43 protein-coding genes and 5 tRNA genes (1 of these 48 running past the window's edge) are annotated in these 47214 nt (G+C 56.3%); 12 read left to right on the top strand and 36 right to left on the bottom strand.

Features of this window, described 5'->3' with window-relative positions; genetic code table 11:
- Positions 1 to 428: 428 nt before the first annotated feature.
- The 4 genes from HX851_RS03315 to HX851_RS03300 form a co-directional block, all read right to left on the bottom strand.
- Positions 429 to 501, bottom strand: a tRNA-Thr gene (locus tag HX851_RS03315).
- A gap of 39 nt (positions 502 to 540) precedes the next feature.
- Positions 541 to 1959 carry an O-antigen ligase family protein gene (locus tag HX851_RS03310; protein WP_177064997.1) on the bottom strand — a complete coding sequence of 473 codons (1419 nt, stop codon included), beginning with the start codon at positions 1957 to 1959 and terminating at the stop codon, positions 541 to 543.
- A 42-nt stretch (positions 1960 to 2001) separates the two neighbouring features.
- Positions 2002 to 3648, bottom strand: a complete 1647-nt coding sequence (locus tag HX851_RS03305) for a tetratricopeptide repeat protein (protein WP_177064995.1) — start codon at positions 3646 to 3648, stop codon at positions 2002 to 2004.
- Between the two features lie 116 nt (positions 3649 to 3764).
- Positions 3765 to 4169, bottom strand: coding sequence for a pilin (locus tag HX851_RS03300; protein ID WP_177064994.1), 405 nt, complete (start codon positions 4167 to 4169; stop codon positions 3765 to 3767).
- 227 nt (positions 4170 to 4396) lie between these two features.
- Here HX851_RS03300 and pilB point away from each other — a divergent pair, with 227 nt between their 5' ends.
- From pilB to yacG, 5 genes are read left to right on the top strand one after another with little or no spacing between them, the layout of a single operon-like run.
- On the top strand, positions 4397 to 6097 hold the full coding sequence (gene pilB / locus HX851_RS03295) for a type IV-A pilus assembly ATPase PilB (protein WP_177064993.1): 1701 nt from the start codon (positions 4397 to 4399) through the stop codon (positions 6095 to 6097).
- Positions 6098 to 6100: 3 nt separating this feature from the next.
- A complete protein-coding gene (locus HX851_RS03290) occupies positions 6101 to 7318 on the top strand; it encodes a type II secretion system F family protein (protein WP_177064992.1) in 1218 nt (405 codons plus the stop codon).
- A gap of 2 nt (positions 7319 to 7320) precedes the next feature.
- A complete protein-coding gene (locus HX851_RS03285; protein WP_177064991.1) occupies positions 7321 to 8193 on the top strand; it encodes a prepilin peptidase in 873 nt (290 codons plus the stop codon).
- Positions 8190 to 8813 carry a dephospho-CoA kinase gene (coaE, locus tag HX851_RS03280; RefSeq protein ID WP_177064990.1) on the top strand — a complete coding sequence of 208 codons (624 nt, stop codon included), beginning with the start codon at positions 8190 to 8192 and terminating at the stop codon, positions 8811 to 8813. Before HX851_RS03285 ends, coaE begins: the two co-directional genes overlap by 4 nt.
- Positions 8810 to 9013, top strand: a complete 204-nt coding sequence (gene yacG, locus HX851_RS03275; protein ID WP_017123507.1) for a DNA gyrase inhibitor YacG — start codon at positions 8810 to 8812, stop codon at positions 9011 to 9013. Before coaE ends, yacG begins: the two co-directional genes overlap by 4 nt.
- A 5-nt stretch (positions 9014 to 9018) precedes the next feature.
- On the opposite strand, the gene HX851_RS03270 is transcribed toward yacG, so the two are convergent.
- Positions 9019 to 9234 carry a hypothetical protein gene (locus HX851_RS03270; protein ID WP_177064989.1) on the bottom strand — a complete coding sequence of 72 codons (216 nt, stop codon included), beginning with the start codon at positions 9232 to 9234 and terminating at the stop codon, positions 9019 to 9021.
- Between the two features lie 65 nt (positions 9235 to 9299).
- Positions 9300 to 9998 carry an energy-coupling factor ABC transporter permease gene (locus HX851_RS03265; RefSeq protein WP_177055184.1) on the bottom strand — a complete coding sequence of 233 codons (699 nt, stop codon included), beginning with the start codon at positions 9996 to 9998 and terminating at the stop codon, positions 9300 to 9302.
- 135 nt (positions 9999 to 10133) lie between these two features.
- On the opposite strand from HX851_RS03265, the gene HX851_RS03260 reads away from it, so the two are divergent.
- The 3 genes from HX851_RS03260 to HX851_RS03250 all read left to right on the top strand — a co-directional run bounded on the left by HX851_RS03260 (position 10134) and on the right by HX851_RS03250 (position 12485).
- Positions 10134 to 10763 (top strand): DUF1780 domain-containing protein, encoded by a 630-nt coding sequence (locus tag HX851_RS03260; protein WP_177055186.1) that lies wholly within the window; start codon positions 10134 to 10136, stop codon positions 10761 to 10763.
- 183 nt (positions 10764 to 10946) lie between these two features.
- Positions 10947 to 11120, top strand: a complete 174-nt coding sequence (locus tag HX851_RS03255) for a DUF3094 family protein (protein WP_017123503.1) — start codon at positions 10947 to 10949, stop codon at positions 11118 to 11120.
- Positions 11121 to 11183: 63 nt separating this feature from the next.
- Entirely contained in the window at positions 11184 to 12485 is a 1302-nt protein-coding gene (locus HX851_RS03250) for an NAD(P)/FAD-dependent oxidoreductase (RefSeq protein ID WP_177064987.1), read from the top strand.
- An 84-nt stretch (positions 12486 to 12569) separates the two neighbouring features.
- On the opposite strand, the gene HX851_RS03245 is transcribed toward HX851_RS03250, so the two are convergent.
- From HX851_RS03245 to rluD, 27 genes are all read right to left on the bottom strand, one after another.
- Positions 12570 to 13538 (bottom strand): UDP-glucose 4-epimerase family protein, encoded by a 969-nt coding sequence (locus HX851_RS03245; RefSeq protein WP_177064985.1) that lies wholly within the window; start codon positions 13536 to 13538, stop codon positions 12570 to 12572.
- Positions 13538 to 14305 carry a glycosyltransferase family 2 protein gene (locus HX851_RS03240; RefSeq protein ID WP_177064983.1) on the bottom strand — a complete coding sequence of 256 codons (768 nt, stop codon included), beginning with the start codon at positions 14303 to 14305 and terminating at the stop codon, positions 13538 to 13540. Before HX851_RS03240 ends, HX851_RS03245 begins: the two co-directional genes overlap by 1 nt.
- 9 nt (positions 14306 to 14314) lie before the next feature.
- Positions 14315 to 15724, bottom strand: coding sequence for a mannose-1-phosphate guanylyltransferase/mannose-6-phosphate isomerase (locus HX851_RS03235; protein WP_177064981.1), 1410 nt, complete (start codon positions 15722 to 15724; stop codon positions 14315 to 14317).
- Positions 15725 to 16849, bottom strand: a complete 1125-nt coding sequence (locus HX851_RS03230) for a glycosyltransferase (protein ID WP_177064979.1) — start codon at positions 16847 to 16849, stop codon at positions 15725 to 15727.
- Positions 16846 to 18012 carry a glycosyltransferase family 4 protein gene (locus HX851_RS03225; protein ID WP_177064977.1) on the bottom strand — a complete coding sequence of 389 codons (1167 nt, stop codon included), beginning with the start codon at positions 18010 to 18012 and terminating at the stop codon, positions 16846 to 16848. Before HX851_RS03225 ends, HX851_RS03230 begins: the two co-directional genes overlap by 4 nt.
- Positions 18009 to 19193 (bottom strand): glycosyltransferase, encoded by a 1185-nt coding sequence (locus HX851_RS03220; protein ID WP_177064975.1) that lies wholly within the window; start codon positions 19191 to 19193, stop codon positions 18009 to 18011. Before HX851_RS03220 ends, HX851_RS03225 begins: the two co-directional genes overlap by 4 nt.
- On the bottom strand, positions 19190 to 19681 hold the full coding sequence (locus HX851_RS03215; protein ID WP_177064973.1) for an acyltransferase: 492 nt from the start codon (positions 19679 to 19681) through the stop codon (positions 19190 to 19192). The genes HX851_RS03220 and HX851_RS03215 overlap by 4 nt, the downstream gene beginning before the upstream one ends.
- A gap of 144 nt (positions 19682 to 19825) precedes the next feature.
- Positions 19826 to 20803: a GDP-L-fucose synthase gene (fcl, locus tag HX851_RS03210; RefSeq protein WP_177064972.1), complete on the bottom strand. Its 978-nt coding sequence runs from the start codon at positions 20801 to 20803 to the stop codon at positions 19826 to 19828.
- 2 nt (positions 20804 to 20805) lie between these two features.
- Positions 20806 to 21930, bottom strand: a complete 1125-nt coding sequence (gene gmd / locus HX851_RS03205) for a GDP-mannose 4,6-dehydratase (RefSeq protein ID WP_177064971.1) — start codon at positions 21928 to 21930, stop codon at positions 20806 to 20808.
- 31 nt (positions 21931 to 21961) lie between these two features.
- A complete protein-coding gene (locus tag HX851_RS03200) occupies positions 21962 to 22921 on the bottom strand; it encodes a GDP-mannose 4,6-dehydratase (RefSeq protein WP_256262875.1) in 960 nt (319 codons plus the stop codon).
- Positions 22922 to 22925: 4 nt separating this feature from the next.
- Positions 22926 to 24026 (bottom strand): glycosyltransferase family 4 protein, encoded by a 1101-nt coding sequence (locus HX851_RS03195; protein ID WP_177064969.1) that lies wholly within the window; start codon positions 24024 to 24026, stop codon positions 22926 to 22928.
- Positions 24023 to 24865 (bottom strand): glycosyltransferase family 2 protein, encoded by an 843-nt coding sequence (locus HX851_RS03190; protein WP_177064968.1) that lies wholly within the window; start codon positions 24863 to 24865, stop codon positions 24023 to 24025. Before HX851_RS03190 ends, HX851_RS03195 begins: the two co-directional genes overlap by 4 nt.
- 4 nt (positions 24866 to 24869) lie before the next feature.
- Entirely contained in the window at positions 24870 to 26381 is a 1512-nt protein-coding gene (locus tag HX851_RS03185) for a lipopolysaccharide biosynthesis protein (protein WP_177064967.1), read from the bottom strand.
- A gap of 55 nt (positions 26382 to 26436) precedes the next feature.
- On the bottom strand, positions 26437 to 27273 hold the full coding sequence (locus HX851_RS03180; RefSeq protein ID WP_438362378.1) for a cephalosporin hydroxylase family protein: 837 nt from the start codon (positions 27271 to 27273) through the stop codon (positions 26437 to 26439).
- Positions 27269 to 28345: a class I SAM-dependent methyltransferase gene (locus HX851_RS03175; RefSeq protein WP_177064966.1), complete on the bottom strand. Its 1077-nt coding sequence runs from the start codon at positions 28343 to 28345 to the stop codon at positions 27269 to 27271. The genes HX851_RS03180 and HX851_RS03175 overlap by 5 nt, the downstream gene beginning before the upstream one ends.
- Positions 28338 to 29186, bottom strand: a complete 849-nt coding sequence (locus HX851_RS03170; protein ID WP_177064964.1) for an NAD-dependent epimerase/dehydratase family protein — start codon at positions 29184 to 29186, stop codon at positions 28338 to 28340. Before HX851_RS03170 ends, HX851_RS03175 begins: the two co-directional genes overlap by 8 nt.
- Positions 29183 to 30412, bottom strand: a complete 1230-nt coding sequence (locus tag HX851_RS03165) for a class I SAM-dependent methyltransferase (RefSeq protein WP_177064963.1) — start codon at positions 30410 to 30412, stop codon at positions 29183 to 29185. Before HX851_RS03165 ends, HX851_RS03170 begins: the two co-directional genes overlap by 4 nt.
- Positions 30409 to 30960, bottom strand: a complete 552-nt coding sequence (locus HX851_RS03160) for a dTDP-4-dehydrorhamnose 3,5-epimerase family protein (RefSeq protein WP_177064961.1) — start codon at positions 30958 to 30960, stop codon at positions 30409 to 30411. Before HX851_RS03160 ends, HX851_RS03165 begins: the two co-directional genes overlap by 4 nt.
- A complete protein-coding gene (gene rfbG / locus HX851_RS03155; RefSeq protein ID WP_177064959.1) occupies positions 30957 to 32036 on the bottom strand; it encodes a CDP-glucose 4,6-dehydratase in 1080 nt (359 codons plus the stop codon). The genes HX851_RS03160 and rfbG overlap by 4 nt, the downstream gene beginning before the upstream one ends.
- Positions 32033 to 32803 carry a glucose-1-phosphate cytidylyltransferase gene (gene rfbF, locus HX851_RS03150; RefSeq protein ID WP_177064957.1) on the bottom strand — a complete coding sequence of 257 codons (771 nt, stop codon included), beginning with the start codon at positions 32801 to 32803 and terminating at the stop codon, positions 32033 to 32035. The genes rfbG and rfbF overlap by 4 nt, the downstream gene beginning before the upstream one ends.
- Positions 32804 to 33009: 206 nt before the next feature.
- Positions 33010 to 33086: transfer RNA gene (locus HX851_RS03145), tRNA-Pro, on the bottom strand.
- Positions 33087 to 33194: 108 nt separating this feature from the next.
- Positions 33195 to 33270 (bottom strand) — tRNA-Lys (locus HX851_RS03140).
- A 5-nt stretch (positions 33271 to 33275) separates the two neighbouring features.
- Positions 33276 to 33352 (bottom strand) — tRNA-Pro (locus HX851_RS03135).
- A 9-nt stretch (positions 33353 to 33361) separates the two neighbouring features.
- Positions 33362 to 33437: transfer RNA gene (locus HX851_RS03130), tRNA-Asn, on the bottom strand.
- A 397-nt stretch (positions 33438 to 33834) separates the two neighbouring features.
- Positions 33835 to 36399: an ATP-dependent chaperone ClpB gene (clpB, locus tag HX851_RS03125; RefSeq protein ID WP_177064955.1), complete on the bottom strand. Its 2565-nt coding sequence runs from the start codon at positions 36397 to 36399 to the stop codon at positions 33835 to 33837.
- A 130-nt stretch (positions 36400 to 36529) separates the two neighbouring features.
- Positions 36530 to 37255: a peptidoglycan editing factor PgeF gene (gene pgeF / locus HX851_RS03120; RefSeq protein ID WP_177064953.1), complete on the bottom strand. Its 726-nt coding sequence runs from the start codon at positions 37253 to 37255 to the stop codon at positions 36530 to 36532.
- Positions 37252 to 38214, bottom strand: a complete 963-nt coding sequence (gene rluD, locus HX851_RS03115) for a 23S rRNA pseudouridine(1911/1915/1917) synthase RluD (protein WP_177064951.1) — start codon at positions 38212 to 38214, stop codon at positions 37252 to 37254. Before rluD ends, pgeF begins: the two co-directional genes overlap by 4 nt.
- 150 nt (positions 38215 to 38364) lie before the next feature.
- Between rluD and HX851_RS03110 the strand changes: the two genes are divergently transcribed.
- From HX851_RS03110 to HX851_RS03095, 4 genes are all read left to right on the top strand, one after another.
- Positions 38365 to 39381 (top strand): outer membrane protein assembly factor BamD, encoded by a 1017-nt coding sequence (locus HX851_RS03110; protein ID WP_017123477.1) that lies wholly within the window; start codon positions 38365 to 38367, stop codon positions 39379 to 39381.
- Between the two features lie 259 nt (positions 39382 to 39640).
- Complete coding sequence (locus HX851_RS03105; RefSeq protein ID WP_177064949.1) at positions 39641 to 39874, top strand: PP0621 family protein; 234 nt, start codon at positions 39641 to 39643, stop codon at positions 39872 to 39874.
- On the top strand, positions 39864 to 41453 hold the full coding sequence (locus tag HX851_RS03100; RefSeq protein WP_017123475.1) for a sensor histidine kinase: 1590 nt from the start codon (positions 39864 to 39866) through the stop codon (positions 41451 to 41453). The genes HX851_RS03105 and HX851_RS03100 overlap by 11 nt, the downstream gene beginning before the upstream one ends.
- Before the next feature lie 2 nt (positions 41454 to 41455).
- Positions 41456 to 42799 (top strand): sigma-54-dependent transcriptional regulator, encoded by a 1344-nt coding sequence (locus HX851_RS03095; RefSeq protein ID WP_177064947.1) that lies wholly within the window; start codon positions 41456 to 41458, stop codon positions 42797 to 42799.
- Between the two features lie 140 nt (positions 42800 to 42939).
- Here the strand turns inward: HX851_RS03095 and thiO are convergent, their stop codons facing one another.
- The 3 genes in view from thiO to HX851_RS03080 are tightly spaced (at most 47 nt apart) and all read right to left on the bottom strand, a layout consistent with a single transcriptional unit that may run on beyond the window.
- Entirely contained in the window at positions 42940 to 44040 is a 1101-nt protein-coding gene (gene thiO, locus HX851_RS03090) for a glycine oxidase ThiO (RefSeq protein WP_177064945.1), read from the bottom strand.
- 47 nt (positions 44041 to 44087) lie between these two features.
- Positions 44088 to 44501 (bottom strand): type IV pilin protein, encoded by a 414-nt coding sequence (locus HX851_RS03085; RefSeq protein ID WP_017123472.1) that lies wholly within the window; start codon positions 44499 to 44501, stop codon positions 44088 to 44090.
- Positions 44502 to 44513: 12 nt separating this feature from the next.
- Positions 44514 to 47214: the 3' portion of a pilus assembly protein gene (locus HX851_RS03080; RefSeq protein WP_177064943.1), read on the bottom strand. It continues 437 nt past the right edge of the window; only the last 2701 of its 3138 coding nucleotides appear in the window; its start codon lies beyond the right edge, outside the window; its stop codon occupies positions 44514 to 44516.

Raw genomic sequence — 47214 nt, 5'->3', positions numbered from 1 at the left:
ATTACTTGACCAGTTCAAGCCGGCTCCCACAAGCTGGTGCGTCACCGCCAAATATCGTTGTTGTCACGGCCCATGTAGGAGCTGGCTCGCCAGCGATGGCGCCCTTGAGCCTTGCACCGCCTGTCCAGACGTCATCGCCGGCAAGCCGGCTCCCACAAGTTGGTGCGTCACCGCCAAATATCGTTGTTGTCACGGCCCATGTAGGAGCTGGCTCGCCAGCGATGGCGCCCTTGAGCCTTGCACCACCTGTCCAGACGTCATCGCCGGCAAGCCGGCTCCCACAAGCTGGTGCGTCACCGCCAAATATCGTTGTTGTCACGGCCCATGTAGGAGCTGGCTCGCCAGCGAAGAGGCCTTCGAGCCCTGCGGCGTCTGTCCGCACACCCGCCAACAAACATCTGCCTTGAAAAAAACCGAGAAAATCTTTTTGCCGGAGATAGGAATCGAACCTACGACCTTCGCGTTACGAGTGCGCTGCTCTACCGACTGAGCTACACCGGCGTGGCGCTAACGCTAGCATCGGGCGACAGCCGGGGCAAGCTACTGCGGCTTGATCGCAATCACGCCCTGGGTCCAGAAACGCGGCTGGAGGTGACCGCCGTATTGCTCCTGATAGAGCCTGTCGCACTCGTCCAAGTGGGGAACGTCGCGGATCACGATATAGACCAAGAACAGCACCGCGGCGGTGCTGACGCCCATCCATGACCAATGGACAAGGGCATTGGGTTTCGACGGCTCACCTTTCCAGACATGAATACCCATCAACCAGCCGACCACCAGGGACAGCCAGAGCTGCGAGTACGGCATGACGATCACGCCATCGACCATGGATTGGGTCAGGGCGCCGATCAGGCTGGCGAACAGACAGACACGCAACAGGTCGACCGGATCGCTGGAGTAGGCGCGCTCGCGGATCAGCCGGAAGGTGGCCCAGAGCCCGCGCCCCACCAACCACATCACCAGCAAGGTGGAAGGCACCCCCCATTCGCTGGCCCATTGCAGGATGGCCTGGTGCGGGTGGGCGGCGATGGGGTTGTGGATATCGGCGAAGTGCATCGGGCCGAAGCCGAGCAGAGGGCGTTCGCGGATCATGTCCCAGGCTTGTTGCCAGAGGACATCGCGAGCCGAGAGTGCAGTGGTGAGACGACCGCCAGCGAAATTCTGCACCTCAATACCAATGTATTCGGCCAGCACGGTGAACAGTAACCAGAAAAGCAGCAAGGCAACCGCAGCAGCCGACAACTGCCAGACTAACCAGCGCCGGCCATAGGGCCCGGAGAATAACAGTACAACACTGGCAGTTCCCATTGCGAGCCAGGTACCACGGGTACCGCCAGTTATTGCTATCAGCCACCAGAGGCTCAGGAGCAAGAAGACTAATACTTGGGCAAAGCGCCCAGTCGTGAGGAGCAGAAGCGGGACGGCCAACAGTGGCAAGGTGAATGTCTGGAACTGACCGTAGAAGCGCTTGTTGGAAAAGCCACGCAGCAGCAGGTCTGTGTCCACCACGCCCGAGCCATTACTGAAAGAACGGAACATCAGCAATAGAAAATCAATTCCTTTGAGAGCACAGATAAAGACAACGAAAAAAATAAGAAGTCGATCCAAGGGAAGAGAACTGAACTGGCGTGTACGTGCGAATGCCAACACGCAGTTGCAACACATCACAAGCAGCGCAATCTCGGAGAACGCCCAAACAGGCAAATGGGCGAACAGGGAGGAAACACACCCTACCAGCAGGACTGCGCCACCCCACAGGAGTGTCAATCGATCAATCAGGACAGAACGAAATTGCGTCCGATAAATGAACAGGAAACCGACGGCTGCGATACCGATGAAGAACTGCCCCAAGCGCTGATCGGTATGGCCACCCAAGCCATAGCCACTGACCGTCGAGGCAGTGATGAGTAACGTAAATATCAACCAGATCTTTACTCGCGCTCTCCGGACAACACTCATGACAACCTCTGAATACCAGGTTTCAAGCCGTACCTCAGGACATCAATCCTTCGGAGCCAGGACCAATGGTGCCTTGGGGTTTAGCCTGCTACAGGCAAGCGGACTGCCTTTGCTGCAGCCAAGCTCCAGATAGCGCCTGGCTTCATCAGACTCACCAAGACGTCGCAACGCATCAGCCATCCCGACATAAGGCCTTGCATAACTGGGCCTCAGACTGATTGAGTGCTCGAACTCCTGCTTGGCTTCCTGCGCCTTATCAAGAAGAAGGAAAACTTTTCCACGCTGATAATAAGCGTATTCATACTTAGGTTTCAGTGCTATCGATTTGTCGAGGTTACCCATTGCCTGGTCGATGAAGCCCGCCTCCATATAAGTAACACCCAGATTATAGTAAATCCGGTAACCACCAAAAACACCTGGACTATCTCCTTGAGCCTCCAGATATTGAGCAGATTCCTTCCATACAAAAAGAGGGGCGGACAATGACATCAAACGGTCATAGGAAAGTCCAAAAAGATAAAGTGCAAAGACAGGAACGAGAGAGACAAGATAAAATTTCTTGAGCCTGCGAATACCTAATGCCAATGCGATGAACAATCCCGGTATCCAGATATAACTGCGGTAAAGCACGAAGGGCTCCTGCAATCTGACAGCCGCCAGCTCCGTAGCAAACAGCACCCAGGGGAACAAGAGAGCAAATCCCAGCAGCCCTTTGCTCGCGCCCCGCATCAGCAATGTCAAGGCAGTGGCACCATAGGCAAGAAACGCCAATAACCCAGCCCAGACCCACCAGACACGATAGCTCAATGGAAATGGTACTCGAAGATCGAGGCCCAAAGTATTACCTTGCGGCAAGATCAAGACCCAGATGTATTTGAAGAACAACCCCATCTGGTTAAATACGCTCAGCACATAAAGCGATCCATCCGGCTGAAATACCTCATCGCTGAGCACCTCCTCACTCTTGAGTTCATAAGTACTGCCGATCATACCTTTGGCCCACAGCACGACGGACAGCGCAACGACTGACTGAACAGCCAATACCGAAAAGACTTCCCAGGTATTGATCGACAGCGGCAATCGACTACGACGATGCAATACCCATAACAGAAAACACAGGGCTGGCAGCATCACTGCGTGCTCTTTGGCATACAAGGACAGCAGAATACAGAGACAGGAGACCCAAAGCGCCCAACGCTTACCACAGAGCCCTTGCCAGAAAGACCAGAGCCCAAGTAGGCCGAAAAGAGTAGCACATACAATCGTACGCTGAATGAGGTAACCCTGGGTTTGTATGGCCAAGGGGTGTATGGCGAATAAAAATGCAACAATTAAAGCTGCGCTATCTGCATTCAGAAAAAAAGAAACACGGCGATCCAAGCTGACAAGGAGTTGACGGATAAAGCCAAACAGCGCCAAAGCAGTACAGGCATGGAGAAATAGATTCTCAACTCTCAGCCAGACGATCTTGTCACTTATATAGACGAAGCTCGCGGCCATGGACTGGTGCACCCATAACCTCGGGATCAGTTGAAACCCCGTGGATAGAATTGTTGCAGGACCTCCCTCTCTGAAAAATGGCTCATCGTCAAAAACCAGAGGATTGTTCAGGAAGGGGGAACACAGTAGCAACAATAGCCCCGCAGACAACACGGCGAACAGCAAAAAAACCAATCGACGCGAAATCATAGAGCTCTCTATTCGTCACTTCAAAAACCCGCTCTTATAAAAATCGACACCCTAAGAAAGGGTGCCGATCTCATTGATGACCTAAGGTTTCATAACCTCAAGCCATTACACTAAAATCACTTGCAGTAGCCAGCAGCCAGACAGCTACCCGACTGGGTCCAGTTAACCAGACCACCGTTGGCAGTAGGCACGAGGTTAACTGTAAAGCCACCCGCCGCAGTGGTACCAACCAAGATAATCGTCCCGCCACTCACGCTGGAGCCAGTAGCATTAAAGTTAGCCGTCGTGGTAGGTAGCGCAGGCACTCCATTGGTACCCGCCGTACAGTTGGTGGTAGATGCGAGGTCATTGATACAAACGGCCACAGCTGTCTTGTAAGCATCAGCCAAGGTATTCACTTCAGAAAAGCGCGCTTTTTGGGTGTAAGTGTTGTAAGCAGGCAAAGCAATCGCCGCCAAAATACCAATGATCGCCACAACGATCATCAGTTCGATCAAGGTGAAACCTTTCTGAGCATTCATATTTCGTCTCCAAACGTGGGCAAAGGCCTTATGACTCCCACACGTTAAAGCACACCCCGTGCCATTCCTCCACAGAAGCACCGGCCTTCATTACAAAGCCATTTTCGCAATCGAAATACTGCTTCAGAACAACACAACCTGACATTTTTTGTCACCTCAACATGCCCGATTTGGCACCATCGCCCGACTACGCTATAAGTCTCCGACTGTTTGTGTTTGGTGCCCAAATGAACGATATCGCCCTTTCCGGTCTGGCCAAGCAATTGGTGGCGGCCGAGCTGATTACCGACAAAAACGCTCAGCAGGCGTATCAGCAAGCCCAACGCAACCGCATCTCCCTGGTTAGCTACCTGGTCCAGAACAAGCTGGTAAAAAGCCGTCAGGTTGCGGAAATTGCCTCTGAACATTTCGGCGTTGCATTACTGGACCTGGGCACCCTGGACAAGGAAAGCCAGCCCAAGGGACTGGTCAGTGAAAAGCTGATCCGCCAACACCATGTGCTGCCTTTATGGCGACGCGGAAACAAATTGTTCGTGGGGATCTCCGACCCTAGCAACCACCAGGCGATCACCGATATCCAGTTCAGCACCGGTCTCACCACCGAGGCGATACTGGTAGAGGACGACAAGCTTGCCGACGCCATCGACAAATTCTTCGATAGCAATGCCAGCGGCCTAGAGGACATGGCGGACGTCGACCTCGAAGGTCTTGATATCGAGTCGGCCGACGACAAGAAACATGAGCAGATCGCCGGCCAGGATGCCGACGATGCGCCTGTAGTGCGCTTCGTCAATAAGATGCTGCTGGACGCAATCAAGGGGGGGGCCTCGGACTTGCACTTTGAACCCTATGAAAAGGTCTACCGCGTGCGCCTGCGCACCGATGGCATCCTGAGAGAAGTCGCCAGGCCGCCGATCCACCTTGCCGGCCGGATCGCTGCCCGCCTGAAGGTCATGGCCAGTCTGGATATTTCCGAGCGGCGCAAGCCACAGGACGGTCGGATCAAGATGCGCATTTCGAAGACCAGAGCCATCGATTTTCGGGTCAACACCCTGCCGACGCTGTGGGGAGAAAAGATCGTGATGCGGATCCTCGATCCGTCCAGCGCCCAGATGGGTATCGATGCGTTGGGCTATGAGCCGGATCAGAAAGACCTCTACATGGCGGCGCTGAAACAGCCGCAGGGCATGATCCTGGTCACGGGTCCCACCGGCTCGGGTAAAACCGTTTCGCTGTACACCGGCCTGAATATCCTCAATACCGTGGATATCAATATCTCCACCGCCGAAGACCCGGTGGAGATCAATATGGAAGGCATCAACCAAGTCAACGTCAACCCGAAACAAGGGTTGGATTTTGCCCAGGCATTGCGTTCATTCCTGCGCCAGGACCCGGATGTGATCATGGTCGGCGAGATCCGTGACCTGGAGACCGCCGAAATCGCGATCAAGGCCGCCCAGACCGGCCATATGGTGCTTTCGACCCTGCACACCAACAGCGCCGCGGAAACCCTGACCCGTCTACATAACATGGGCATCCCCGGCTTCAACATCGCCACCTCGGTCAACCTGATCATCGCCCAGCGTCTGGCGCGCAAACTGTGCACGCACTGCAAAAGGGAAATCGATGTTCCTGAAGAAGCCTTGCTCAAGGAAGGTTTCCCGGCAGACCAGATCGGTAAATTCAAGATCTACGAACCCGTTGGCTGCGATCAATGCAACGCTGGCTACAAGGGCCGTGTCGGGATCTATGAAGTGGTCAAGAACACGCCCGATCTGCAGCGACTGATCATGGCCGAAGGCAACTCGATCGAGATCGCCAAGCAGATGCGCAAGGACGGTTTCAACGACCTTCGAACCTCCGGGCTGCGCAAAGCTATGCAGGGCCTGACCAGCCTGGAAGAAGTCAACCGGGTCACCAAGGACTAAACCATGGCGACAAAAGCGGTAAAAATCAGCGTTTATGCCTGGGAAGGTACCGACAAGAAAGGTACCAAGATGACGGGAGAGCTTACGGGGCACAACCCGGCTCTGGTCAAGGCGCAGTTGCGTAAACAAGGCATCAATCCAGGCAGGGTACGCAAGAAAAGCGCGTCGATCTTCAGCAAGGGCAAACGCATCAAGCCCATGGATATCGCGCTGTTTACCCGGCAGATGGCGACCATGATGAAGGCCGGCGTACCACTGCTGCAGTCCTTCGACATCATCGCCGAAGGCTTCGATAATCCGAATATGCGCAAGCTGGTGGATGACATCAAGCAGGAGGTCGCGGCGGGCAACAGTTTCGCGACGTCCCTACGCAAGAAGCCTGAGTATTTCGATGAGCTTTATTGCAATCTGGTGGATGCAGGCGAACAAGCAGGTGCTCTCGAAAGCCTGCTGGATCGGGTAGCCACCTATAAGGAAAAAACCGAAGCGCTCAAAGCCAAGATCAAAAAGGCCATGAACTACCCGATTGCGGTCATACTCGTCGCAATCATTGTGTCCGGGATCCTGCTGATCAAGGTGGTGCCGCAGTTCCAGGCAATCTTTACCGGTTTCGGTGCCGAGCTTCCGGCTTTCACCCTGATGGTTATCGGCCTTTCACAAATACTGCAAGACTGGTGGTGGATTGTGATCCTGGCCCTGGTCGGCGGAGCTTATGCACTCAAGCGTGCCCACAAGAGTTCAGAGCGCTTTCGTAACTGGCTGGACCGAATGCTGTTGAAGATGCCCATCATCGGTCCATTGCTCTACAAATCCGCCGTCGCTCGGTTCGCACGCACTCTGTCGACAACTTTCGCCGCCGGCGTGCCTCTGGTGGAGGCACTGGACTCCGTAGCAGGTGCGACCGGCAATATCGTCTTCAAGAATGCCGTCAACCGTGTCAAACAGGACGTCTCCACCGGGATGCAACTGAACTTCTCCATGCGTACTACCGGCGTATTCCCCAGCATGGCACTCCAGATGACGGCCATTGGTGAAGAGTCTGGTGCCTTGGACGATATGCTGGACAAGGTCGCAACCTACTACGAAAGTGAAGTCGACAATATGGTCGACAGCCTGACCAGCTTGATGGAGCCCCTCATCATGGCTGTACTCGGAGTGATTGTCGGTGGCCTGGTCATCGCCATGTACCTGCCTATTTTCAAACTCGGCTCAGTCATCTGAACATGCCCCTACCCGACTTCCTGGCCAGCAACCCGCTGGCCTTTGTTTTGTTCACCCTCGTCCTCGGCCTGATCGTCGGCAGTTTCCTCAACGTCATCGTCTGGCGGCTGCCGAAGATGCTTGAGCGCGATTGGCGTACCCAGGCCCACGAAGTCCTGGGCCTGCCACAACCCGAGCCCGCTGCGACCTACAACCTGCTCCTGCCCCACTCCCATTGCCCGCACTGCAATCACCAGATCCGTGCCTGGGAAAACCTGCCACTGATCAGCTATGCCCTGCTGCGTGGCAAATGTTCAAACTGTAAAGCGCCCATCAGCAAGCGCTACCCGCTGACCGAACTGGCCTGCGGCCTACTCTCTGCCTTTATCGCCTGGCATTTCGGTTTCGGCTGGCCCGCCGGCCTGATGCTGGTGCTGACCTGGGGCCTGCAGGCGATGAGCCTGATCGACGCCGACCACCAACTGCTGCCTGACGCCCTGGTCCTGCCGCTGTTGTGGCTGGGCCTGATCGCCAACCACTTCGCGATCTTCACCTCCCTGGGCGACGCCCTCTGGGGCGCTGTCGCCGGCTACCTGAGCCTGTGGTCGGTGTACTGGGTGTTCAAGCTGCTGACCGGTAAGGAAGGCATGGGCCACGGCGACTTCAAGCTGCTGGCGATGCTCGGCGCCTGGGGCGGCTGGCAAATCCTGCCGCTGACCATCCTGCTGTCATCCCTGGTGGGTGCGATCCTGGGGCTGATTCTGCTGCGCCTGCGCAATGCCCAGACCTCGACGCCAATCCCCTTTGGTCCCTATCTGGCGATTGCCGGGTGGATTGCATTGCTCTGGGGTGGTCAAATAACCACTTCTTATCTGCAATTTGCCGGTTTCAAATGACCAGAGCTGCTTCAAAACCCTGGATCCTCGGCCTTACCGGTGGTATCGGTAGCGGCAAGAGCGCGGCGGCACAGCACTTTATCGACCTCGGCATCCATGCCGTGGATGCCGATCACGCCGCGCGCTGGGTGGTGGAGCCCGGTCGCCCGGCGTTGCTGAAGATCGCCGAACACTTCGGCCCCGGCGTGCTGCAGGCCGACGGCCAACTGGACCGTGGCGCCCTGCGCAAGCTGATTTTCGCAGACGCCGGACAACGGCGCTGGCTGGAAGCCCTGTTGCATCCGCTGATAGCCGAGGAGATCGCCAGCCACCTGGCCCGCGCGCAATCGCCCTACGCGATCCTGGTGTCACCGTTGCTGATCGAGTCAGGGCAGTACGCCACGACCCAGCGCGTGCTGGTGATCGACGCGCCACAGGCATTGCAAGTCCAGCGGACCCTGCTGCGCGACCGAACCAGTGAAGAACAGGTGCAGGCGATCCTCAAGGCCCAGGCCAGTCGCGAAGAACGCCTGAGACAGGCCGACGATGTGCTGGTCAATGACCGCGACCTCGCCTGGCTGCACAGCGAAGTCGAACGCCTGCACACCTTTTACCTTACTTTGCGTGGAGGCCAATCATGAGCCAATCCCTGACCGTCGAATGCCCGACCTGCGGCGCGCCCGTGGAATGGAGCGCGACCAATACCAACCGGCCCTTTTGCTCCGATCGCTGCAAGCTGATCGACCTCGGTGCCTGGGCCTCGGAGGAACACAAGATTCCCGTCAGCCCGGATGCCGAGGACGACCTGTTCTCCGACGATCTGCCACCGCGTGCCCACTGAGCTGATCAAGGCCGCATAAAGCCGTAGTCCTGCCCGTCATCGAGGTTCTCGGCCAGAAACTGCAACTCGTCGGCCAGATCCTCGGCACTGCGTACCGCCTTGCTCTGCTGCACCACCGCGCTGAGCAAGGCGCGCAATCCCAGCCCTGGCTCAAAACCTGCCGTGTGCGCGGCCTCCAGGCTGGCCTGCACTTCCTGACGCGCCCATTCGTACACACTCATCGCCCCACCCTCCCGGTTGTTTTTCCCAGCATGAGCGCGTACCAGGCCGGACTGTTTGATGCAGATCAACGGGAGTTTCCGGGCGGTTCGTTGTCCTTCCAGGGCGCCGACAGATACCGCGTACGGTTGAAGGTCTCCAGCCATTCCGGGCAGAACACCACCAATGCACTGATCACCATGCCGTTGATAAAGGCCTCGGGAAAAATGATCAGCCAAAGATAGCCGATAAAGTCCTCCAGCCACTCCGGCATCGCGAAACGTCCGTCGAACCACAACAGCGCCAGACTCGCCAGCAAACAGAGCAGCGCCGCCAGGGCGGCGGCGAAAAATCCGGAGCAGAAGATATACACAAAGGGATTTCGCGGCTGCGCGCGCTCTACAACTATCGCGCACACCTCGGTCACCAGCACCGGCAGCAGGATCAGCAGTGTGCCGTTGACACCCAACGCGGCAAGGTCCTGCCGTCCGAGCAGCACCAGACCGAGTTGCGCCACCAATCCGCCGACAATCGCCAACGGCCAATCCAGTAGAAGGGTAACCGCCGTCAGGCCGATAAAGTGATAGGACACCCCCGTATCGAAATCCCGTCGCACCAGCCAGAGCAGAAACAACGCGAAGACCGTACCGAACAGCAGGTGCTGGCGTCGGCTGTCGGTAAACAACTCGACCCAGGGCGAACGCCGGATCGCCCACAGCAATACCGGCAGATAAACCAGCCAGCCGATGATCAGGCTTTCGGGCGACAGCAATTGCGCGCCGATCATAAGGACCTCTTCGTCACACCCGGCACTCCCTGTCCACACGGGTCCTACAGTCTACATCGAGCCTCGCGACAGCCCGTCGCGACAAAATCCGCACGCCACTTCCAGCGGTCATGGTTTCGACGCTAAGCTTGGGCCATGGACGACTCAGACTTCTTACGCTTGCTGACCATCCAGGCCGAGCAAGCCAACACGTTTCTCTCCAATGCCCGCAAATGGGAGCGTGAGCGTTGGGTCTGCCAGCGCCTCCTGCAAGGGTTGAACGTGCCATACCGCAACGAGGACTTCCACCCCGCCGGACAGGAACCGCCGGACGTGCTGTTTCGCGATGCGTGCTTCGAAGTGTTTTTCGTCCTCGACGAAGGCCGGCGCCTCAACGATGAATGGCGTGAAGAACTGCAGCGCCGACGCAGCGCGTTTTCCCTGAGCCAACTGGTACGCCGCGAGGCCAAGCCCAAGCGCATTCCCGCCTCGGAACTGCTGCAGCGCCTGGCGCCGACCCTGCGCAAGAAAGCCCACAACTACAAGGAACGCGGCCTGGACCTCGGCGAGCTGGATATCATCGCCTTCGCCAGCCTGAAGCGCGAAGTACTGGACCTCAACAGCCACTTCCCGCCCCCCACCGAATACCTGCGCCAGGGTTGGCGCTCGCTGTCGCTGGTGGGCCCGACCTTCGCCCGGGTCCTGTTCGCCCACCCCGATGCCCCGGACTTCCTGCGCGGCAACCTGGGGCGCAGCATTGTCTTCGATGTCGGCATCAGCCTGTAAACCATGGCGCAATCACCGCACCAGTGATACAAAGCGTAATCACTCGTCCGAATCCTCGACAGCGTGCACGACAAGCCAACGGCTATGCTCAGTTCTGGAACACGCACTCTCTGCTGGGGCCCCGCCGGCTCCCCCGATGTAGCGTTCAACCATTCCGTTACGTCTACCTGACGAGGCCTTTTTATGAGCAGCCGCCTGAACCCGGACGACCAGAAGCATGTCGAACAATACCTGCAACTTTCCCAGCATCAAGTCGAGCGCCGGCCCTTCCGGCCGTGGATGCTCCTGGTCGTGGTGCTGGTCGTGGTGATCGGTTTGGGCCTGTTGAGCCGCCTCCTGAGTTATCTGGCGCTATGAGCTGCCTCGCGCTCGCCCGGATAACGCAAGCACAGATTTCCTTTAGCCTTGCGAGATATTCCCATGAACCATCGTATCGTGATCGTCGGCGGCGGCGCCGGCGGCCTGGAGTTGGCGACCCGCCTGGGCAAGACCCTGGGTAAGCGCGGCACGGCCAGCATCGTGCTGGTCGACGCCAACCTGACGCACATCTGGAAACCGCTGCTGCACGAAGTGGCCGCCGGCTCCCTGAACTCTTCGGAAGACGAACTCAATTATGTCGCCCAGGCGAAATGGAACCATTTCGAGTTCCAGCTCGGACGCATGAGCGGGCTCGATCGCGCCGGGAAAAAGATCCAGCTGGCCGCGACCTATGATGAACACGGCGTGGAACTGCTACCAGCCCGCGAGCTGGGTTATGACTCGCTGGTGATCTCTGTCGGCAGTACCACCAACGACTTCGGCACCCAGGGCGCCGCCCAGCACTGCCTGTTCCTCGACACCCGCAAGCAGGCCGAGCGCTTCCACCAGCAGTTGCTCAATCACTACCTGCGTGCCCACGCCGGGAACGTCGATGCGCCCGAGCAGATGATCAGCGTGGCCATCGTTGGTGCCGGCGCCACCGGCGTCGAGCTGGCCGCCGAACTGCACAATGCGGCCCATGAGCTGGCGGCCTATGGCCTGGACCGGATCAAGCCGGAAAACATGCATATCACCCTGATCGAAGCCGGGCCACGGGTGCTACCCGCCTTGCCCGAGCGGATCGGTGGCCCTGTGCATAAAACCCTGGAGAAGCTCGGCGTCCGGGTCATGACCAACGCCTCGGTCAGCGAAGTGACCGCCGAAAGCCTGGTCACCGCTGATGGCCAGGTCATTCCGGCGAGCCTCAAGGTCTGGGCGGCCGGGATCCGTGCACCGGGTTTCCTCAAGGACATCGACGGCCTGGAGACCAACCGGATCAACCAGCTCCAGGTGTTGCCGACCCTGCAGACCACACGCGACGAGAACATCTTCGCCTTTGGCGACTGCGCGGCCTGCCCGCAGCCCGGTAGCGACCGCAATGTGCCGCCGCGAGCCCAAGCCGCTCACCAACAGGCGTCGTTGCTGGCCAAATCGCTGAAGCTGCGGATCGAAGGCAAGACCTTGCCTGAGTATCGCTACACCGACTACGGCTCGTTGATTTCTCTGTCGAAATTCTCCGCCGTCGGCAACCTGATGGGTAACCTGACCGGCAGCGTGATGCTGGAGGGGTGGTTGGCGCGGATGTTCTACGTGTCGCTGTACCGCATGCACCAGATGGCACTGTACGGCACGTTCCGCACCTTGATGCTGATGCTCGGCAGCCGGATCGGACGCGGGACGGATCCGCGGTTGAAGCTGCACTGAGTTGCAGGTCGCCCCCATACCACGTGGGTGCGACCCTCTCATCGTTCAGAGCAAAAGATAAAAATATGCGGCTCCAGATGATACCTATCCGACACAAGACTCCAGATAGTCTTTCGCCGTTGCCGATAATGCGTCTTCAACATTGACGGGGGGCACCCAGTTGAGCAATGTCCTGGTCTTGTCGATATCCACTTGCAACGATCCCAGCAAGCGTTGCGCTGTAGCTTTTTTTCCCAACAGCCTAAAGAGGATGCTTAAAAAGCACATTGGTGCCGGTAACAACCTCGCCGGTCTACCCAATGCGTGGCCCATCCGGATCAACAGTTGGGTGGTGGAAAGATCCTCGCCATCACTGACCAGAAACACTTGATTGGCCGCTGCCGGATGATCAATGCAAGCCACTATCAGATCCACCAGGTTGTCCAGAGCAACCAGACTACGCTGATTGTTAATGGCTCCGAACGGTAACGGTACACCTCGCCGCAACCAATTCATCATGCCGCGAAAATTAGCCTTCACGCCCGGACCGTAAACCAGCACAGGTCTTATGATCACGACCTCCATGCCGGTTTCTGCCGACAAGGCTTGTAATCCACGCTCTGCCTCAAGCTTGGAAATACCGTAAGGATCAGTGGGGGAAGGAAGGTCATCAGCACGATAGGGTCTTCCTGGGAGGGTACCTTCACCATTGACCTTTATCGAACTGATGAACACAAAGCGTTTTACGCCTGCTTGAGCCGCTTTCCGTGCAAGCGCCAGAGTTGCCTCGGTATTGACCTGACGAAACGCTTCCAGCACGTCACCAGCAGTCTCATTCATCACATGAACGCGTGCAGCGGCATGAATGACGACATCAATCTCAGACAGGTAGGAGCCTGCAGAAAAAATATCGTCCCGCCCCCCGACCACCGGAACCACGCCCTCTGGAAATTGGGCGCCCGGACGCCTGACACCAACCATAAGCCGATAACTGGAGCGAGTATCGCTACTCAGGCGTCGCAGGACTGCGCCCCCCACAAACCCAGTCCCGCCAGTCAAAAAAATACTCGGCATCAGGACATACTCTTGGGGCGCTTGCGCAACTCATAAAGCTTGAAAGGTAACTTGAGCAGGAGCATCAGTATGTTGGTGTAGACACCGTTGGTACGACAGGCATCCACGATTTCCAAATTCAATTTCAAGCTACTCCTCAGCCCTGAGGTACTGGCACCACCGGCACGCATGCGGACCACGACCCGCTCAAGATAGGAGTACTTGAGACGCCGGACCATGAAAAACCGAACAAAAAACTCATAATCCGCGGATATTTTGTACTTCAGAGAGTACGGACCGACTGCCTCGTACGCGGTCTTGCGTATAAAGCTCGCAGGGTGAGGTGGCATCCATCCAAAACGCAGCTTCCAGGGAGCGAATCGATTACCACGGTAAAAGCGAGTTACTTTCTGCAGGTCGACAGCATTAACAAACACGACATCACCGAAGACCACATCACTTTCTGGGAAGCGCCCGAACGCCTCTACCACAGAAGAAACACTGGTGGAGCTTTCGTAAAAATCGTCGGAGTTCAGGATACCGACTACCTCTCCGCTCGCCAGCGCCACCCCTTTGTTCATCGCGTCGTAAATTCCTTTGTCCGGTTCGCTGACAAACTTGCTGATACGATCACCATAAGACTCGATAATCGCCTGGGTGCCGTCTTTCGAGCCGCCATCCACCACTATGTATTCAATCTCAGGATAATCCTGCGATAGAACCGACTCTATCGTGTCTCGAATGGTGTTCGCGCTGTTATAGCAAACCGTAACAATTGATAACTTCAAAACCACCTCTCATGCACGGCCGTACAGATCTTCAAAACGTACAATATCGTCTTCACCCAAATAGGAACCGGATTGCACTTCAATCAGTTCTAAAGGAATAACCCCGGGATTTTCCAGCGTATGTACCTGGCCGATAGGGATATAGGTGGATTGGTTTTCAGTTACCAGATAGGTTTTTTCACCGTTGGTGACCTTCGCAGTACCGCTTACGACAATCCAATGCTCAGCGCGATGGTGGTGCATTTGCAATGAGAGTTTCGCTCCAGGATTGACGGTAATGCGCTTCACTTGATAGCGACTACCTTTATCAATCGAATCATAGACACCCCAGGGACGATAGACCTCACGGTGATCAAGCGATTCACAGCGTCCTTCGCTCTTCAACCTATCAACGATTTTCTTTACATTTTGCACTTGGCTTTTATGGGCCACCAGGACCGCGTCCTTGGTTTCCACAATCACAAGATCATCAACGCCAACAGTACTGACCAAGCGGCTTTGCGAATGCACGAATGTATTACTTGTCTGCTCGACCAGAACATCACCGTGACATACGTTGCCCTGGGCGTCCTTGCTTCCAACTTCCCACAACGCCGCCCAGGACCCGATATCGCTCCAGCCGGCGTCGAGCGGAACCACAACCGCATCAGCAGTTTTTTCCATCACCGCATAGTCGATCGACTCAGAAGGACAGGCTGTGAAAGCCTCGACACCTACACGAGTGAAGTGCATGTCCTGCGCCCCCACGGCAAGCGCACTACGACAAGATGCCAGGATATCCGGACGGAATTTTTCCAGCTCTTCCAGGTAGCGGCTAGCACGAAACATGAACATGCCACTGTTCCATAGGTAATTCCCGCTATCCAGATAGGCGCGGGCCGTTTTTTCATCCGGCTTTTCTACAAAACGCGCCACCTCGAAGCCATTGGCATCGAGGCTCTCACCCTTTTCGATATAGCCATAACCCGTTTCCGGTTGGGTCGGGACAATCCCGAAGGTAACGAGTTTGCCATCAAGCGCCAGAGGCAAAGCCTGTCGTATGCTGGCCTGGAACGTTTCAATATCCTGGATCAGATGATCCGCCGCCAGAACCAACAGCACCGGTTCCTGCTCTTCAGCGGCTGCCTGCAACGCGGCCAGGGCAACCGCGGGAGCGGTATTACGCCCTATAGGCTCAAGTAGAATATTGATGTTTTCCATGCCCAGGCGTCTGAGCTGCTCCGCGGCGAGAAACCTGTGTTCCTCATTACAGATCAAACGAGGCAAAGCGACATCAAGGCCGTCCAGACGCTTGATCGTGGCTTGCAACATGGACAATTCGGCGTCCGCCAGGCAAAGAAACTGCTTGGGATTGAGCTGACGCGACAGCGGCCAGAGGCGGGAGCCAGAACCACCGGCCATAATTACCGGAATCAACATTTAATCATCCCTTGCATTCAATTCGTTGTTCGCACCGGTCAATGGCTGAGCGGCGATGTCCAGCATGCTCCTTGCGACAATCTCCCAATCCCTGGGTATTGCTTTCAATTGCTCGCCCCAATCAGGCCAGTAACCTGCAGAAAGCTTTCTGTACAACTCATTCACAGCGCCTTTCAAAGACACCGGATCGTTCACTCGAAAGTATATTGCTTCGTCACCGCACAAAACCCGGGCATAAGGCAGGTCAGGGCAAATGATTGGCAAGCCTGAAAACATGGCCTCCACAAGCGGAAATCCATAGCTCTCGTCCGTCGAGAGAAACAACAGAGCATCCACTCGCCGGTAGGCATCAAGCATCTGTTGCGACGAGAAGACGCCCAGGCAGTGCAGCCACGGCGCATCGGGGGCTGGATTACTGCTTTGCGCGAGGGTGAGATCAACACTCGCGACGGGCCATTGTGTCATATCGCTAGTATCGATAGCGGCCAGCAGCTTGTGATTCTTGTGAGGATACCCTGCCGCCGGATAGATCAAACGCAAGGGCTCGCCTGCCGCACCAACACGCCCCGTCCGCCGAAGCCCGGACTTCAATAGCCAGACAGGGACTGGTTGTGGCACAACGTACACTCGCGACTCTAATGAGGGATACGAGTCAATCAGAGCCTCACGCATCAGCGCCGTCTGCACGATAAACGCCTGGGCATATCGAAGGTTCCGGCGAAAAACCCATCTGAACATTGACAACTTCAGCCCTGCAACACTCCAAGAGGTCGTTGCAGGCCGCAAAAGATGAGAGTTCTGAACGAAAACCGTTTGCCGGGTGATGCAACGAATGGGTAAGTCACCCATCACCAATAAGGGGACGGCCCCGCTAAAACGCCGACCAAGAAAAAGACACTCCATCAAACGTGAGAAAGCATTAGGCAAGTAACGCCGATAGCTCGTTACTTTTATTGCCCCCCCCGCGCCCTTATAGGATGATAAGTCCCCTTTGCCAGGTAGATAGGCTTCGACAACACGCACCCCCGTGTTCTGCTCCAGAGCCGGCAACAATGATTTGAGCAACTGTACAGCCCCCTGGCCGGCAATGTTGGTCAGATGCAGGCGAACAGTATCTTGACTCATTGCAAAGACTCTTTCGGATACCAGGGAGAAACTACGGCAGCCTTGCACTCTGGTTTGGCGCGAAGAACTGCCAACATGTAATCCGCCGCGACAACAGGCTGGATAGCTGCTGCTGCATGGTGCGTGGCAGCACGCATAGCGACCAGATGTTCTGGCTCGGAACACAGCATACCGATCATACGCTCAAGCGCACCGTGATCGTTGGAGTCGAAGACGGCTCCTGCCCCAAATTTCTCGACCAGCACTCGAGCCCCCACCTGGTCGCTGCATAGTACCGGCACTCCCGCACACAGAGCCTCATTCACCACAACACCCCAGCCGTCATAGCGGCTGGGCAGGACAAGAAGATCATAACTGGACACGATTGCTTGCGTGCTGCCGAAGGGAATGATTCCGCAGTAACGGATCTTTTCGCCATCAAACGCGAATGAAGAGGGATCACCAGGACCATAGACATCAAGAACCACAGAAGCCCCCGAGTTGGCGATAGCTTCTATAAGCAGATCAACACCTTTACGAGCAATCAATGCCCCGACAAAAATAACTCTCAGACAGTCCGAGCTTTCAGGCTTTTCTTGTGGTGCCAAAAATCGGTTTTCAATGATTGGAACAAAGTAACCAAAGGGAAATAGTTTATCTTTTTTCACTCCTGCATCCGAATACTGCGAGAGCGCTTTCGAGGAAATCGAAAAAACTCCAGACATGCTTTGTTTAAGCAGCGCCATATATATTTTATAAAGAAATGGTCGCAACTTTGCCTTGAGTTTTTCAAGCGTCAAGGCACCATCGCTGAAATAACCCTGACTGATAGGTGAATAAGGCTCCGAGACAATATAAAACTCAACGCGCAAAGCCACTGCCAACAATAGGCAATAAAGCATCTTTGAGCTTTGAAATGCGCTACCAAACAAATGTATATCATGCCGGTGCTCACGCATTTTCTGATAACAATACAAGAACGTGCCACGCTCCGGTATAAGCCGCCGCTCAATCGACTCAACCTGAGTGTCCCGCCATCCCTGGGCACGACGTGTGGCATCCTCCATTGTCAGCACGTAAGCAAGGACCGGAGTTTCCGCCTGTCGAGACAACCCTTCATAAGTAAACGCTTGGTGATCCGTCAGCACCGGCTGCCAGGTAATGAACAATGGCTTTTCCATCATGACCGGCCGCCAAACATGAAGTCGTACACTGCCCGGCCGGCCAGTTGCGGCGCACAACGAGCAATGGCAGCCTGCTGACCGCGCCGAGCGCAGGTCAAACTTTCTTCGGGGTCCTCGACAATTTTTCGGAACAATGCAGCCAACTCAGCAGAGTCATTACGAGTCAGATAGATAGCACCCGAGCCCAGCACTGCCCGCACGTCACTGATATCCGTACTAAGAACCAGAAGACCCGCTTCGGCAAACTCAATGACCTTTGAAGGAAAGGTCGTGTCAGCCAATGGTCCACCTACCGGCTTCAATGCCAATCCGACACTGCAACGCTCGAGCACCTCGGCGTATTGAGCGTCAGTAGTCCGGCCATGCAGGGTCACTTTTGGAGTCCCGGACTCATTCGCCAGGCCCTGCAGCGCTTGGAGCGCCTCGCCCTTACCGGTCACCTCGAACTGGAGATTTCGCGCCCACTCGTCCTTCTCCTGGCGAAGTAAACGCACCGTCTCTATCAATAGATCGGCACCGGTATCAGTGTTGAGGGTGCCGGCCATTAGCACCGCTCTAGGATTAGTGCCCGGTTTTACTTCAAATTTCTTCGTCGAGGTTGAACCGTAGTAACAATGAACCGGGCGTATGCCAGTCATCTGTGCCAGGGCGCTACAAGCCAATAGGGCCCCATCCGAACACAAACGGTCATAGAGCCAGGTAATCGAACGGCCTAGAAGCGCTTTCAACGACCCACTTCCCTGACCTGCGACTTCCCCATCCTCAAGATCAAGAAACCGTCTGTAGCCAGTGACGGACGCAGCCAGCAGCAATGGTAAATAAGCACTCATCCGATTGTAGAAAATCACTGCTTTACGCTGGCTAGACGATAGTCGCAGCAAAGTACCGATCAGAAAGAACAACGAGAGAAACTGGGAAAGGAACCGGACATGAGAAAAAGGAGCATACACAACCGGCACGCCTGCCACTCTCTTGACGCTACGGGGAAAATAGGTGAAGGAACCATTGGCGCGCCCCCGACCAAGACTAAGGATGCAAGGCCGTGCCCCCGCTTCGCGCAAAGCCTGACAGAGCATGACGACTTTGCGAGAAGCCGCCGGGCTGTCGCTGACAATTCCTCTTTCAACGCGGGTCTTGTCATCCAACGCGTTACAGACCACCAGGACCAGGGGGCGTTTCATGGCAATTGCCTTTTTACGACAGCAGGAACACCAGCGACAAGCACATGGCCAGGAACGTCTCTGGTCACTATGGCTCCCGCCGCGACTATAGCGCCATCACCGATGGTAACCCCCCCCAGAATGACACTTTTTGCGCCAATCCAGCAGCCGTTCCCCACAACGATGGAACGCGCCGTACCTTTACCCGCACGCCGCTCTCGCGAGCCGATTTCGTGACTGCCCAAGATGAACTCAACCCCGGGGCCCAAATCGCAGTGGGAGCCGATTCGAATATCAGCATTTTGATGCGTATGGAAGATTCCACCCGGGCTGATCCAGGTTCCCTCGCCGACAGTCAGACGGCCTCGTCCATAAATCCATCCGCGACCACAAAACTTTACGTTCGCTTGTATCTCAACGCTGGCGAAGCGCAAGAGAACCGCTCTGAAGGCGAAAAGTCGGGACGGTGGGAAGAGAGAGAGAATGATATTGATTAGGTGCCTGATCATAAGTACCGACTAAATCTCAACGAGGAATACCCCGAAGGAACGAGGTTGTTTGCTGGCAGAAGAGAAAGACTATCGCGATATGCACCAAGCAAAAGAAACCGCATGGCCAAGGTCTTGTGCCAAACCATGCCATGCGTTTTCAAGCTATCGTGAACGAGCGTAAGAAGTATTCTCGGAGAACCAAGCGTAAGCGTCACGCAACCCATCTTCAAGGCTGATCGCCGCTCGCCACCCCAACTGCTCAAGACGGGAAACATCCATCAGCTTTCTTGGCGACCCATCCGGTTTGCTCGCATCAAAGCTCAGACGACCGTTGAATCCGGTTACCTTTGCGATCGTTTGAGCCAACTCGCGGATGGTGCAATCCTCACCAGTGCCGACATTGATGTGCGAAAGCATCGATTGTGTATGTGCAGCGTACACAGCCTGATCCAGTTCCATGATATGAACCGAGGCACTGGCCATATCATCGACATGCAGGAACTCGCGCATCGGCGAACCGCTACCCCAGATAACCACCTCCTCGATACCCTGTTCAACTGCATCATGGAAGCGACGCAAGAGAGCCGGGATTACATGGGAGTTTTCCGGGTGGAAGTTATCATGAGGTCCATACAGGTTGGTGGGCATGGCACTTCTGTAGTCCCGTCCATACTGCCGATTGTAACTCTCGCACAACTTGATTCCGGCAATCTTGGCGATTGCGTAAGGCTCATTGGTAGGCTCAAGGACACCCGTCAGCAAGGCCTCTTCAGCCATAGGCTGCTGGACCTTCACTGGGTAGATGCAAGACGACCCCAGAAAGAGCATTTTCTGTACATCATGCTGATGCGCGGCGTGGATGATGTTCGCCTGCATCATCAGATTTTCGTAGATGAACTCTGCCGGGTAGGTGTTATTGGCATGAATACCCCCGACCTTGGCAGCGGCCATATACACCTGGTCAATTTTGTTCTCGGCAAAAAAAGTGGCTACTGAATGCTGATCCAACAGATTCAATTGAGCCCTGTCGCGAGTCACAATATTCGTGTAGCCCAACGCCTGCAGGCGACGGACGATGGCCGAGCCAACCATTCCCTTGTGGCCAGCGACAAAAATACGTTCGCTCAATTGACGCGACATTCCTAGTTCTCCAACGACACCGGCAAATCGTAGCCATGGTTCTTCAGCAATGCATGGCGCTGAGCGACCTTCAGGTCTTCGCGAACCATTTCGGCACACATCTCTTGAGCCGTAATCTCTGGTACCCAACCCAGCTTCGTTTTTGCCTTGGTTGGATCGCCGAGCAATGTTTCAACCTCCGCCGGACGGAAATAGCGTGGATCGACACGAACCAAGGTATCCCCGACCTTGAGTGCGGGAGCCTTGTCACCGGTAATCGACTCGATGATGCCCCGCTCCTCCACTCCCGCCCCTTCAAAACGCAAGGCCAGACCCAGTTCCACAGCAGACCAGCGAATGAAGTCACGAACGGAATATTGCACCCCCGTCGCAATGACGAAATCTTCAGGTTCGTCTTGCTGGAGCATCATCCACTGCATGCGAACGTAGTCCTTGGCATGCCCCCAATCACGTAGCGCATCCATGTTGCCCATGTACAGGCACTGCTCAAGCCCCTGTGCAATGTTTGCCAGGCCCCGGGTGATCTTGCGTGTCACGAACGTCTCGCCGCGACGCGGTGATTCATGGTTGAAGAGGATCCCGTTGCAAGCGTGCATACCGTAGGCCTCACGGTAATTCACAACGATCCAGTAGGCATACAGCTTGGCCACCGCATAGGGCGAACGCGGGTAGAAAGGCGTGGTTTCTTTCTGTGGAGTCTCCTGGACAAGGCCATAGAGCTCGGATGTGGAAGCCTGGTAAAAACGTGTCTTTTTCTCAAGGCCAAGCAGACGGATGGCTTCGAGAATGCGCAAGGTCCCCATGGCGTCCACATCGGCCGTATACTCCGGCGACTCGAAGCTCACAGCGACGTGCGACTGTGCGCCCAGATTGTAGACCTCGTCAGGCTGCACCTCCTGAATGATGCGTGTCAGGTTCGAAGAGTCGGACAGGTCACCGTAGTGCAAAATGAAGCGCTGATTATCAACATGCGGATCCTGATAGATATGGTCGACACGTTGCGTGTTGAAGGACGATGCGCGTCGCTTGATCCCGTGGACCTCGTACCCTTTTTCCAGCAACAGCTCAGCCAAATACGAGCCGTCCTGGCCGGTGATCCCGGTAATCAGCGCTTTTTTCAGGGTCATTTCTACGTCCTAGAATTCTTTGAATATGTAGTTAAATCGTACTTAACATGCTGCTAATAACGTCAGACATGGTCGAATGGGCTTTCCATCCCAGAACGCGTTCAGCCTTGGAGGGGTCTGCGCGACTGACCAACAAATCGGTAGGCCTGAAGAACTCCTTCGACTGATCGACATGCGCTCTCCAATCCAGCCCCAACTGAGTGAAGGTTTCTGCGACGAATGCCTCCAGCGTGTGGGTTTCACCTGTGGCGATAACAAAATCGCCAGGCTCATCGCACTGGAGCATTCTCCACATGGCGTCGACGTACTCCGCAGCCGCCCCCCAATCGCGCGCAATATCCAGACGTCCGAGAGTCAGACGCTCATCCGAACCGGCAGCGATACGTTTGGCCGTCGTCACAATTTTTTGTGTAACAAATCGGGAGGGACGCAATGCAGATTCGTGATTGAACAAGATACCGGTGCAGGCGAAGAGATTATAAGCCTCGCGATAATTATCGACCAGCCAGAAAGCCGAGGATTTCGCTACCGCGTAGGGACTGCGCGGATGAAAGGAAGTCTTCTCAGAGGCCGGTTCACCATTGGTATCACCAAAACATTCACTGGATCCCGCTTGGTAAAAGCGGATCGGGCGCTCGCTCATCCGGCAAGCCTCGAGCATGTTCAGTGTTCCCAGGGTGATACTCTGAATGGTTTCGGCTGGCTGTTCGAACGAGAGTCCCACGGAAGACTGTCCCGCGAGAAAATACACCTCGTCAGGCTGACTTGATTTCAGCGCCATGAAAACGCTACGGAAGTCCTCAGGAACCATCGAGAGCAATTTGAGCCGCGGCAAGATATCAAGGCGTTTCAGATTACCAAATGAAGAGCCCTGCGCATCACGCGACGTCCCCCATACGCTATAACCCTTTTCGAGCAAGAACTTCGCAAGATAAGACCCATCCTGGCCACTCACGCCGCAAATCAGGGCTGTTTTTTTTGAATGTTCCAAAGCCTTACCTTTGCAATGACTGGTAGATGGAGAGCGTGTCCTGAGCACAGCGTTGCCAGGAAAAATGAGCCAATCGCTCATGGCCTCGCTTGATCAACCTCGATACCTCGCTGTCAGAGTAAACCACCCTTTCTATCGCAGCGGCCATTTCATCGTGACGGGCCGGATTGAAAAATACCCCCGCCTCGCCGATGACTTCAGGCATGGAGCTAGCATCACTGCTAACGACGGGGCAAGAGTGCGCCATCGCTTCCAGCGGGGGAAGACCAAAACCTTCGTAAAGAGACGGGTAAACAAAGGCTCTGGCACCGTCATAAAGATCCGCCAGTACGGCATCGTCCCCCCCTGTCTGGCTTACCTGCTCAGGGGAAAAGCCAAGCTTTTCGATCAGTTCTTGCTCACTTCGTGAAAAACCACCGCCACCGAACGCAACGATATCGAAGTCGGATTTCAAGCAGTTCGACGTAGCTACCGCCTGAAGCAGGCCGAAAAAGTTCTTGTACCCCGACCTACTGCCGACGTAGAGCAGATAAGGTCTCGACGATCGAGCCCCTGGACTCCCCAGTACAGGTTTGAACTGCTCGAAGCCCAGATGGACAACCGACAATTTACTCTCCGGAACAGCAAATAATCTCATGAGATCTTGCCGCGTACTTTCTGAAATACAGATGACGTGGTCAGCCCGTTCCACAGCCCGACGTTTCAAGAGCGTTGTCTTGTCCTTAGGCGAAAAGCTTTCCGGAAATAACTCATGGATCATATCGTAAACGGTCAGAACGACTGGGCAGCCTTCCGGAGCCGGACCAAAACGCGAATAATAAGTTTCATGCACAATCTGGGGCCGCCAACGGCGCATAGCCTGTTGACCAACTAAATGATTACCAATAAGTGCCAGCCTTGTTGTCCGAGGCCAGTACTTTTCAGCCTGACGACCGTGTACAGTTCCAAGGGGAAGGTCTTTCAAATACAGATTGCGATGAAGTGGCGAGAAAATACCTACCTCATTATTTTCCAACAGCATCTGTTCTGCGATACGAGAAAAATAACGAGAGATACCACCATAATTTTGCAGACAAAATATTTGGTGATCAAAGGCAATTTTCATAATCCTGCTCTTTTTTTCAGCTCAAACTTTATCTGTAACCTGACAGCCACAAAATTTATTTTAAACAAAAACCATAACACCCGAAACTTAACACCCAAGCCACTCCCCCTCAGCAAAGCAAACGTTCTGACAAAAAGCTCATAAAATGGGAAAGCCCAATGAATAAGGTATTTTCGATAGCGAGAAAATATACCAAGGCCATTACTGATACCTTCCCGCCCCAACAATACAAAACCTTCGTCCAGTCGTTTCAGCTTTCCCTTACGCAGTAAGCTCATTACAAAAAACCAATCGGATGCCAGAAAACACATGTCAGCAGCACGCCAGTCCTTGATCGCGTCGCGCCGAAAAAGAGAATAGTAGCGGCCATTGGAATGCCAGACACCAAAAAAATTATCTATTCGTTGCATGGGATCATCTTCGTCACGAGTCTGATCTCCCATCCCAATAGGATCAAATACACCGTCCTCAAAACGAGTCGGCGAGGTGGATCCAAGATAGCCTTTATTTTCCTCAAGAAACCTCAGATTAGCTTCCAGAAAGTTTTCAGAGCGAAGATCGTCCGCCGCTGCCCACATGAAATACTCCGTATTGGCATGTTGAAGAACATAGTCAAAATTTCTCTCTGCTCCAATATTCTCTGGCTGCCGCACATACGAAATCCGCTTATCCCTCTCCATAAAGCGCTGGCATATTTCTTCTGTAGCATCCGTAGACGCATTATCAGAAATAAGCAGGACAAACTCCTTAAAAGTCTGAGAGAGCAACGCCTCCAATACAGCACTCAGTGTCGCAGCACCATTATAAACAGGCATCCCAATGGTAACCCGTGCGCTCATATAGTCACCGAAACCTAGCTCGCCAAATAAAAAAGTAAAAACACCCAAACACGGAAGCCAACAAACAGGAAATCATCGAAACAATTGAGAACATCAGACCTTTTATATCAAAAAAAACATAGTAGAAAAAACAAATAACCACCAATGAAAAAACAACTGGAAAAACAATACCATGCCAATACCAAGCACGTTGGACAGAGCCAATAAAACGCCTATACATAATCGGCGCCGAGATAGCAACATAACAAAAATTCAGTATAACCCATGGCAAGGCTGCCCCCATCAACCCGTAGCGTTTTGCAAAAAAATAGGTCGAAGGCAACACAAATAGAACCGCCAGGAAATTTTGCCAAAACGCCAATTTCGTCCAGCCGTTCGCCAACTGCAATGCATAAGGCATGTGCATAAAGGCATTTAACATTGTACCTGCGGCGATCAGCATAAGCGCGACGGCCGTTGAATTCGCAAGGACGGGATCATGCGTCCAGAGTAGCAGCAGTGGCTGACTATAAAAAATCAACCACATAGATAAAGGGGCGACAAGAACCCCCATTATCCGGCTGGCCTTCAAATAAGTTAACTTCAATTCTCGCTCATCATCAAGCCCAACCAACTGAGTAACTCTAGGATAGTAAGCATTAAACACCGGACCGACCAATCGCAGGCAAATAGTTCCGAGCGTCCAAGCCAACATATAATAGCCAAACTCTTTTATCGGCAGAATTTTTGATAACACTATCTTATCTATCTGGGTCAAAAGAAACGCTAGCACATTGACACTTCCCACGCCAACGGCAAATTTCCTGACCTTAACGATTGAAGAAACGCTGAATTTTTTAACACCACCGCCACTACTAAATTCGCGACGAAGAGAGAGCCGTAAGCATAGGAGTGTGCCCCCCCCTACAATGCACTGCCAAGCAAAGAACATCTCAACTGTGGGGGCAATCCAGTATAAAACAGCCACTGCTCCCAGCCCTCTGAAAGTAGCGCTCAGGGCTCCAACAACATTAACTATTAACTGCCTTTGAAGGCCGACCAGACAACCCGTATAAAAAACCATGGGGAACTGAATCGCCAACGCTCCCCCCATGAGTCTTAACCCCTTTACAGTAGCCTGAAGCTTATCAGGCTCAACCGTCAGCCAGTATTCTGCAATCAGTGGAGCAGCACAGACCAAGCCGACCCCGACTAAAATGGCTATTCCCCAAAAAAAAACTTCAATGGTCGTCAAGAGTGACACGATGCCACGCCGCTCTTCCGCAGAGGCGTCATTGAACCCCGCAATCTCTCGGATAGCCGTGGCACTCAGCCCCGCATCCAAAATGGCCAGACTGGACGACAGCACAACAAAAAAGCCTATGAGACCATAGCCTTCGGCGCCTATGAATTTTAGATAAAATGGCACGAATGCAAAGCCCATTAAGGCGATCCACCCTTGCCCAGCAAAATTGGCCAGCATATTTCGCCGTATCAAACCCATCGTAACAGACACCATCATTAGTGAAGCGCACATGAAAAATTTCCTGCGCGCTATTTCAACTTATCACATCAAAGCAAACACTCGAAAATCATACCCTTTTTAAATAACCATCAGGTGCAACAGTGACCAGAACTTTATCCTCAATAGCTTTATCAATCTCAAATTTCAACTCCAACCCATCCACTGCCTGGCGTTTGTCAGCACCAAGCCGCCGCATGTACTCCCACACCGCAGTTTTCGGATTATCACCTTTTCCCCAAGGCCGATCGGGGTACATTTCACTCGGAAGATCTTCGACAACCGTGTCAAAAACAACACAATAACTACCTTTGGAGGTCAGTGGCGCATAAGCCTCAAGCTCCGCTAATACATGGTCATGAGTATGATTCGAATCAAGCACTACCAATATACGTTTATAGCTCTTCGCAATATCATGCACACGCGCAACGATTTCAGGATCGATAGAGGACCCTTCGATCATGTCAATACGATGAGACATCGGGTGCTTTTCGATCTGCTCGCGATTATGAGGACGTATATCAATATCCAGGCCCAAGACGCGGCGAGTTGTTGCCTTTGGATCCAAAACCGCCCCAGACTCCACAGCTTCGGCATAGTCGATCAGTGCCAACATCGAAGCATGCATAATCAAACTGCCGCCATGGGCGATACCCGCCTCAATAATAAGGTCGGGTTTGATATCCCAGATAAGCTCCTGCATCGCCACCATATCTTGTGGGTACTGGATAATCGGCCGCCCGAGCCAAGTATAGTTATAAGAGTACATCTCACCTATACTGGCCTCTAGAAAGGCAGATGCCTTCTCTGCCATTGTGCTACCTGCATAGCCGGAAACACGCGCATCACGCTCATCAAAAAACTTCTTTACCTGACTCAAACCAACCTCACAATTCAATAAGTCAATCAAGGCTATCCACTGAAAGGTAGTTAAAATCGCCACCTCCAGCCAATTGAATTTCTTCCATATAATTGGAATTCATTACAAGAATCACATCGCCCTTGGAGAGTTTCTTCAGCCCCTCTTCCGCGGAGAATACTGGAAGACCTGACACCGGAAAAAAACCACCCTGTTTGGCAGGGTTTATATCAATGGCGAAATCAATAACAAACCGGCCGTCGCGCATCAGGTTCTGAGCAAAAATAACACCTTTCGATGCCCCCCCCCAGATAGCGACTTTCGTGGACGCCTTCAGATGCAATTGTGCCAGTACCCGATCTGTCTCTTGCATAAAACCATCACAAAAATCAAAAACCTCCCCTTTGTATCGAGCAGGTTTTATCAAGGTCGCCATATCGGCGACGACGTACAAGTACTGATTTCCGAATATTTTTCCACCTTCGATGATTTTTTCAAAAAAACGATCAAAGTCTGTCAGCCTGAAATAATTGACATGCTCATAAAAGATGTCGAACCAAGCTCGATTGTCTTTTATCCAATCCAGGCAGGGCACCTCGATATAAATCAAACCCGAGCGGCCATTGGCCTCGCAAATAGCATCCAGAAAGGACCAGGGATCAGGAATATGCTCAAGCACATGCCGCATAACCACCACCTCTCCGGCCAGTCCCAGAGAAGGTGAGAACGGTGCCTTGATCACATAGGGTTGGGAACCTTCATAGGCGGGATCGACCCCTACAACATCTCCTCCCCGAGAACGCAAGAGCTCTAGGAACCGCCCCTTGCCACACCCCACCTCGACGATAGCCCCACCCGCCGCATGACTTTCAATAATCGAAGCAACATGGTCGAGATGGCCCTTGAACTTCTCGGAAAAGCCCTGCTCGTTCTGATAGTTTTCGTCATACACCATGACAGCAGGATCGAAGGCGGCGTTATGCACAACGCCAGTGACAGGGTCTTGAACAAGAACAATATCGCCCGTTACACAATCAATGGCTTCCTGACGTGAAAGATAAACCCTATTCTGCTGGATCGGCAGGCCTTCAATTTTCAGAATTGGCTCATAATTACTCATTAAAGTCTACCTTTTGATACTTTGAACGATCCCCCCAAAACGCCATAGGCTCGTAATCGGGGTAACGATAATGCCCGAGCTCTAACTCTATTTTTGCGCCCTTGCTGATAATGAACTCTTCGACAAGGCGTCTTACCGAAATAGGCTTTCCGCTACAGATGTTGACAACGCCATCGAGCTCCACATGCCCCAGTAGGTTCACCAAATCAGCAGCGACATGCTCAACCGGTAAATAATCTCTCAGTTGCTCGCCCCAGGACATAGGGAATTTATCATCACCCGACAAGAGTGCCAGTTCGAGTTGGCTCAGTAAGCTTTTGCTATTCTGACCCGGACCATACATGTAAAACAGCCGAGCCCACTGCAGGGTAAAAGGCACCTCTTTTCTAAACACCTCGAGAAAACGGCGCAGACAATCCTTGGCGATCCCATAAGGCGTCGTTGGTTGCGCGGCCATGTCCTCGTTCAGACATCCCTCCTGCAGCCCGTATTCCAGACACGTCCCCGCAACCAATACGTGCCGACATCCGGAGAGGACCAGCGACTTGAGGAACCGATAATCAGCCCCAAGGGTATTTTCAAAATGGGACAGGGATCGATAATCAGGCAAACCAGGCCAAGCCAGGTGGATGAGCGCGTCCACCGGACCAAACAGAGCGACGACATCCAAGTCCGTACAGTGAATATCACAGGCAACGAAATGCACAGCAGAAGGCCAGCGCATCTCTCTCGCCCGCTTAATATCCCGAGCAACGGCAATCACACTATGACCGCTTGCGATCAGACTGGAAACGACATGCCGACCAACGAACCCGGTTGCCCCAGTAACAAGCACCCTCATGGGAAAATTCGCACCGAAGGTACCGCCACAACGAATCGACCCACCCCGTTGCTCAGTACCTTGGATTGCTGCTCTCGAACCTCTTCAGCAATATTCCAAGGGAGAATCAGGACGAAGTCAGGCAGGGTCTCTTGCAGCTTCCGCGGGGAGTACACGGGCACATGACTACCCGGCAGGTATTTACCCTGTTTGGAGGGGGCCGCATCGCATACATAAGCCAGGAGATCCGGCTTGATGCCCGCATAGTTCAGCAAGGTATTCCCTTTGGCCGCCGCACCATAGGCCACCACCTGCTTGCCAGCATGCTTCTGCTCAATCAGAAAGCTCAACAAACCATTCTTGACTTCATCGGCCCGCCGTTGGAAACCCTGGTAAACCTCAAGGCTCTGCAAGCCGAACTGCAACTCAGCGTCCAGCACACGAGCGACATCTGGACTGACGCGCCGACCATCCTCAGCATGACAACCATACACACGAAGGCTACCTCCATGGGTCGGTAGCTCTTCAACATCCATAATCCGCAAACCAGCCTGCGCAAAGATTCGATTTACCGTGTAGAGAGACAGATAGGAAAAGTGTTCGTGGTAAACCGTATCGAACTGGGTGTATTGGATAAGACGCATAAGATGCGGGAACTCAAGCGTAATAATCCCCCCAGGCTTCAGGGCCGCTTTCAGCCCACGCGTGAAGTCATTGATATCTGGCACATGAGCAAAAACGTTGTTGCCTGCAATCAGATCAGCCTGACGCCCCTCCGTCGCCAGGCGCTCGCCCAGCTCCTCACCGAAAAACTCACGCAGTACCGGAATACCTATTTTTTCCGCCGCTGCGGCCGTGCTGGCGGTGGGTTCGATCCCAAGGCATGGGATATCGGCAGCCAGAAAATTCTTCAGCAGATAACCGTCGTTTGAAGCCACTTCGATGACAAAGCTATGAGCTCCGAGTCCAAAGCGCTCGATCACAGTCTTGGAATAAGCAGCGGCATGCTCTAGCCAGCTGCTCGACGTGGACGAGAAGTAGGCGTAGTCCTTGGAGAAAAACAAGTCTGCCTGAGCGTAATCCTCGGTCTGCACCAACCAGCAGTGTTCGCATACTTTCAACTTGAGCGGAAAGTAGATTTCTGGTGCGCTCAACTCAGACTCGCTGAGGTACGAGTTGGACGGTGGCGCAAAACCCAGGTCCAGAAAAGTATGCTGCAGCAGTTCACAACAGTGGCGACATTTCATACATGAAGTCCAGCGAACTCGTTAGATAGCAAAGCGTGATTCTTGTCGCGCTCGGAGAGATCAGTAACAGCCAGCGGCCAAGTGACGCCCAGTCGTGGATCGTCATAGCGCACAGCACCTTCAGCCGCCGGCTCGTAGAAAGCCGTGTGCAGGTAGAGCAATTCGCTTTCAGCTTCCAAGACCTGAAAACCATGAGCACAGCCTTGAGGGATAACCAACATGCAACCAGTCTGCGGGCTCAGCTCTTCAGCATGCCACTGCAAAAACGTCGGGGAACCCGCACGCAGGTCTACAACCACATCCCATACACGCCCTTTCAGGCAACGGACCATTTTCATCTCCGCATGGGGAGCGTATTGAAAATGCAGCCCACGCACAGCACCTATGACATTGGTACGAGAATGATTGATCTGCGCGACGTGGTGTCCGCCCAAAGCCTGAGCCAGGTTTCTCTCACAGAACAGGCGACTGAAGGCCCCACGGTGGTCCTGATATGGCTGGGTTTCAACCACCAGCGCTCCGCTTATAGCGGTAGTTCGAATATTCATGAATCAATCCAGACACAGCCTGCCTTGGCGGCCGCGTCGATATAGTCCCTCAGTTGCTCACGGGTTATTGCCTCGCCGGTGGAGGCCTGTTGGCGATACCAGTTCGAAGTCATTTCCAGGCCTTGCTCCAGACTCCACACCGACCGCCATCCAAGACGGGCTTTTGCCTGTGCACAATCGAGATAGAGCAGATTGGCTTCATGTGGCTGAGGCTCGGATGTAGTGTGCCAGGCAAGCTGCGGCCAGTATTTCTGAAGCCCCGCCAACACCTCTGACACCGTACGGTTATCCCGCGATTCGGGCCCGAAGTTCCATCCTCCCACGACCTCTTTGTCGAGCGCCAGAAGCCGCTGCCCAAGCAAAAGATAACCTGACAAACATTCAAGGACATGCTGCCAGGGGCGAGTGGATTGAGGTGAGCGAATTTCCAGGGATTCGCCGCGCCCTACAGCTTTGACCAGATCGGGGATGAGGCGATCTTCGGACCAGTCCCCTCCCCCAATGACATTACCGGCACGCGCAGTAACGACAAGAGGCGCCCCCTCATTACCCCAAAATGCCTTGCGGTAGCTATCCACAACCAACTCGCTGGCGGCCTTGGAGGCACTATAGGGATCATGACCACCGAGGCGATCATTTTCGCGATAGCCCCAAGGCCACTCATTATTGGCGTAGACCTTGTCTGTGGTAATGACGACTACAGCTCGCACACTGGGAGTAAGTCGACAGGCCTCTAGCACATTGGCGGTTCCCATCACGTTGGTCGACCAGCTTTCCAGCGGATCGCGATAGGAGCGGCGCACTAGCGCCTGGGCGGCGAGGTGAAAGACGATTTCGGGTTGAGCCCGTTCGAATGCCGCCAGAACCGTTACCGGATCGCGAATATCTCCACGCACATCCGTCGCAGGAACGCTCAACAGATCCCAATGAGACAGAGTGCTCTCAGGGGCCAGCCCGAGACCGGTTACCTGCGCTCCCAGCTCACAGAGCCAGGTCGCCAACCAACTACCCTTGAAGCCGGTATGCCCGGTAAGCAGAACCTTGCGGTCTCGATAGAGATCACCAAACTGCCTCATGCCCAGTGTTTCCAGGGGGGATTACCCTTGCTCCACAAATCCTCGAGATGATTTTTGTCTCGCAAGGTATCCATAGCCTGCCAAAAGCCACGATGCTGATAGGCCATAAGGTTACCCTCATTAGCCAATCGCATCAGCGGCTCGGCCTCCCAGCTGGTTTGATCATCGACAATGTAATCAATCACCGACGGATCGAGCACAAAGTAACCGCCATTGATCCACGCGCCATCACCCGCTGGCTTTTCCTGAAAGCTACTGACCTGGGCACCCTCTATGTTCAAGGCACCGTACCGTCCTGGCGGCTGGATAGCCGTGACAGTCGCAAGCTTGCCGTGATTGTGGTGGAACTCGATCAGTTCGCGAATATTCACATCCGCTACACCATCACCATAAGTAAAACAGAATGGTTCATCACCCAAATGCTCGCGAATGCACTTGAGACGCCCACCCGTCATGGTGTCTTCACCGGTATTGACCAAGGTCACGCGCCAAGGCTCAACGTAACGCTGATGGACTTCCATGGTGTTATTGGACATATCGAACGTTACATCGGACATATGCATGAAGTAATTAGCGAAGTACTCCTTGATGACATACCCCTTATACCCACAGCAAATCACGAAATCGTTGATTCCGTAATAAGAGTAGATTTTCATGATATGCCAGAGAATCGGTTTGCCACCGATTTCGATCATCGGTTTGGGACGCAGATGAGACTCTTCGGAAATGCGCGTGCCCAGCCCGCCCGCCAGAATTACCGCCTTCATGGAAAACCTTACCTAGCAATGCCTATGAAAACCGCACAATCGATCTGATGGGCGCGGCAATGACCCATATTACACGAGCGCTACAGAAGGATTGGCAGACAGGAAGGTTTTAGCATGACCTCGATGCATTGAACAATCCTTGATCCAGCGCAGACTCTTGAAAACACATATAAAAAAGGCGTCCTATTGGACGCCTTTTTTATGTATGGTCGGGGTAAGGGGATTCGAACTCCTGACATCCTGCTCCCAAAGCAGGCGCGCTACCGGACTGCGCTATACCCCGGTAAAAAAAAGGCACCTTTTAGTTTTGAAATTAAAAGGCGCCTTCTTCGATCAGCGCTTTTGGCCTCTGATCTTAAGATTCGATTCCAGCGCTAACTGGTTTCAAAAATGGTGGGTCGTGTGGGATTCGAACCTACGACCAATTGGTTAAAAGCCAACTGCTCTACCAACTGAGCTAACGACCCAAAAATGGTCGGGGTAAGGGGATTCGAACTCCTGACATCCTGCTCCCAAAGCAGGCGCGCTACCGGACTGCGCTATACCCCGGTTTGAAATTGGCTCCGTGACCAGGACTCGAACCTGGGACCCAATGATTAACAGTCATTTGCTCTACCGACTGAGCTATCACGGAACTACATATTTCAAGTTACAACTCTTACATCCAACGCTCACTCCCATCGCTGGAAGCTTACTCTTCGACTCGTTCGCATCGCTGCGTTCGTGTGTCTGAGGCGCGCTATTCTACAACCTTAAACCACCCTGTCAACCCCCTAAATTGCTTTCAAGACAATGATTTGCAATCTTTTTTCAGGAATTCCCCTGGGGAGGGAAATCCGGGGTGACCGTACTGCGGGGCGCACTTTACAAGCCTTTTTCTTTGAGTTCAACGCCCTACCGAAAAAAAGCACGCCGAAATCGAAATGCTTCCCCTGTAGGAGCCGGCTTGCCGGCTATGGGGCCAATAAGCCTTGCATCGACCTTCCGGACGCCATCGCCGGCAAGCCGGCTCCTACAGGTAAGCGCAGGCCTCAGGCAAAGACGATCTCATCGTTTTCCACCGTGCCCGTAACGCTCGCCCCGGGGACAAAGCGCCCCGACAGGATCAACTGCGCCAACGGGTTCTCGATCCAGCGCTGGATGGCACGCTTGAGCGGCCGCGCACCATAGACCGGGTCGTAACCGACGGCGATCAGCTTGTCCATGGCCTCGGCGCTCAACTCCAGCTTCAGCTCGCGCTCGGCCAGGCGCCCACGCAGGCGGCCCAACTGGATCTCGGTGATCCCGGCGATCTGATCCCGGGCCAATGGCTCGAAGATCACCACTTCGTCGACCCGGTTGATGAACTCCGGCCGGAAATGGCTGCCCAGGGCATCCATCACCGCCGCCCGCTGGGCCTCACGATCACCCACCAGCTCCTGGATCTGCACCGAACCCAGGTTGGAGGTCATCACGATGACCGTATTGCGGAAGTCCACGGTACGGCCATGGCTGTCCGTCAGGCGACCATCCTCCAACACCTGCAGCAGGATGTTGAACACATCGGGATGGGCCTTCTCGACCTCGTCCAACAGGATCACGGAGTAAGGCTTGCGACGTACCGCCTCGGTCAGGTAACCGCCCTCTTCATAGCCCACATAGCCCGGTGGCGCACCGATCAGGCGAGCCACGGAGTGTTTCTCCATGAACTCGGACATATCGATCCGCACCATCGCCTCTTCGGTGTCGAACAGGAATTCGGCCAGGGCCTTGCACAGCTCGGTCTTGCCCACGCCGGTCGGGCCGAGGAACATGAACGAGCCGCTCGGCCGGTTCGGGTCGGACAACCCGGCACGGGAACGCCGTACCGCATTGGCGACAGCCACCACCGCTTCCTCCTGACCGATAACGCGCTGGTGCAGCAGGCTTTCCATCTTCAGCAGCTTGTCGCGCTCGCCTTCGAGCATCTTCGACACCGGAATACCGGTCCACTTGGAAACGACCTCGGCAATTTCTTCCTCGGTCACCTTGCTGCGCAGCAACTGGTTTTCGCTCTGGCCATGCTGGTCGACCATCTGCAGGCTGCGCTCGAGGTCCGGGATCACCCCGTACTGAAGTTCGGCCATGCGATTGAGGTCACCCTTGCGGCGGGCGGCTTCCAACTCCTGGCGCGACTGCTCGATTTTCTGCTGGATCTGCGCAGAACCCTGCACTTCGGCTTTTTCCGAGGTCCAGATTTCTTCCAGGTCGGCGTACTCGCGCTCCAGACGGACAATTTCTTCCTGGAGTTTTTCCAGGCGCTTGATCGCCGCCTCATCGTCCTCTTTCTTCAGCGCCTGGGATTCGACCTTGAGCTGGATCAGGCGACGTTCCAGGCGATCCAGCACTTCCGGCTTGGAATCGATTTCCATGCGGATACGGCTGGCGGCTTCATCGATCAGGTCGATGGCCTTGTCCGGCAACTGGCGGTCGGTGATATAGCGATGGCTGAGCTTGGCCGCGGCAATGATTGCGCCGTCGGTGATCGCCACCTTGTGGTGGACCTCATAACGCTCCTTCAGGCCCCGCAGGATGGCAATGGTGTCCTCCTCGCTCGGCTCATCCACCAGCACCTTCTGGAAACGCCGTTCGAGAGCCGCGTCCTTCTCTATATACTGGCGATACTCGTTGAGCGTGGTCGCCCCGACGCAGTGCAGCTCGCCACGGGCCAGAGCCGGCTTGAGCATGTTGCCAGCATCCATCGAACCTTCGCCCTTGCCGGCGCCGACCATGGTGTGCAATTCGTCTATAAACAGAATGATCTGCCCTTCCTGCTTCGACAGCTCATTGAGCAGCGACTTCAGGCGCTCTTCGAACTCGCCGCGGTATTTCGCCCCGGCAATCAGTGCGCCCATGTCCAGCGACAGCAGGCGCTTGCCCCTCAGGCCATCGGGCACCTCGCCATTGATGATGCGCTGGGCCAGGCCCTCGGCAATCGCGGTCTTGCCCACGCCGGGCTCACCGATCAACACCGGGTTGTTCTTGGTCCGCCGTTGCAGCACCTGGATCGTGCGACGGATTTCGTCGTCACGACCGATCACCGGATCGAGCTTGCCCTCTTCGGCGCGCTTGGTCAGGTCGACGGTGTACTTGTCCAGGGCCTGGCGCGACTCCTCGACGTTGGCGTCATTGACCGCCGCGCCGCCGCGCAGGTTGGTGATCGCGTTCTCCAGGGCCTTCTTGCTCACGCCCTGGCCCAGCAGCAACTTGCCAAGCTTGCTGTTCTCGTCCATGGCGGCGAGCAGCACCAGTTCGCTGGAGATAAATTGATCGCCCTTCTGCTGGGCCAGCCGGTCAGCCTGGTTCAACAGGCGCGCGAGATCCTGCGACATGTTCACGTCGCCGGTGGGATTCTGGATTTTCGGCAACTGGTCGAGCTCCTTGCTCAACTCCTTGCGCAGGCTGTTGACCTCGAAGCCTACCTGCATCAGCAGGGGTTTGATCGAACCACCCTGCTGCTCCAGCAACGCCTGCATCAAGTGAGCGGGCTCGATGGCCGGATGATCGAGGCCTACGGCCAGGGACTGGGCATCGGACAATGCCAACTGCAATTTGCTGGTCAATCGGTCTATACGCATTTTTCACCTTCCTTTTGAGCAGGCCGGAGCGATGGACACACCTGAATGAAGAAACCTGCCAGATGTCCCTATAGATGCGGTCGATTCTGGGAGTTTCAAGCGTCGGACAATTGACGCAGATCAGGAGAGTCTAGCCTTCGAGCCAGATCAGGGAAGCAAAACGACCGGTGCGCGGACTGCGCCGATAGGAATAGAAGCGCGGATCGGAAACCGTGCAGAAGCCGCCGCCATGGACCGCCGTGATCCCCCGTGCCGCCAGACGCAGGCGGGCCAGGGCATAGATGTCCGCCATGAAGCGCCCGGCGTTGCGGCTGGGAACAAAGGCATCGCTGGTTTGGGGATGGCTCGAGACAAAGGCTTCGCGGACCTCGGCCCCCACTTCGAAGGCCTGTGGGCCGATGGCCGGGCCGAGCCAGACCAGAATCTCCGAGGCGGGCACATCGAGGCTATCGGCGGTCGCTTCCAACACTCCCGCCGCCAGGCCGCGCCAACCGGCATGGGCCGCCGCCACACGGGTGCCGGCACGGTCACAGAACAACGCCGGCAGGCAATCGGCGGTCATCGCCGTACAGGCAATACCCGGCGTCGCGGTCCAACTGCCATCGGCCTCGGCGGTTATCGCCGGATCGGCCTCGACCACCACCACCCCATGCACCTGGCGCAACCAGGCCGGCTGGATATCAAAAACGCTATTGAGGCGTCGACGGTTTTCCGCGACCGCAAGCGGGTCGTCGTCGACATGATCACCGAGGTTCAGGCTGTCGAACGGTGCCAGGCTGACACCGCCCGCCCGGGTCGTGACACAAGACCTGACCCTCGCCGGCGCAGGCCAGTCAGGAATCAGGAAGTCACTCACCCGATGAACGCCTCGCGATCCTGCTTGAGCAGCGACAGCAACCAGACGAAATCGTCCGGCAGCGGTGATTCCCAGCTCATGCGTTGACCGGTCGTCGGATGATCCAGCTCCAGGAAGCGCGCATGCAGGGCCTGGCGCGGGAAGTTTTTCAGCGATTCGACCATGGTCACGCTGGCAGCAGGCGGAATCCGGAAACGTCCACCGTAGGCCGGATCACCGACCAACGGAAAGTTGATGTGGGCCATGTGCACACGGATCTGGTGGGTACGACCGGTTTCCAGCTTCACCCGGACGTGGGTGTGGGAGCGGAAACGCTCAAGCACGCGGTAGTGACTCACCGCCTGCTTGCCGCCCTCCATCACCGCCATGCGCTGGCGCTGCTGGCCGTGCCGGCCGATCGGCGCGTTGATCTTGCCACCCGCCGTCACCACGCCGATCACGATGCACTCATAGATACGGCTGACGCTGCGGCTCTGCAGTTGCGTGACAAGCTGCGTCTGCGCCTGGATGGTCTTGGCCACGACCATCAGTCCGGTGGTGTCCTTGTCCAGGCGGTGCACGATACCCGCACGCGGCACATTGATAATGTCCGGTACGTGGTGCAGCAAGGCGTTGAGCAAGGTGCCATCGGCATGCCCGGCAGCCGGGTGCACCACCAGGCCCGCGGGCTTGTTGATGACCAGGATATCGTCGTCTTCATAGACGATATCGAGCTCGATGTCCTGGGCGATCCATTCTCCCTGGGCCTCCTGCTCGGCGGTCAGCTCGAGGATGGCGCCGCCATGGACGATGTCTCGCGGGCGGATGACCGCTCCATCCACAGTCAGGCGGCCGTCTTTGATCCAGGCGGAAAGGCGCGAGCGCGAGTGCTCGGCGAATAGTTGTGCGGCGACTTGATCGAGGCGTTGGCCGCCCAGTTCGGACGGCACCTCTGCGCGAAGTTCAATTTTATCGGACATGCTCGGACTAGGCGTCGGCACAGCCTTTGGTTTCGGCTGCGCGCTTGTGGTTAAATACGGCGTCTTTTGCCCCGAGGCTTTCAACGGGGCACTCATCATAACAGGACGGCCCCGCCCAAGACAGCGGCCGTCATAGGGACGCAAGCCGCCATGCAAGTGAAACACCTGCTGCTGATCGCCATCCTCGCACTGACCGCTGCTTGCTCGTCGAAGGAAGTCGTTGACGAAAACCTGAGCGAAGTGGAGCTGTACCAGCAGGCGCAGGCCGACCTGGACAACCACAGCTACACCAGCGCCACCGCCAAGCTCAAGGCCCTGGAGTCGCGTTATCCGTTCGGTCGCTACGCCGACCAGGCACAGCTCGAACTGATCTACGCCAACTACAAGAACGCCGAGCCGGAAGCGGCCAAGTCCGCGGCAGAACGTTTTATCCGTCTGCACCCCCAGCACCCGAACGTGGATTATGCCTACTACCTCAAGGGCCTGACCTCTTTCGACCAGGACGTGGGCCTGCTGGCGCGCTTCCTGCCGCTGGACATGACCAAGCGTGACCCGGGTGCCGCCCGCGACTCCTACAACGAGTTCGCCCAGCTCACCAGCCGCTACCCGAACAGCCGCTACGCGCCGGACGCCAAGCAGCGCATGATCTACCTGCGCAACCTGCTGGCGTCCTACGAGATCCACGTGGCCGACTACTACCTGACTCGCCAGGCCTACGTCGCCGCGGCAAACCGCGGTCGCTACGTGGTGGAGAACTTCCAGGAAACCCCTTCGGTCGGTGACGGCCTGGCGGTGATGGTCGAGTCCTACCAGCGCCTGCACCTGGATGAACTGGCTGCCAGCAGCCTGGAAGTCCTGAAGGCCAACTACCCGAATCACCCGAGCCTGGTCGACGGCCAGTTCGTGCCACGCGTCGCCGAGGCGGACAACCGCTCCTGGCTGAGCAAGGCCACCCTGGGCCTGATCGAATCCCGTCCGCCGCTGCCACCGGGAGAAACCCGCGCCAACCAGGACGTGCTGAAACAGTTCCAGGATGCCAAGGATGCGATCCCGTCAGACCTGAAGCCGACCGAAGGCGATGCCGTTGAAGAAGAACAGCATGAAGCCGAGGGCAGCAACAGCAACCGTTCGTGGTTCAGCTACATGACCTTCGGTGTGTTCGACTAAGTCCACACCCGCTAAATGTAGGAGCTGGCTTGCCGGCGATGAGGCCTTCGGGCCATGCAGCGTCTGTTCGGACGCCATCGCCGGCAAGCCGGGCTCCTACAGGTTACGTGGCGTTTTCAGAACCTCATTGGCTTAACTGACCAGCACTAGCCTTTCGAGGCTCTTTTTTTTATCTTTGGCCCGGCCCGCGGTAATTGCTCTGTGCGCCCGTCATGAGCTTGGCTAAACTGCCGGATCACTCGCCGAATAGCTGGTCGCCATGGTTCGTTTACTGTTCTGGATTGCTCTGATCGCTGCCGCCGTATGGTTCTGGCGCAAATTCAAACGGGCCGAAACCGCCGCCCGCCCCTCCGACGAGCTGAATGCCCCGCCCATGGTGCGTTGCGCGCACTGCGGCGTGCACCTGCCTCGCGACCGCGCCCTGAGCCAGCAACAGCAGTGGTATTGCAGCCAGGCCCATCTCGAGCAAGGCCCGGGCGCTCGTGACCGCTGAGACCCTCAGTCTCGAAGGCTCCCAGGCACAACGCCTGCTGCGGCTCTATCACCTGTATCGCCTGAGCATCGGCGTGGCCCTGGTCCTGCTGATTTCCAGCAAGATGGACGACAAGTTGCTGGAGCTGGCCGACGGCGAGCTGTTTCGCACCGGCAGCTGGATCTACCTGATCCTGAATATCCTGGTAGTGGTGCTGCTGGAAAACCCCAAGCGCCAGGCCCAGGTCTTCAGCCTGGCGCTGGCCGACGCCATCATGCTCTCCGGCCTGTTCTATGCCGCCGGCGGCACACCCAGCGGGATCGGCAACCTGCTGATCGCCTCGGTGGCGATCAGCAACGTGCTGCTGCGTGGTCGTATCGGCCTGTTGATTGCCGCCGTATCGGCCATCGGCATTATCTACCTGACCTTCTACCTGAGCTTCAGCCGCCCGGCAGCCGCCAACTACTACGTACAGGCCGGGCTGCTCGGCGCCCTGTGCTTTGCCGCGGCGCTGCTCGTCCAGGGCCTGACCCGCCTGCTGATCGTGAGCGATACCCTGGCCGAACAGCGCGCCAGTGACGTGACCAACCTCGAAGCGCTCAATGCACTGATCCTGCAACGCATGCGCACCGGCATCCTGGTACTCGATGCCGAGTACCGCGCGCAACTGGCCAACCCCAGCGTCCTCGCACTGCTGGGCCAGACCGATGTCATCGGGCAATCGATCGAAAGCTGCTCGCCAGAGCTGATCGCCCGCCTGCGCCTGTGGCAAAGCAATCCCACGTTGCGCCCGCAAAGCCTGAAAATCGCCGGTGGCAGCGCCGTGCTGCAGCCCGCGTTCATCGCACTGCAGCGTGGTGAGCAACAGCAAACGCTGGTTTTCCTCGAGGACCTGTCGCAGATCGCCCAACAGGCCCAGCAACTCAAGCTCGCCGCCCTGGGCCGCCTGACCGCCGGTATCGCCCACGAAATCCGCAACCCCCTGGGTGCCGTCAGCCACGCCGCCCAGTTGCTGCAGGAGTCGGAGGAACTGCAAGGTCCTGACCGGCGTCTCACGCAAATAATCCAGGATCAGTCCAAACGCATGAATCTGGTGATCGAGAATGTACTCCAGCTGTCCCGCCGGCGACCCGCCGAACCGCAGTTGCTCGACCTGGGCACCTGGCTGGAGACCTTTGTCAGCGAATGGCGCGAACGGGCCCGACCGAACCAGCAACTCCACCTGGAGATCGGCAGTGCCTGGCTGCAAACCCGCGCCGACCCGCTACAGTTGACACAGGTATTGAACAACCTGCTGGAAAACGGCCTGCGCTACAGTGCCCAGTTGCATGATCAGGCCGAGGTCTGGCTGAAGCTGTCGCTGGAACAGAAGAATGAACTGCCGACCCTGGAAGTACTGGATAATGGCCCCGGCGTCGCCCCCGAACAGCTGCAGCACCTGTTCGAGCCGTTCTTCACCACCGAAAGCCAGGGCACGGGCCTGGGCCTGTACCTGTCCCGCGAGTTATGCGAAAGCAACCAGGCCCGCCTGGACTACTCCAGGCGCCAAGGCGGCAGTTGCTTTCGCATCACCTTCGCTCACGCACGCAAACAGAGTTGAACATGAGCCCACGGCAAAAGATCCTGATCGTCGATGATGAGCCGGATATCCGCGAACTCCTGGAAATCACTCTGGGCCGGATGAAACTCGATACCCAGAGCGCCCGCAACGTCGGCGAAGCCCGGGAAAAGCTGGCCCGGGACAGCTTCGACCTGTGCCTGACCGACATGCGCCTGCCGGACGGTACGGGGCTGGAACTGGTCCAGCACATCCAGCAGCGCCACCCCCAGGTGCCCGTGGCGATGATCACCGCCTACGGCAGCCTGGACACCGCGATCAACGCACTCAAGTCCGGCGCCTTCGACTTCCTGACCAAGCCGGTGGACCTTGCCCGCCTGCGGGAGCTGGTCGCCAGTGCCTTGCGCCTGCCGCTGGCCGGTGAAAAACCGCCGTCCATCGATAACCGCCTGCTGGGCGATTCGCTGCCGATGCGCGCCCTGCGCAAGCAGATCGACAAGCTGGCCCGCAGTCAGGCGCCGGTGTATATCAGTGGCGAATCAGGCAGTGGCAAGGAACTGGTGGCACGCCTGATCCACGAGCAAGGGCCCCGCGCCGAGCGCCCGTTCGTGCCGGTCAATTGCGGGGCGATTCCTTCGGAGCTGATGGAAAGCGAGTTTTTCGGCCATCGCAAAGGCAGCTTCAGCGGTGCCGTCGAAGACAAGCCCGGATTGTTCCAGGCCGCCAACGGCGGCACCCTGTTTCTCGATGAGGTCGCCGACCTGCCCCTGGCCATGCAGGTCAAGCTGCTGCGGGCGATCCAGGAGAAGGCCGTGCGCAGTGTCGGCGGTCAGCAGGAGGAAGTGGTGGATGTGCGGATCCTGTGCGCCACCCACAAGGACCTGAACGGCGAAGTCAGCGCCGGACGCTTTCGCCAGGACCTGTATTACCGGCTGAACGTCATCGAGCTGCGGGTGCCCTCGCTGCGCGAACGCCGCGACGATATCGAGCCACTGGCGACCAATGTGCTCAAGCGCCTGGCCTCGGGCAGCGGGCAACCTGCCGCCAGGCTGCATCCCCATGCCCTGGATACCCTCAAGGGTTATCGCTTTCCCGGTAACGTGCGCGAACTGGAGAATATGCTCGAACGAGCCTACACCCTGTGCGAAAACGAGCAGATCGAAGCCAGCGACCTGCGACTGGCGCAAGCCGAGGGCAATAACGCCGAGCCCGGGGAGCCGAGCCTGGCGCAGATCGATAACCTGGAAGACTACCTGGAAAGCATCGAGCGCAAGCTGATCCTCCAGGCCCTGGAGGAAACCCGCTGGAACCGCACCGCGGCGGCCCAGCGACTGAATCTGTCATTCCGCTCGATGCGATATCGCCTCAAGAAACTGGGGCTGGATTAAACGCTCATTGATTGACACAGCCCCTGCGGGAGCCGGCTTGCCGGCGATGGCGGTCGCAAGATCGATGCAGCTCCCACCGGCCTCATCGCTGGCAAGCCAGGCTCCTACAGGGTTGGGTTTCCAGGATCACCGGGGAAGCTTCAGAGCCGGCCCTCGGGCGCATAAGGTGCCGGGTCGATGATCGGTTCGTGTCCCAGCAACAGATCGGCAAACAGCTGGCAGGACGCTGGCGCCAGCACCAGGCCGTTGCGGTAGTGCCCGCAGTTGAGCCAAAGCCCGTCAAAACCGGGGACCCGACCAATGAACGGGATGCCCGCCGGCGAGCCGGGGCGCAATCCCGCCCAGTGGGCAACGGGCTCGACACCCGCCAGCGCCGGGATCAGCTCCACCGCCGATGCCTTGAGGCTTTCCAGGGCAGACAGGGTCGGCGTCTTGTCGAACCCCTCGTGCTCCAGGGTGCTGCCGATCAGGATATGGCCGTCGCGTCGCGGGATAGCATAACGCCCTTTGGCGAGGATCATGCTGGGCAGAAAGTCCGCCGCGCACTTGTACAGAATCATCTGGCCCTTGACCGGCTCGACCGGCAGCTCCAGGCCCAGCCTCTTCAACAGTTCACCACTCCAGGCACCGGCAGCCAGCACCACCTGGTCGGCCCGAATGCCACCTGTGGCAGTCTGCACGCCGGCCACCGTCCCGCCCTCGCGGATAAAGTCGCTGACTTCGCACTGTTCGTGAAGGGTGACATTGGGCAATGCCTGCAAGGCCGCCTTGAGTGATTTCACCAGGCGCGGATTGCGCACATTGGCGACATTGGCCATGTAGATCGCCCGGGAGTAGCCCCCGCCCATGACGGGCACCGCGTCATGGACCGCCGAGATATCCACAGGACTCAACGGGCGCTGCTCGCGCTCGGCCCAGGCCAGGGCCTCGGCCTCGTCATCCAGGTCGAGCCAGTAGAGCCCGGTGGTGTGCACCTCGGGATCCACACCGGTGCTGGCGAAAAGTCGCTCGCCCAGTTGTGGATAAAAATCCTGGGACCAGTGGGCCAGGGCCGTGACGGCCGAACTGTAGCGCCATGGGTACAACGGCGAGACGATCCCGCCGCCGGCCCAGGAGGACTCCTGGCCCAGGCCGGAACGATCAAGCAGGGTTACCCGGGCGACCTGCCCGGCCAGGTTGAATGCGGTCAAAAGACCAATCACACCGCCGCCGACAATGACTACGTGTTGCTGGGTACTCATTTATTGATCCAGACAGAAAAGAAACCGACACAACATCCCTGACAGATTCAGCGACCCCAGCAATCCTTGAGGCTCATGCCCGCTCCGGAGTTGGTTCGAGCGTTGGTGTTGCTCAATGTATAGGTACCACAGGCATCATTGGCCATCATCGAACCCGGTATCGGGGTTGCCGTCAAGGTGAACCCCGTCGCGGCAAGGTTCGAGGCAATCGTGTAGTACGTGTTACCGCCACTCACCGTCGCCCCGGCGTAGGTAGCCACCGGGTTGGCCGCGGTGGCGCTGCGCGAGTAGAAACGCTCCAGCGCCTGCGCCTGCTCGTAGAGCAATTCGGCAATTTCGTAGCGATGAGTGCGCTGCACGTAGGCGGTGTAATTTGGATAGGCGATAGCGGCAAGAATCCCGACAACCGCCACGGCAATCATCAACTCGATCAGGGTGAAACCTTTACTGGCTCTACGCATTGATTCCCTCACTCACTGTAATTGTCGCCACATGATGCGTCGGTTGTTCACGCCACCCAGTTCGATCGGCGAGCCTTGCGGCCCTGTAATGATCTGGGACCCATCAGGATTGCTGACCAGGCCACCGATGTTCGGCACGCCACCACTGTAGTTGATACCACTGAATATCTGGTCGCTGGCATTGACTCGCCGATCGTTGTTGGAGTCCAGCACCGGGTACGTCAGCATGGCCCCGGTCACCGCATCGACATCCATCAGTCGGCCCGATCCCGAGCTCGAACACGGGTCGCTGGTGTCAACGATGGCCGTCGTGAAGATCAATCGACCAAAGGTCAGGAGCGCCGGGTAAATGACCCGCTCCCCGGTCAGGGTGTTGTTGAGAACCAGGGAGAAGTAGAACCCTTTCTTGGTCGTGTAATCGACCGAATTCTGACTGGAGGTGAAAAACGACGTTCCCGTCGCGGGAGCATTGATCGTCTGGGCCACCAGATTGCTCTCGGTATAGCTGGCGCTGGTCCCGTCATTATCCAGGACGGCGTAGAACGCCTGGCGTGCCGTGGTGGTCTTGTCCGCCGTTTCACTGAGTTTGCCGGTACCGAAATAAACCAGCTTGCCTTGCCCGGGCAGGTTGCCGACGACCGGTTGCGCGGTAATCGGCTGGGCCGAACCACCCGAAGCGGTGAACAGCGGTGCGCCACCAAATGCCACCCCCCAGTTCGAAGGTGTGGAGTCGGTCAGGTTGAACTTCCACATCTGCCCTTTCAGATCGCCGCCGTACGCATACTGCACGACACTTTGAGCATTGACTCGCAGTTTCACCGAACTGAGGCCGTTGTTCCCGGTGTTGTCGGCGGTGATCTTGGTGATCAGCGACCCGTCGCGCATGTCCACCACATACAACGCCGCCACACCGGAGGTACTGCCGTAGCCGTTGCCGATGAACGCCGCCCAGCGACCATCGGCCAGGCGTGCGACTTCCGGCTTGGCATAGGCATAACCCAGGTCATTGAAGACGTTGAGCGTATTGGCGACATCCGGCGCCTTGATTTCCCACAGGGCGCTGATGGCGTTGGCGGTCGACGCCCCGTAGAGCCGGATCGCGAAGAACGCCTTGCCACCGGCACCGACACCGCCTACCGCGACAGTGTTCCAGGTGCTGTTGAGCTTGGCATCGGCCACGGTGATCTGGCCATCGTTGAGGAACTTGTGGCTGGTGCCATTGATGTAGTTCGGATCGGCGACATAGTGCAGGTTGTTGATCACACTCGACGGCATGTAGGCATAAAGGCGGTTGCCAACCACCGGGTCGATGACGTTGAAGAATCCATCGTTGGCGTTGACCACCAGGCGAGCCGTCATCCCGGTACTCTTGCCGTCCAGGTAGGTGGTGTAAGTGGTGTCGCCAAGACTGTCCGATGCCGTGCGATCGGTCGGCGACGCATAAACCAGTCGCGAGTTGACGACATCCCCCAGGTACACGCTGCGGGTTTTCAGACCGGTCCTGTTGGTGCCCTTGCTCCACTCCACCAGATCGTTGCCGGTAACACCCAGGGGCAGGCTCAATCCCAGGGCGACCTGCTGAAGCGGGGCGAAGTTGCCATAGGCGAGAGTGATAGCCGCGCTGGTCAGGGTATTCCACGACTGAAAACTTGGAGTGGCCGTACCGCTGGGAGAGATGGTCGTGTCGCTCGTCCAGTTGGCCGTGGAACTGAGCGATCCGTCGGTATTGAACGCAAAGGCCCGGATGGTGCCGCGCCAATCGGTGGGGTCGTACTGCGAGGTATAGAACAAGGTATTGGCGCGCAGGCTCGATGAACTCGCTGCGCCACCACCGCCGGATCCCGCCTTGGAGGTGATGTCATTGAGTGCCGCCGACAGCGCCGCGTTCAACCCCGCACTGTCGGTCGCCTGGTAGTAGTTACCGTGTCCATACCGCGCGGTATCGGCCAACATCTGGTTGTCAGCCGTAAACCCCACGGAGTAGGTAAACATATTCTGTTTCGGGAAGTCCGCAGCGTCCCAACTCTTGCCGGCAGCATCGTTACCCGCGGAGCGCATGTCGATGTCATAGGCGAACTTGGCGATATCGTCCAGATAGAGCGTGTCGCCTTCGCCGTCGCCACTCAGGTTGTCGCCGTCATTATTGATCCCGTCCCAGTTCGGCAGATTGCTGCCGCCCAGAGGGTCGTTGCTCGGGAACGTGCGGTCATAGGTCGGCAGGCCATCCGTGATCACCACCCCGTAGTTCTTCTGACAGCGGTACTGGATCGGGCTGGTATAGGTACTCGGTGTCGAGTTGTAGTACGGCGCCATCCCACGGAAATAGCGAGTGATCTCGTAATACGTTTCAGCCAATGGCGTGTTGGCAACCGCCGACAGACCACCGATAGAGGAAATCAGCGCGTTGTAGTTGGTGTCCGCCTGGGCTTGGGTGGTCGACCCGCTCACCGGCGATAGATCGCTGATCCCCCGGGCGATATTACCGCCCGGACCATTATCACCGCTGCGAGGCGAATTGAAGGTCGCCAACCCGATACGCAGGTTGCGGTTGCTGGTGACCAGTGACGAGGACACGTTACGTGCGACGTTGATCCGATAGTCATTGGGGATCGTACTGTCGGTGGAGTAGTCCTTTTTGACCAGCCCGGCGGTGATCATCCTGGCGATGAGATAAGCCACATACCGGTTGGAAATCCGGGTATTGCCACCACCG

It is taken from the genome of Pseudomonas gingeri (genome assembly GCF_013385635.1).
Taxonomy (GTDB): domain Bacteria; phylum Pseudomonadota; class Gammaproteobacteria; order Pseudomonadales; family Pseudomonadaceae; genus Aquipseudomonas; species Aquipseudomonas gingeri_A.
This window is presented reverse-complemented; position numbering and strand designations above follow the sequence as displayed.

What these genes read in the sequence shown, in the direction of transcription:
- HX851_RS03160 (WP_177064961.1), bottom strand. Translation starts at nt 30,960, where the DNA reads ATGAATATTCGAACTACCGCTATAAGCGGAGCGCTGGTGGTTGAAACC.
- HX851_RS03185 (WP_177064967.1), bottom strand. Translation starts at nt 26,381, where the DNA reads ATGTGCGCTTCACTAATGATGGTGTCTGTTACGATGGGTTTGATACGG.
- coaE (WP_177064990.1), top strand. Translation starts at nt 8,190, where the DNA reads ATGACCAGAGCTGCTTCAAAACCCTGGATCCTCGGCCTTACCGGTGGT.
- HX851_RS03095 (WP_177064947.1), top strand. Translation starts at nt 41,456, where the DNA reads ATGAGCCCACGGCAAAAGATCCTGATCGTCGATGATGAGCCGGATATC.
- yacG (WP_017123507.1), top strand. Translation starts at nt 8,810, where the DNA reads ATGAGCCAATCCCTGACCGTCGAATGCCCGACCTGCGGCGCGCCCGTG.
- HX851_RS03085 (WP_017123472.1), bottom strand. Translation starts at nt 44,501, where the DNA reads ATGCGTAGAGCCAGTAAAGGTTTCACCCTGATCGAGTTGATGATTGCC.
- HX851_RS03220 (WP_177064975.1), bottom strand. Translation starts at nt 19,193, where the DNA reads ATGAAACGCCCCCTGGTCCTGGTGGTCTGTAACGCGTTGGATGACAAG.
- HX851_RS03255 (WP_017123503.1), top strand. Translation starts at nt 10,947, where the DNA reads ATGAGCAGCCGCCTGAACCCGGACGACCAGAAGCATGTCGAACAATAC.
- HX851_RS03230 (WP_177064979.1), bottom strand. Translation starts at nt 16,849, where the DNA reads ATGAGTCAAGATACTGTTCGCCTGCATCTGACCAACATTGCCGGCCAG.
- fcl (WP_177064972.1), bottom strand. Translation starts at nt 20,803, where the DNA reads ATGTCGCGTCAATTGAGCGAACGTATTTTTGTCGCTGGCCACAAGGGA.
- HX851_RS03165 (WP_177064963.1), bottom strand. Translation starts at nt 30,412, where the DNA reads ATGAAATGTCGCCACTGTTGTGAACTGCTGCAGCATACTTTTCTGGAC.
- HX851_RS03270 (WP_177064989.1), bottom strand. Translation starts at nt 9,234, where the DNA reads ATGAGTGTGTACGAATGGGCGCGTCAGGAAGTGCAGGCCAGCCTGGAG.
- HX851_RS03265 (WP_177055184.1), bottom strand. Translation starts at nt 9,998, where the DNA reads ATGATCGGCGCGCAATTGCTGTCGCCCGAAAGCCTGATCATCGGCTGG.
- HX851_RS03110 (WP_017123477.1), top strand. Translation starts at nt 38,365, where the DNA reads ATGCAAGTGAAACACCTGCTGCTGATCGCCATCCTCGCACTGACCGCT.
- clpB (WP_177064955.1), bottom strand. Translation starts at nt 36,399, where the DNA reads ATGCGTATAGACCGATTGACCAGCAAATTGCAGTTGGCATTGTCCGAT.
- HX851_RS03285 (WP_177064991.1), top strand. Translation starts at nt 7,321, where the DNA reads ATGCCCCTACCCGACTTCCTGGCCAGCAACCCGCTGGCCTTTGTTTTG.
- HX851_RS03190 (WP_177064968.1), bottom strand. Translation starts at nt 24,865, where the DNA reads ATGAGCGCACGGGTTACCATTGGGATGCCTGTTTATAATGGTGCTGCG.
- HX851_RS03170 (WP_177064964.1), bottom strand. Translation starts at nt 29,186, where the DNA reads ATGAGGGTGCTTGTTACTGGGGCAACCGGGTTCGTTGGTCGGCATGTC.
- HX851_RS03310 (WP_177064997.1), bottom strand. Translation starts at nt 1,959, where the DNA reads ATGAGTGTTGTCCGGAGAGCGCGAGTAAAGATCTGGTTGATATTTACG.
- HX851_RS03290 (WP_177064992.1), top strand. Translation starts at nt 6,101, where the DNA reads ATGGCGACAAAAGCGGTAAAAATCAGCGTTTATGCCTGGGAAGGTACC.
- HX851_RS03195 (WP_177064969.1), bottom strand. Translation starts at nt 24,026, where the DNA reads ATGAAAATTGCCTTTGATCACCAAATATTTTGTCTGCAAAATTATGGT.
- HX851_RS03260 (WP_177055186.1), top strand. Translation starts at nt 10,134, where the DNA reads ATGGACGACTCAGACTTCTTACGCTTGCTGACCATCCAGGCCGAGCAA.
- HX851_RS03225 (WP_177064977.1), bottom strand. Translation starts at nt 18,012, where the DNA reads ATGATGGAAAAGCCATTGTTCATTACCTGGCAGCCGGTGCTGACGGAT.
- rluD (WP_177064951.1), bottom strand. Translation starts at nt 38,214, where the DNA reads ATGTCCGATAAAATTGAACTTCGCGCAGAGGTGCCGTCCGAACTGGGC.
- HX851_RS03215 (WP_177064973.1), bottom strand. Translation starts at nt 19,681, where the DNA reads ATGATCAGGCACCTAATCAATATCATTCTCTCTCTCTTCCCACCGTCC.
- gmd (WP_177064971.1), bottom strand. Translation starts at nt 21,930, where the DNA reads ATGACCCTGAAAAAAGCGCTGATTACCGGGATCACCGGCCAGGACGGC.
- HX851_RS03305 (WP_177064995.1), bottom strand. Translation starts at nt 3,648, where the DNA reads ATGATTTCGCGTCGATTGGTTTTTTTGCTGTTCGCCGTGTTGTCTGCG.
- HX851_RS03300 (WP_177064994.1), bottom strand. Translation starts at nt 4,169, where the DNA reads ATGAATGCTCAGAAAGGTTTCACCTTGATCGAACTGATGATCGTTGTG.
- HX851_RS03245 (WP_177064985.1), bottom strand. Translation starts at nt 13,538, where the DNA reads ATGCCGAGTATTTTTTTGACTGGCGGGACTGGGTTTGTGGGGGGCGCA.
- rfbG (WP_177064959.1), bottom strand. Translation starts at nt 32,036, where the DNA reads ATGAGGCAGTTTGGTGATCTCTATCGAGACCGCAAGGTTCTGCTTACC.
- rfbF (WP_177064957.1), bottom strand. Translation starts at nt 32,803, where the DNA reads ATGAAGGCGGTAATTCTGGCGGGCGGGCTGGGCACGCGCATTTCCGAA.
- HX851_RS03235 (WP_177064981.1), bottom strand. Translation starts at nt 15,724, where the DNA reads ATGTTGATTCCGGTAATTATGGCCGGTGGTTCTGGCTCCCGCCTCTGG.
- pilB (WP_177064993.1), top strand. Translation starts at nt 4,397, where the DNA reads ATGAACGATATCGCCCTTTCCGGTCTGGCCAAGCAATTGGTGGCGGCC.
- HX851_RS03105 (WP_177064949.1), top strand. Translation starts at nt 39,641, where the DNA reads ATGGTTCGTTTACTGTTCTGGATTGCTCTGATCGCTGCCGCCGTATGG.
- HX851_RS03175 (WP_177064966.1), bottom strand. Translation starts at nt 28,345, where the DNA reads ATGAGTAATTATGAGCCAATTCTGAAAATTGAAGGCCTGCCGATCCAG.
- HX851_RS03250 (WP_177064987.1), top strand. Translation starts at nt 11,184, where the DNA reads ATGAACCATCGTATCGTGATCGTCGGCGGCGGCGCCGGCGGCCTGGAG.
- thiO (WP_177064945.1), bottom strand. Translation starts at nt 44,040, where the DNA reads ATGAGTACCCAGCAACACGTAGTCATTGTCGGCGGCGGTGTGATTGGT.